Annotated in this window: 51 protein-coding genes and 2 pseudogenes (1 of these 53 only partly in view); 34 read left to right on the forward strand and 19 right to left on the reverse strand. The window is 61.5% G+C overall.

Features of this window, described 5'->3' with window-relative positions; genetic code table 11:
* Window positions 1–706: the 5' portion of an MFS transporter gene (locus tag RB548_RS10440; RefSeq protein WP_331374847.1), read on the reverse strand. The gene continues 491 nt to the left of window position 1, outside the view; the window shows 706 of its 1,197 coding nt (coding positions 1–706); its start codon is at window positions 704–706; its stop codon lies beyond the left edge, outside the window.
* 228 nt (window positions 707–934) lie between these two features.
* On the opposite strand from RB548_RS10440, the gene RB548_RS10445 reads away from it, so the two are divergent.
* Both RB548_RS10445 and RB548_RS10450 read left to right on the forward strand, forming a co-directional pair.
* Window positions 935–1,537, forward strand: a complete 603-nt coding sequence (locus tag RB548_RS10445) for a sulfotransferase family protein (protein WP_331374848.1) — start codon at window positions 935–937, stop codon at window positions 1,535–1,537.
* Between the two features lie 146 nt (window positions 1,538–1,683).
* A complete protein-coding gene (locus tag RB548_RS10450; protein ID WP_331374849.1) occupies window positions 1,684–2,037 on the forward strand; it encodes a DUF2200 domain-containing protein in 354 nt (117 codons plus the stop codon).
* 74 nt (window positions 2,038–2,111) lie between these two features.
* Here RB548_RS10450 and RB548_RS10455 read toward each other — a convergent pair whose 3' ends face one another.
* Entirely contained in the window at window positions 2,112–2,234 is a 123-nt protein-coding gene (locus RB548_RS10455; RefSeq protein ID WP_331374850.1) for a hypothetical protein, read from the reverse strand.
* Between the two features lie 98 nt (window positions 2,235–2,332).
* Window positions 2,333–3,247: an alpha/beta hydrolase gene (locus tag RB548_RS10460; protein ID WP_331374851.1), complete on the reverse strand. Its 915-nt coding sequence runs from the start codon at window positions 3,245–3,247 to the stop codon at window positions 2,333–2,335.
* 713 nt (window positions 3,248–3,960) lie between these two features.
* On the opposite strand from RB548_RS10460, the gene RB548_RS10465 reads away from it, so the two are divergent.
* Both RB548_RS10465 and RB548_RS10470 read left to right on the forward strand, forming a co-directional pair.
* Window positions 3,961–4,704, forward strand: coding sequence for an SAM hydrolase/SAM-dependent halogenase family protein (locus RB548_RS10465; RefSeq protein ID WP_331374852.1), 744 nt, complete (start codon window positions 3,961–3,963; stop codon window positions 4,702–4,704).
* Complete coding sequence (locus RB548_RS10470) at window positions 4,701–5,042, forward strand: 4a-hydroxytetrahydrobiopterin dehydratase (RefSeq protein WP_331374853.1); 342 nt, start codon at window positions 4,701–4,703, stop codon at window positions 5,040–5,042. Before RB548_RS10465 ends, RB548_RS10470 begins: the two co-directional genes overlap by 4 nt.
* 509 nt (window positions 5,043–5,551) lie before the next feature.
* Here the strand turns inward: RB548_RS10470 and RB548_RS10475 are convergent.
* Window positions 5,552–6,757 carry a succinylglutamate desuccinylase/aspartoacylase family protein gene (locus tag RB548_RS10475; protein ID WP_331374854.1) on the reverse strand — a complete coding sequence of 402 codons (1,206 nt, stop codon included), beginning with the start codon at window positions 6,755–6,757 and terminating at the stop codon, window positions 5,552–5,554.
* A 335-nt stretch (window positions 6,758–7,092) separates the two neighbouring features.
* Window positions 7,093–7,884 carry a DUF899 domain-containing protein gene (locus RB548_RS10480; RefSeq protein ID WP_331374855.1) on the reverse strand — a complete coding sequence of 264 codons (792 nt, stop codon included), beginning with the start codon at window positions 7,882–7,884 and terminating at the stop codon, window positions 7,093–7,095.
* 352 nt (window positions 7,885–8,236) lie between these two features.
* Here RB548_RS10480 and RB548_RS10485 point away from each other — a divergent pair, with 352 nt between their 5' ends.
* Window positions 8,237–8,455 carry a hypothetical protein gene (locus RB548_RS10485; RefSeq protein ID WP_331374856.1) on the forward strand — a complete coding sequence of 73 codons (219 nt, stop codon included), beginning with the start codon at window positions 8,237–8,239 and terminating at the stop codon, window positions 8,453–8,455.
* A gap of 483 nt (window positions 8,456–8,938) precedes the next feature.
* Here the strand turns inward: RB548_RS10485 and RB548_RS10490 are convergent, their stop codons facing one another.
* Window positions 8,939–9,349: a DUF1236 domain-containing protein gene (locus RB548_RS10490; RefSeq protein WP_331374857.1), complete on the reverse strand. Its 411-nt coding sequence runs from the start codon at window positions 9,347–9,349 to the stop codon at window positions 8,939–8,941.
* A 532-nt stretch (window positions 9,350–9,881) separates the two neighbouring features.
* Here RB548_RS10490 and RB548_RS10495 point away from each other — a divergent pair.
* On the forward strand, window positions 9,882–10,256 hold the full coding sequence (locus RB548_RS10495) for a hypothetical protein (protein WP_331374858.1): 375 nt from the start codon (window positions 9,882–9,884) through the stop codon (window positions 10,254–10,256).
* 53 nt (window positions 10,257–10,309) lie between these two features.
* On the opposite strand, the gene RB548_RS10500 is transcribed toward RB548_RS10495, so the two are convergent.
* On the reverse strand, window positions 10,310–10,546 hold the full coding sequence (locus RB548_RS10500) for a hypothetical protein (RefSeq protein ID WP_331374859.1): 237 nt from the start codon (window positions 10,544–10,546) through the stop codon (window positions 10,310–10,312).
* A gap of 121 nt (window positions 10,547–10,667) precedes the next feature.
* Between RB548_RS10500 and RB548_RS10505 the strand changes: the two genes are divergently transcribed.
* The 9 genes and pseudogenes from RB548_RS10505 to RB548_RS10545 all read left to right on the forward strand — a co-directional run.
* On the forward strand, window positions 10,668–11,027 hold the full coding sequence (locus RB548_RS10505) for an ArsR/SmtB family transcription factor (protein WP_331374860.1): 360 nt from the start codon (window positions 10,668–10,670) through the stop codon (window positions 11,025–11,027).
* A 19-nt stretch (window positions 11,028–11,046) separates the two neighbouring features.
* Window positions 11,047–11,556, forward strand: a complete 510-nt coding sequence (locus RB548_RS10510; RefSeq protein WP_331374861.1) for an arsenate reductase ArsC — start codon at window positions 11,047–11,049, stop codon at window positions 11,554–11,556.
* 3 nt (window positions 11,557–11,559) lie between these two features.
* Window positions 11,560–12,255 (forward strand): MIP/aquaporin family protein, encoded by a 696-nt coding sequence (locus tag RB548_RS10515; RefSeq protein ID WP_331374862.1) that lies wholly within the window; start codon window positions 11,560–11,562, stop codon window positions 12,253–12,255.
* 2 nt (window positions 12,256–12,257) lie between these two features.
* Complete coding sequence (arsC, locus tag RB548_RS10520) at window positions 12,258–12,683, forward strand: arsenate reductase (glutaredoxin) (RefSeq protein WP_331374863.1); 426 nt, start codon at window positions 12,258–12,260, stop codon at window positions 12,681–12,683.
* Window positions 12,640–13,383, forward strand: a complete 744-nt coding sequence (arsH, locus tag RB548_RS10525) for an arsenical resistance protein ArsH (protein WP_331374864.1) — start codon at window positions 12,640–12,642, stop codon at window positions 13,381–13,383. The genes arsC and arsH overlap by 44 nt, the downstream gene beginning before the upstream one ends.
* Before the next feature lie 541 nt (window positions 13,384–13,924).
* Window positions 13,925–14,953 (forward strand): alcohol dehydrogenase AdhP, encoded by a 1,029-nt coding sequence (adhP, locus tag RB548_RS10530; protein WP_331374865.1) that lies wholly within the window; start codon window positions 13,925–13,927, stop codon window positions 14,951–14,953.
* A gap of 50 nt (window positions 14,954–15,003) precedes the next feature.
* Window positions 15,004–18,852, forward strand: coding sequence for a GH36-type glycosyl hydrolase domain-containing protein (locus tag RB548_RS10535; protein WP_331374867.1), 3,849 nt, complete (start codon window positions 15,004–15,006; stop codon window positions 18,850–18,852).
* Window positions 18,853–19,170: 318 nt separating this feature from the next.
* The gene (locus RB548_RS10540) at window positions 19,171–21,522 is read left to right on the forward strand and encodes an ethanolamine ammonia-lyase (RefSeq protein ID WP_331371276.1); all 2,352 of its coding nucleotides are present in this window, start codon (window positions 19,171–19,173) and stop codon (window positions 21,520–21,522) included.
* A 32-nt stretch (window positions 21,523–21,554) separates the two neighbouring features.
* Window positions 21,555–21,644, forward strand: a pseudogene (locus RB548_RS10545) (arsenical resistance protein ArsH); the annotation flags it as partial.
* A gap of 9 nt (window positions 21,645–21,653) precedes the next feature.
* Here the strand turns inward: RB548_RS10545 and arsK are convergent.
* The gene (arsK, locus tag RB548_RS10550; protein WP_331374934.1) at window positions 21,654–22,856 is read right to left on the reverse strand and encodes an arsenite efflux MFS transporter ArsK; all 1,203 of its coding nucleotides are present in this window, start codon (window positions 22,854–22,856) and stop codon (window positions 21,654–21,656) included.
* Between the two features lies 1 nt (window position 22,857).
* The gene (locus tag RB548_RS10555; RefSeq protein ID WP_331371277.1) at window positions 22,858–23,226 is read right to left on the reverse strand and encodes an ArsR/SmtB family transcription factor; all 369 of its coding nucleotides are present in this window, start codon (window positions 23,224–23,226) and stop codon (window positions 22,858–22,860) included.
* A 42-nt stretch (window positions 23,227–23,268) separates the two neighbouring features.
* Between RB548_RS10555 and RB548_RS10560 the strand changes: the two genes are divergently transcribed.
* Window positions 23,269–23,793: a DUF6428 family protein gene (locus RB548_RS10560; protein WP_331371278.1), complete on the forward strand. Its 525-nt coding sequence runs from the start codon at window positions 23,269–23,271 to the stop codon at window positions 23,791–23,793.
* Between the two features lie 401 nt (window positions 23,794–24,194).
* A complete protein-coding gene (locus RB548_RS10565) occupies window positions 24,195–25,157 on the forward strand; it encodes a C45 family autoproteolytic acyltransferase/hydolase (protein WP_331371279.1) in 963 nt (320 codons plus the stop codon).
* A gap of 28 nt (window positions 25,158–25,185) precedes the next feature.
* Here RB548_RS10565 and RB548_RS10570 read toward each other — a convergent pair whose 3' ends face one another.
* Window positions 25,186–25,788, reverse strand: coding sequence for a TetR/AcrR family transcriptional regulator (locus RB548_RS10570; protein WP_331371280.1), 603 nt, complete (start codon window positions 25,786–25,788; stop codon window positions 25,186–25,188).
* Between the two features lie 132 nt (window positions 25,789–25,920).
* On the opposite strand from RB548_RS10570, the gene RB548_RS10575 reads away from it, so the two are divergent.
* Window positions 25,921–26,715 (forward strand): glucose 1-dehydrogenase, encoded by a 795-nt coding sequence (locus RB548_RS10575; RefSeq protein ID WP_408642366.1) that lies wholly within the window; start codon window positions 25,921–25,923, stop codon window positions 26,713–26,715.
* Window positions 26,716–26,815: 100 nt separating this feature from the next.
* On the opposite strand, the gene RB548_RS10580 is transcribed toward RB548_RS10575, so the two are convergent.
* From RB548_RS10580 to RB548_RS10590, 3 genes are all read right to left on the reverse strand, one after another.
* Window positions 26,816–27,031, reverse strand: a complete 216-nt coding sequence (locus tag RB548_RS10580; protein ID WP_331374936.1) for a hypothetical protein — start codon at window positions 27,029–27,031, stop codon at window positions 26,816–26,818.
* 193 nt (window positions 27,032–27,224) lie between these two features.
* On the reverse strand, window positions 27,225–27,719 hold the full coding sequence (locus tag RB548_RS10585) for a nucleoside deaminase (RefSeq protein ID WP_331371281.1): 495 nt from the start codon (window positions 27,717–27,719) through the stop codon (window positions 27,225–27,227).
* A 250-nt stretch (window positions 27,720–27,969) separates the two neighbouring features.
* Window positions 27,970–28,959 (reverse strand): L,D-transpeptidase family protein, encoded by a 990-nt coding sequence (locus tag RB548_RS10590; RefSeq protein WP_331371282.1) that lies wholly within the window; start codon window positions 28,957–28,959, stop codon window positions 27,970–27,972.
* A 237-nt stretch (window positions 28,960–29,196) separates the two neighbouring features.
* On the opposite strand from RB548_RS10590, the gene RB548_RS10595 reads away from it, so the two are divergent.
* Entirely contained in the window at window positions 29,197–30,336 is a 1,140-nt protein-coding gene (locus RB548_RS10595) for an adenylate/guanylate cyclase domain-containing protein (protein ID WP_331371283.1), read from the forward strand.
* A 241-nt stretch (window positions 30,337–30,577) separates the two neighbouring features.
* Here RB548_RS10595 and RB548_RS10600 read toward each other — a convergent pair whose 3' ends face one another.
* Both RB548_RS10600 and RB548_RS10605 read right to left on the reverse strand, forming a co-directional pair.
* A complete protein-coding gene (locus RB548_RS10600; RefSeq protein ID WP_331371284.1) occupies window positions 30,578–32,326 on the reverse strand; it encodes an adenylate/guanylate cyclase domain-containing protein in 1,749 nt (582 codons plus the stop codon).
* Between the two features lie 613 nt (window positions 32,327–32,939).
* On the reverse strand, window positions 32,940–33,854 hold the full coding sequence (locus RB548_RS10605; RefSeq protein ID WP_331371285.1) for a LysR substrate-binding domain-containing protein: 915 nt from the start codon (window positions 33,852–33,854) through the stop codon (window positions 32,940–32,942).
* Window positions 33,855–33,989: 135 nt separating this feature from the next.
* Here RB548_RS10605 and RB548_RS10610 point away from each other — a divergent pair, with 135 nt between their 5' ends.
* Entirely contained in the window at window positions 33,990–34,829 is an 840-nt protein-coding gene (locus RB548_RS10610; protein ID WP_331371286.1) for an alpha/beta fold hydrolase, read from the forward strand.
* A 185-nt stretch (window positions 34,830–35,014) separates the two neighbouring features.
* Here the strand turns inward: RB548_RS10610 and RB548_RS10615 are convergent, their stop codons facing one another.
* Window positions 35,015–35,602 carry a hypothetical protein gene (locus RB548_RS10615; RefSeq protein WP_331371287.1) on the reverse strand — a complete coding sequence of 196 codons (588 nt, stop codon included), beginning with the start codon at window positions 35,600–35,602 and terminating at the stop codon, window positions 35,015–35,017.
* Window positions 35,603–35,830: 228 nt separating this feature from the next.
* Complete coding sequence (locus RB548_RS10620; protein ID WP_331371288.1) at window positions 35,831–36,715, reverse strand: NmrA/HSCARG family protein; 885 nt, start codon at window positions 36,713–36,715, stop codon at window positions 35,831–35,833.
* A 99-nt stretch (window positions 36,716–36,814) separates the two neighbouring features.
* On the opposite strand from RB548_RS10620, the gene RB548_RS10625 reads away from it, so the two are divergent.
* From RB548_RS10625 to RB548_RS10655, 7 genes and pseudogenes are all read left to right on the forward strand, one after another.
* Window positions 36,815–37,741, forward strand: coding sequence for a LysR family transcriptional regulator (locus RB548_RS10625; protein WP_331371289.1), 927 nt, complete (start codon window positions 36,815–36,817; stop codon window positions 37,739–37,741).
* 191 nt (window positions 37,742–37,932) lie between these two features.
* On the forward strand, window positions 37,933–38,130 hold the full coding sequence (locus tag RB548_RS10630) for a hypothetical protein (protein ID WP_331371290.1): 198 nt from the start codon (window positions 37,933–37,935) through the stop codon (window positions 38,128–38,130).
* A gap of 210 nt (window positions 38,131–38,340) precedes the next feature.
* Entirely contained in the window at window positions 38,341–39,804 is a 1,464-nt protein-coding gene (locus tag RB548_RS10635; protein ID WP_331371291.1) for a metal-dependent hydrolase family protein, read from the forward strand.
* A 158-nt stretch (window positions 39,805–39,962) separates the two neighbouring features.
* Window positions 39,963–41,399, forward strand: coding sequence for a DUF1254 domain-containing protein (locus tag RB548_RS10640; RefSeq protein ID WP_331371292.1), 1,437 nt, complete (start codon window positions 39,963–39,965; stop codon window positions 41,397–41,399).
* Window positions 41,400–41,663: 264 nt separating this feature from the next.
* Window positions 41,664–42,035, forward strand: a pseudogene (locus RB548_RS10645) (cupin domain-containing protein); the annotation flags it as partial.
* A 978-nt stretch (window positions 42,036–43,013) separates the two neighbouring features.
* Window positions 43,014–43,544 carry a YcnI family copper-binding membrane protein gene (locus RB548_RS10650; RefSeq protein WP_331371293.1) on the forward strand — a complete coding sequence of 177 codons (531 nt, stop codon included), beginning with the start codon at window positions 43,014–43,016 and terminating at the stop codon, window positions 43,542–43,544.
* 74 nt (window positions 43,545–43,618) lie between these two features.
* Complete coding sequence (locus tag RB548_RS10655; RefSeq protein WP_331374937.1) at window positions 43,619–45,223, forward strand: copper resistance CopC/CopD family protein; 1,605 nt, start codon at window positions 43,619–43,621, stop codon at window positions 45,221–45,223.
* A gap of 89 nt (window positions 45,224–45,312) precedes the next feature.
* Here the strand turns inward: RB548_RS10655 and RB548_RS10660 are convergent, their stop codons facing one another.
* Window positions 45,313–47,070: an adenylate/guanylate cyclase domain-containing protein gene (locus tag RB548_RS10660; protein WP_331374938.1), complete on the reverse strand. Its 1,758-nt coding sequence runs from the start codon at window positions 47,068–47,070 to the stop codon at window positions 45,313–45,315.
* 569 nt (window positions 47,071–47,639) lie between these two features.
* Here RB548_RS10660 and RB548_RS10665 point away from each other — a divergent pair.
* The 7 genes from RB548_RS10665 to RB548_RS10695 are packed head-to-tail and all read left to right on the forward strand — an operon-like array spanning window position 47,640 to window position 55,447.
* Window positions 47,640–48,644 carry an ABC transporter substrate-binding protein gene (locus tag RB548_RS10665; RefSeq protein WP_331371294.1) on the forward strand — a complete coding sequence of 335 codons (1,005 nt, stop codon included), beginning with the start codon at window positions 47,640–47,642 and terminating at the stop codon, window positions 48,642–48,644.
* 42 nt (window positions 48,645–48,686) lie between these two features.
* A complete protein-coding gene (locus RB548_RS10670) occupies window positions 48,687–49,697 on the forward strand; it encodes an ABC transporter substrate-binding protein (RefSeq protein ID WP_331371295.1) in 1,011 nt (336 codons plus the stop codon).
* A 38-nt stretch (window positions 49,698–49,735) separates the two neighbouring features.
* The gene (locus RB548_RS10675) at window positions 49,736–50,746 is read left to right on the forward strand and encodes an ABC transporter substrate-binding protein (RefSeq protein ID WP_331371296.1); all 1,011 of its coding nucleotides are present in this window, start codon (window positions 49,736–49,738) and stop codon (window positions 50,744–50,746) included.
* Between the two features lie 26 nt (window positions 50,747–50,772).
* Window positions 50,773–51,327 (forward strand): SCO family protein, encoded by a 555-nt coding sequence (locus tag RB548_RS10680; RefSeq protein WP_331371297.1) that lies wholly within the window; start codon window positions 50,773–50,775, stop codon window positions 51,325–51,327.
* A complete protein-coding gene (locus RB548_RS10685) occupies window positions 51,293–53,926 on the forward strand; it encodes a GAF domain-containing protein (protein WP_331371298.1) in 2,634 nt (877 codons plus the stop codon). Before RB548_RS10680 ends, RB548_RS10685 begins: the two co-directional genes overlap by 35 nt.
* Complete coding sequence (locus RB548_RS10690) at window positions 53,923–54,288, forward strand: response regulator (protein WP_331371299.1); 366 nt, start codon at window positions 53,923–53,925, stop codon at window positions 54,286–54,288. The genes RB548_RS10685 and RB548_RS10690 overlap by 4 nt, the downstream gene beginning before the upstream one ends.
* Before the next feature lie 13 nt (window positions 54,289–54,301).
* Window positions 54,302–55,447, forward strand: coding sequence for a response regulator (locus RB548_RS10695; protein ID WP_331371300.1), 1,146 nt, complete (start codon window positions 54,302–54,304; stop codon window positions 55,445–55,447).
* A gap of 239 nt (window positions 55,448–55,686) precedes the next feature.
* Here the strand turns inward: RB548_RS10695 and RB548_RS10700 are convergent, their stop codons facing one another.
* Window positions 55,687–56,655 (reverse strand): ABC transporter substrate-binding protein, encoded by a 969-nt coding sequence (locus RB548_RS10700; RefSeq protein ID WP_331371301.1) that lies wholly within the window; start codon window positions 56,653–56,655, stop codon window positions 55,687–55,689.
* Window positions 56,656–57,233: the final 578 nt, after the last annotated feature.

Raw genomic sequence — 57,233 nt, forward strand, 5'->3', positions numbered from 1 at the left:
CGCCCAGTGGCCCACTGAACGCAAAGAGCCCCGCCGAGACAGCCACGTAGAGGACGATGGCGGCGAAAAGCAAAATACCGAGGAGCGCGGGCGATCCGGCGTCGGTTGCGACTTCGTTGTCATTGACCGCACGGACGTTGGGCACGAGGAAGACGAGCGGCGCAAGGACCAGCGTTATTGCCGCAAGAAGGGCGAAGATGCCCCGATGCGCAAACGCGGCGGTAACCTCACCGCCGACGCTGAAAAGCGCAACACTGCCGATCGCCCACACGAGCTGGAAGTAGCCGAAGATCTTTTCAGGGTTTCTGCACTGGGAGGCGACGATGCTAAGTGACATGGCGTAGAGCGCCCCTTCCCCGACGCCCGCCAAGCCCCTCAATACAACCAGAGCCGTCCATCCATTGGTCGAAATCGATGCGGCTTGGGCAATTAGCGTCAACAGGAGCGCAACCAGGCCGGCTCGGCGGTAGGAAAGCCGGGGCAGTAATGGCGCGAGGAAGATCGCGGTGGCCGCAAGTGCAAGGAGTTCGACAGAGGTTACGATACCCGCATCGCGCTCGGACATGGAAAGACCGTCCATCAATCCGGCGACGACGAAAGGCGACATTTGGGCGACGAGCCCGCCGATCACCTGGAAGGCAATTGCGCCGATCACCAAGGATGCAGGGTCGCGATCCGCGACAGGATTGGCTGACTTGTCGCTCATGGCTCAGCTTGTCCGGTGGGCTCCTGGAAGAAAAAGCCGATCCTTCAAATGGTAAGGATTCGACCTACGCCTGATGGTCGATATCCGCATTGCGCCAGAGGCAGAAGTTTGCGGTTGGCTAATCGATGACCGCTGTCGACCCGAAGGAGACATCCAAGCGTGTGACATATACATCTTAGAGAAGCGATAGTAGTTTTGGCGCGCTGAAGCAATTCGGAGGAAATGGCCATGGCTTTGGACGTCATAGGGGCGGGTATGGGCCGCACCGGCACGCACTCCCTAAAGCTCGCGCTGGAGCAGCTTGGATTCGGGCCGTGCCATCACATGGCTGATGTCCTCCGCGACCCCCAGCAAAAGGCACTGTGGCGTGCCGCTGGTAAAGGAAAGCTCCCTGAGTGGGACGCAGCCCTTGCAGGCTACCGCTCTGCGGTCGATTGGCCATCGGCGCACTTTTGGCGCGAATTGAGCACCTACTACTCGGACGCGAAGGTTATACTCACTGTTCGTGATCCTGAGCAATGGTACGAGAGCATGGCCCAAACAATAGGGCTCACTATGGATGCGAGCGCCAATGATCCAGAGTCTTTTGGCGTGGCGGTCGTTGGAAATGGAGTCTTTGGCGGGCGCTTTGACGAGCGCGATCATGCTATTGCGGTCTATGGGGCGCATAACGAGGCAGTAAGAAAAGCGGTGCCGCCAGAACGCCTCCTTGTTTATGAGGTCTCCGAAGGTTGGGCGCCGCTGTGTGCCTTTCTGAGTGTACCGTTGCCTTCCGCGCCGTTTCCACGCACCAATTCAACCGCCGAATTTCGCGCTCGCATAGGGCGTTGAGCTACCGCTTCCCATCCAATGCGGACCTCAGCATCCTGACGTGCGAAGTCCGCTTCGGCCCAACATCGGGAGACGCATTTGCAGCTCACTGTCATAATCGAGCCAACTACGACCTGACTCGGTAGGTAGCTTCAGGAGCGGAGACAATGGCAAGGCACAGGATTTATACAACGAGCTTCGCAAGCGTTTACCCCCACTACGTGGCGAAGGCAGAGAAAAAAGGGCGGACCAAGGCGGAGGTCGATCAGGTCATCTCATGGCTGACCGGATATGGTCCGGAAGAGTTCGAAGCTCAACTGGCCCGGAAAACCGACTTTGAGACGTTTTTTGCAGACGCTCCGAAAATGAATCCCTCGCGAGCCTTGATCAAAGGCGTCGTCTGCGGTGTCCGCGTCGAGGACATAGAGGAGCCAACCATGCGAGAGATTCGCTATCTGGACAAGCTGATCGATGAGCTGGCGCGGGGCAAAGCGATGGACAAGATTCTGCGCGAGAATTGACGCGCCCGCCAATCTCTGTCCATGTCACGTTCTCGCAGGCAACGCGGACACCCGTTTGGTGGAGACGACGCCCGCTACAGCGTCAGGACAAGGAAGACCAGAAACGCGATGGGTATCGCGACCAGCAAGGTGAGAAGCAGTTCTGTGCCGACATTTTCCCAATAGCGCCGGCGCCAATATTTGTCAGGACGCCGCATGTGCGTGTCCTCCATCTTTCGATGCATTTTACTGCGATCTCGACAGGAAATCACCGGCATGAAGATCGCCAGCGGCCCGGGTGGCGCTGACCTTCTTCTCAGCGAGAATGCCTGGCACTGCGAGTAGGAATGCTCCAGAACGGACGTTTTATTTCGACCAGTGGCCGACCGGGATCACCAGCCTTGAGGCCGTCCCGAACCAAAGCAGCCAGATCTTTTTGAACCGCCGGGTCGGACAGGAAGTAGCCGTGACCCGCAAAGCCCGAAATTCCCTTGTATTCGATAAAGTCGGCGATGCCCGACAACTGCGAATTCCTCCACAGCGCATTCGAGCCCGCCCCCTTGGAGTCGAGGCTCGCGCTGGTCAGACGCCCGAGTCGAACAACGCTTCCGAACAGCCCGCTTGAAATCGCGAGCGCCTGGTCGTTCGGGGATGAATATACGGTCAGATGCAGCGAACCTATGCGCGGCAAAAGGCCGTAGGGGGCTGCCTTTGCTCCGAAGGGCGTATCGGGATCGGATACGAAGCCGAACAGTTTCGTCGTGGCAACATCCAGATCGATGTCGGGAGCGAACAGCACGGCATTGGCGAATTTGTAGCGCTCGGCGGGGGAAGAATGAGCGGCATAGGCCTCCATTCCCAGTTGCCCAAGGGCGGACAATAGAACGTCTGCGCCGCGGCTGTGCGCGATGAAGTGGAGGCGTCTGACACCCTCGGTCGCTGAAATGATACGGACCGCCTTCTTGACATCCGCCACTGCGAACTCGCCGGACTCGCGGTCGATATTGTAACCGAAGAAAGCGCCGCCGGTTCCGCCCGCCGGCCACGAAAGCGACACGCACACAAACTCTTGAGAAAGGGTACGGCATATCTTGCCGGTGGCTTTGGCGGCATCGTCGAAACTATTGTTGTAGCCGTGAATAAAGATGACCACTTCCTTGCGTTTCGCGATCGCAAGCCGCCGGGCCACCTCGCCCTGCAACCCCGCGACTGCCCGCGTATGGGCATCCACAGTTGCGCGTGCCCGACGGGGCCCCTCAGGCGTGAGTTCAATCGGGTATGGCGATTGCGGAAATTCCCCGAGCCTGGTCGTACGTGAAACACGTAGCGCAGGCTGTCCAGCTGACCCACCCTGGGAACGCGACCGCTCCCGAACAAGCGTAACGGAACCGAAGCTCAGTGAATGCCCCCGAAACGAACTGTAGGAGGGTTCGCCATCAGCGGAAGCGCGAGGCGCTCGATCAGTGACGTAAAGGACATCGAGGGTGCTATCCTCTTTAACGCTGGAAGCAGCAGCTTTTGTCCCTACCGCCAAGTCGCTGACCAGGTCTCTTCCAGTTGAGCAGGCCGAAAGGACGAAAATGCACGGTAACACTAATAATAAAGTAGAGAACTTTCGGAACAGCCGATCGAATGAGTCAAACTTTCTCGACTTTATTTCGAACGGTATATCCATTTTTGTTGCGACATTACGTCCCACATTGGGCGATTAGCAGAATAATTTTTATCTTATATCCCGAGGTGAATTTAAAACAACTAAGAATAGATACCACCTATACATTGGTTTAGCTTTCCCTGCATTGAGTAGTCCACCCCATGGGAGTGATGTCACTCCACCCCAATCGGACGCGCAAAGGTCGCTGCAGCACTTTGAATCGCCGCATGATTTTGTCCTCGAATTGATTTCCGACTTGAGGAATCATGCAGTAGGCGCAAGCTGGCCACATGATCGCGCTGTTTACGGATTTCGGCCTCAGCGGGCCCTATACGGGGCAGATGAAGGCCGTGCTGCACCGGGAAGCGCCAGGCATTCCCGTCATCGACCTCTTCGCCGATGCACCGGCCACCAATCCGGCAGCATCGGCCTATCTGCTGGCGGCCTATGCCGTGTGGTTTCCGGCCGACACGGTCTTTCTCTGTGTCGTCGATCCCGGCGTGGGCGGCAAGCGGCCGGCCGTGGTCGTGGAGGCGGATCAGCGGTGGTATGTCGGACCGGGAAACGGCCTGTTCGAACTGGTCCAGCGGCGCGCTGGAAAGACGCGCTCGTGGGAGATCGACTGGAGGCCTGAACAGCTGTCGGCGAGCTTCCACGGGCGCGACCTGTTCGCGCCGGTGGCGGCGATGCTGGCGCGCGGCGAGCCGCCGCCCGGCCAGCCGCGCGGCGATTTCGGTCGGCGGCCGGAGTGGCCGGACGACCTTGCCGAGATCGTCTATCTTGATCATTACGGCAACGCCATGACCGGGCTCCGGGCGGCCATGCTGCCGCCCGATGCGAAACTTCAGGCAGCCGGCCAAATGCTGGAGCGGGCGAGAACCTTCAGCGACCGGTTGCCGGGCACCGCGTTCTGGTACGAGAATTCGAACGGGCTTGCCGAGATCGCGGTCAACGAGGGACGCGCGGACCGGGAGCTTGGCCTCGCAGTCGGCAGCCCTGTCGAGATCGCTTCTCCAGAAAGGAGGAATTTATGACCGAGAATATCGCTAAGAAGTCCTGCACGCCCTGCCGCGGCGGCATACCGCCGCTGACGAGCGACGAAGCCGCCGGCTATCTTTCGCAGACGCCAGGCTGGGATCTCCTGGACGACGGGCATCTGATCCGCCGCAAGTTCAAGTTCGACGATTTCAAACAGGCGCTGGCCTTCGTCGACGAGGTCGGCCGGCTGGCGGAGGAGGAAGGGCACCACCCCGACGTCTGTTTCGGCTGGGGCCATGCGGAGGTCTCGCTCTGGACCCACAAGATCAAGGGCCTGCACGAGAATGATTTCATTATGGCGGCGAAGATCAACCAACTGCCGGGAGCGTCCTGAATTTCAGGTGAGCCCGGCCAGCAAAAGTCGGCCTACTGCATGTTTCCTTAAATCGCAGCCGATTTAAGGATAAAAACATGCAGCAATTCAAAGTGCTACAGCGTCCTTTGCGCGTCTGATAAGACGCGCGGCGCTGTAGTCCGCGACTGCGCCGTTTCGGAAATTGGTTGACCCTATCTATGCGAAGACGCGGATCCGCAGGCCGGACGTTACCCCGGCGGCTATCAACCCTGGCCAGCCGGCGCGCGTCGCCGGGCGGTCGTTGGCGTGGCTCCAGTGTGCTTCACCAGGAGCAGTGACGCTCCCCTGCGGACCAGTGACGTAAGTAGCACTCACCTACTGCATGTTTCCTTAAATCGTAGCCGATTTAAGGACAAAAACATGCAGCAATTCAAAGTGCTACAGCGTCCTTTGCGCGTCTGATAAGACGCGCGGCGCTGTAGTCGGCGGCAACCTGTCCGCGCCCGGGAACTCTCGTGCCAGTGACCAACGGCTTGCGGGCGGGTGGACTACTCGGGATAGGTCTCGACGCCCTCCGGCGTCGCCTTGTGGAAAAGGATGAATACCAAGGGGTTGCCGGGTTCCGCCATTGCATCGCTTCGCTGGCCGATTAGCTCTCCGGACACCCCGCTCGTATATTCTGCAACCACTTCGCCGAAGCTGTTGCGTTGGACGGCTACCTTCTGTCCGGGCTCGACCTTGTCGTTCAGCTTGACCAGATGCTCGACGATCCCTCCCTCCGTGGCCAGGATCGGGAAGGAACTGTTGCCGATAAAGACAGTCACGTCCTTGGCTGTACGGCCCATCGGCCCGGCAACGATCCCATGATGTTTGAGGACGTTCATCGTCCCCTCCACGAACTGGGAGATCATTTCGAGGTCCAGCACACGCGCGGCGCCGACCTCCGGCGTAAAGGCCGGGATGCCCACGTCCATGAACGCGTTGTGCAGGACGCCCGGATAGACATGGTTGTCGTAGATCTGGCTGACCGGATAGAGCTCCACCATCGCCTTGACCTCGGGTACGTCCATGCCGCCGACATTGAAGTCGGTGACTCCGAATCCGGTTGTGCCGGTGTGGAAGTCGAGCGCGAAGTCGGCGTTCGGCCGCAGCAGCCTGTTGAACAGGAGCCAGGCGTGTCGGCCGGGTGCAGTGACGTCGTTCTCGTTCCCGGGCCACACCCGGTTCAAATCGATCAGGTCGATGCCTCTGCCCTGGTTGGGCCATCTGCGCTGCATGCTTTCCAGGGCTGGAGGGGACACGTCGGTGACCGCCGTGTCCGTGCCCGACATCTCAGCGGGGTCGAGCTGGTTCATCACGGTCTGAACCGTATATATGCTGCTAATCTCGTCGCCGTGCACACCGCTGGTAAGAACGCCACGCTTGCCCGGCTTCGCCCCCTTTGCGACCGTCACGGAGACATACCAGTGCTGTCCGCTGGGCATCTGTACGCCCTGGAAATACAGAAGGTGCTTCTTTCCGGGCTCCAGGTCGTTCACGTCGAGCATGCTGACGACTTTCTTCCCGTCGATCACATCGCCGGTATAAGCCGTCCCCTGCGTTGCACCCGATGCCGCCTCGCCAGAGGATGCCGCCGTGCCTTGGGCCTGCGCAGGGCCAGCGCTGCGGGCGAGGACCGCCGATGCGCCGACCGTGGCGATTGATGCCATCACGAAGTCGCGGCGATCGAGGCCCTTCTCAGATTTTTCCGACATGATGGGGAAGCTCCTTTGTGCTGAAAAGCTACGCTACAGCGCCGCGCGTCTCATAGGACGCGCAAAGGTCGCTGTAGCACTTTGAATTTCTGCATGTTTTTGTCCTTCAATCGAATAGGATTGAAGGAAACATGCAGCAGGATAGCGGCATGCACATCGGTCGCAAAAATCCCCCTGCGACCTAAGACACAACCATGTTCCTGACCTCTCAAAGTTGCAAGACTTCAACGGAGCTATGTCTGCGAATGGAGCGTTTTGCGTCTTTGCAGCGCCGTCCAGCGCGGCGCTGTAGTCCGACCGACATTCGCCACCGGTCGGACCTCCGAAACGGCTGATCACTTCTTGTCCGCGTCCTTGTTCCGCATCGCCGCCTCGCCCGCGTCCGACACCTCGACCCATTTCTTGTCGGGTGCTGCGTCCGCGACGTAGCTGTCGTGCCAGTTCCACCACTTGTAGGTCGGGGTCTGGGGATAGCCCTCGGGCGAGTCCTCCCAGACCTCCTGCCGGCCGAGCGGCGTGATGTCGAGGTAGTTCCAGGTGCTGCCCATCTGCTCGTCGCCGCGGTTGTTGACGAAATAGGTGCGAAAGACGCGGTCGCCGTCGCGGTAGAACACGTTGGTGCCGTGCCATTCGTCAACGCCGAAATCGGCGTCGAAGCTGTCGATTATGGTGAACCACGGCATCTCCCAGCCCATCCGCTCCCTCAGCCGCTTGATGTCCGCCTGGGGTGCGCGCGAGACGAAAACGAGCGTCGTGTCGCGGGCGTTGAGGTGCGCGACGTGGGCCACCTGGTCGGCCACCATCGAGCAGCCGCGGCAGGCTTGCTCGGGCCAGCCGAACACGCCCGGCTCGTAGAAGGCGCGGTAGACGATCAACTGGTGCCGGCCGTCGAAAAGGTCGGCGAGGCTGACCTTGCCCGCGGGCCCCTCGAACACGTAGTCCTTCGTCACCGCCATCCACGGCATGCGCCGGCGCTCGGCGGCGAGCGCATCACGGGCGCGGGTCTGGGCCTTTTCCTTGACCAGCAGCTTCTGCCGGGCCGCCTCCCACGCATCGGGCGATACGACCGCTGGCGTGTGCATGGCAGGCTGTGCGTCTTTCCGTCCGTTCTCGGCTGGTGTAGTCATCGCTCTTGAACCTCCTGGTCTTCTGCATGTGTTCGTAGTGACAGTCTGGCTCCGGATTGCGATGGGTGCGAGTAACAAGTGTGTCGCCATTTTGGTGGCGCCGAATTGCAACCGCAGCGCGTGCGGCAGCGCGGGTCCGGCGTCGTGAGACGGCTTCGGCGGGCTTGCTAACACGCGTTCCGGCCCTACCTCTATTGGCGCACACAACCGGAAGTATCGCGCGTGTGACACACTGATTAATATTTTTAATAGCCAGCGCCCCGCACGAGAACGCATCATTCGGTCATCAGGGGGAATATTCAGGGCCCGGCTGACGTCATAGCGCTGTCGCGCCAACGGAGGAAGATGCGCTATGCCGATCAGACCTCACATTCCCCTTCACGATGTCGACATGCTCAGCGCAGTGTTCGAGGAGTTGCTGGAGGATCATCAGATACTCCGCGCCAGCGCCGTGGCGGAGCGTACCCTCACGCGCCTGATCTTCAACTATGACCTCGGCATTCGCGATCCGGCGCTATTGAAGATCCTTACCGTGCCTTTCCTGCGGCAGCGTCTGTCGGGAACGCACTGATCGGGCCGTGCAGCAAGGCCTCTCCTCCATCCTCGCTCCTGTGCCTGTGCCTGTGACAGGAGTCCAGCCGGCCAGCAGATCCCGCACAAGCGGGGTCCCGCGCGTTTTCTGCCGAATGGGGCCCCGCTCTAAATCAATTCTAAAATAAATTTAGGTTTGTGTCGGTGCATGCCGCCGGCACCCTCCCAAAGAGGGCGAAGTATCGTCCTCTGCCACCCGGTGGTCCATGGACCTTAGTCCCAGCCCGACTGGGACAAAGGTCCCATATTCGGTTTTGGCATGAACTCGCGGGAGGAGCCCGCCAGGAGGGGTGGCGACGGGCTCCGGTTGATGACTACAGCGCCGAACGTCTTGTCAGACGCGCAAGGGACGCCGTAGCACTTTGGTTTGCTGCATGTTTTGTCCTTAAACCGGCTACGATTTAACGAAACACGCAGTAGAGGTCGGCCGGATAATCGCCGAACACGGCTTCAGATCAGCTCGTCAGTTGAGGATCTGAACGACGGTGCGCGACCTCGGATCGGCGATCACACGCTGATCGTTGACCACAGCCACCGAGTATTGCGGAGCTTCCGGAATGGGGGTCAGCACGACTGTCTCGGGAAGAGGCTTGCCAACGACGATCCGTTCCTGAACGACGACCGAAGGCGGCGGGGGCATCTGTTCGACCAGGGTAACCACCTTCGGGGGCGGCGGTGCCAGTGCGCCGCCAATTGCGCCGCCGACAACTGCGCCAACGCCAGCGCCGAGCGGGCCGCCGATAATGGCGCCCGTCGCGGCGCCGCCGGCGATGCCGGTAGCGGTGCTGCGATTGCCGCTGTTGTTGTTGTACTGAGCGATCGCGGGGCCGCCCAGCAGGGCAGCTGCCGCAGCAATGAGTATAAGTTTTCTCATTGGTCATCTCCTTCGTTGGATGAAGGGTCAACGACCTCCCGGGGAAAACTGTTCCCCCCGCTGGACTTAAGTCCGACAGGCAAAGCCAAAGGTCCTAGGACCGTTGCGGGCCTGCCGCATGAAACATATTGTGACGACAGAGCGCCGACGACACCAATAGTCCCCGACACCGCAGTCGGCGCGATAAGGTCCCAGAGCCATCGCGATTGTCCCTCTAAACCGCTCTGGGACCCTCCTTTTACACGACAGCAGCCGACTGCACGTTCCCCTGAATCGGAGCCGTTTCAGGGATAAAAACACAGCAATTCAATGTGCTGCAGCGCGCGGCGCTGCAAGCCCGTGGCAAGTTGCGGTTCCGAGCCTGTCACAACCGGCGCAAAAGTGATAGTTTCCCGACCGCCAATCTACTGCATGCCTTCTTAATCGACCTCGATTCAAGGAGGAAATTCAAAATCGCAACAGGACTTTTGCGCGTCTGATAAGACGCGCGGCGCTGCAGGAGAGCGCCCTCCAGCCTAAGGGAGCGAGAGAGATGTATGCAGGCGCGATGCTCGATGATGCTGCGACGGGCCCTTTCTGGACACCGCCCTTGCCCGTCGACCGGGACAAGCTCAGCCCATCGATCCTGCGCGAACTCGATCAGCGAGGCGAGCGCCAGGCCTTCAAAGCCTACGTGCTGCAGATCTATGACGCGCCCGACGGCAAACCGTCCGGTGTGTTCGAAATCGCCTTCTGCCCGAAGACCGGGATGGCATGCGCAATTTACGAGTCCGAAGCGCCGGATGAGCACGACGCAAACCGGCGCGTGGTCGTAATGACCGACCCTCACTGGCTTGCCGCCGCCACCCCGCGGGACGCCGCCGGCACCTTCTTCCAGTTGCTCGTCGACACCGCCCCGGAAGCCTGAGCGCGGCTACAGCGCCGTGCGTCGGCGCGCCTTTGTTCATCCTGCCTCGATATTCATTGGCGCCCCTTGCGGACCGCCAGCCCTATCTCCGCGAGCGTTCCGAGCGCGACGGCGAATACGATCCAGTAAAGCCCTTCATCTATGGCCTGGCCCGACGACGAAGCCGTCGTGAACCGCGACAGAAAATCCGGATCCAGATACCCCGTGGAGATGACCAGCCCCAGCATGATCTCCCAGATCCCGGCGACGAGTGCCACGATTGCCACAAGGCGAGCAGCGTATGAAAACACCGTTCCACCTCCTCCCTGTTGTCGCGGAAGAATACAGCGCCGCGCGCAATTGCTGAACTCCACCCGGCGCTACTCCGGCGCCTGACATTGACTCGGCACATAGATCCATTATTCTGGATTTATGGATGAACAACAAACGATCGCCGCGCTTGCTGCACTTGCGCAACCCACGCGCCTGAGGACGTTCAGGCTGCTGGTTGAGCGCGAACCCGGCGGCGTCGCCGCCGGCGAACTGGCCAGGCTGGTCGACGTGCCGCAGAACACCATGTCGGCGCATCTTTCGACGCTTGCCCAGGCGGGACTGGTAAGGGGCGAGAGACAAAGCCGCTCGATCATCTACCGCGTCGATCTCGACCGGTTCCGCGCGGTCATGCTCTACCTGCTGCAGGACTGCTGCGGCGGCAACACGAGCCTCTGCGCCCCATTGATTTCCGATTTGACCCCCTGCTGCCCTCCCGAGGAGGAGGCACCCACTCGTTGAGCCAACCGGGAGGAAGCCCATGCGCGACAAAGTCTACAACGTCCTCTTTCTATGCACGGGCAATTCGGCTCGCTCGATCATTGCCGAGGCCATCCTCAACAGGCTCGGGATGGGCAGGTTCAAGGCCTATTCGGCAGGATCGCACCCCAAGGGAGAAGTTCACCCGTTCGCCTTGCAACTCCTCAAGGGGCTGAACTACGACACCTCCTTCGCGCGCTCCAAGCCGTGGGACGAGTTCGCAACTCCCGATGCGCCGCGGATGGATTTCGTCTTCACCGTCTGCGACAGGGCGGCCGCAGAAGCCTGTCCGGTCTGGCCGGGGCAGCCGATGACGGCCCATTGGGGTGTCCCCGATCCGGCTGCGGCCGTAGGCAACGAGGCCGAGCGGCATTTTGCCTTCGCCGAAACCTACCGGATGCTCAACAATCGCATCTCGATTTTCACCAGTCTGCCGATGACGAGCCTCGACAAGCTCGCCCTGCAGAGACGGCTTGACGAAATCGGTCGCGACATTCCGAAGGCTGGCTGAAGCATGGCGTTCGATCTCAAGCGCCGCCTCGCGGCGGAAGCCCTCGGCACGGCAATCCTGGTCGCCACCGTCGTCGGCTCCGGCATCATGGCCGATCGCCTCTCCGACGACGTGGCGGTTTCCCTGCTCGGCAATACCATACCGACGGGAGCGATCCTCGTCGTCCTGATCAGCATTCTCGGGCCGATCTCCGGCGCGCACTTCAATCCGGGGGTGACGCTGGTGTTCGCGGCCAGGCGGGAGATCGAAACATCGGCGGCTGCGCTTTACGTGATCGCACAGGCCGCAGGCGGCATCGCCGGAACGCTGGTTGCCCATGCCATGTTCGACCTGCACCTGTTTCAGGTGTCGGAAACGGTGCGGACGGGCACGGGCCAATGGATCGCCGAGGCGGTCGCCACGTTCGGACTCGTCTTCACGATCCTGGCGGGATTGCGGTTCCGGGAAGACGCCATCCCGTGGCTCGTCGGCCTTTACATCACGGCGGCCTATTGGTTCACGGCCTCGACGTCGTTTGCGAACCCCGCCGTCGCCATCGCCCGCGCCTTCTCAAACACCTTTTCCGGCATCCGCCCGATGGACGTGCCGGCCTTCATCGTCGCCGAAGTCCTCGGTGCGCTGGTCGCCACGGCCGTCGCCGCCTGGATGCTCGCCAAGCGACCCTCAACTTCCGCAATAACGCTCAAGGGAGCCGAATAACCATGGACGCCACCATCTACCACAACCCCGCCTGCGGGACGTCGCGCAACACCCTGGCGCTGATCCGCCACGCCGGCATCGAGCCGAAGGTGATCGAATATCTTCAGACGCCGCCGAGCCGCGAAGAGCTTGCCCAGATGATACGCGAGGCGGGGCTTTCCGTCCGCGAGGCGATCCGGGAGAAGGGAACGCCCTATGCGGAGCTGGGCCTCGACGACCCCGCCCTCTCCGACAACCAGCTCCTGACCGCGATGCTCGAGCATCCGATCCTCATCAATCGACCGTTTGTCATTACGCCGATCGGCACCCGGCTGGCGCGGCCGTCCGAAGCCGTACTCGACATCCTGCCGGCCGACGCCTTCAAGGGACCGTTCGTCAAGGAAGATGGCGAAGCGGTCCTCGACGCGGAGGGCCGGCGCATTGCCTGATCTTCCAGCCGCCGATCCACGCCACCTCCGCATGCCGGACATCGATGCGCTGCGGCCGCCATTCTCGGCCCATCCGCCGCGCATCCTGATCCTTTACGGGTCGCTCCGCCCGGTGTCCTCTTCGAGGCTGCTGGCCGAGGAGGCTGGCCGGCTGCTCGAACATTTCGGGGCCGAAGTCCGCTTCTTCGATCCTTCGGGACTGCCGCTGCCGGACGATGCCCCCGCCAGCCACCCCAAGGTCCAGGAACTGCGGGAACTGTCGGAATGGTCCGAAGGCCAGGTCTGGGTGAGCCCGGAGCGTCACGGGACGATCACCGGGATCATGAAGGCACAAATCGACTGGATACCGCTCTCGATCGGCTCGATACGGCCGACCCAGGGCAAGACCCTCGCCGTCATGCAGGTCTCGGGCGGCTCGCAGTCCTTCAATGCGGTCAACGCGCTGCGTCTGCTCGGCCGCTGGATGCGGATGATCACGATCCCGAACCAGTCGTCGGTCGCCAAGGCCTTTCAGGAGTTCGACGCGAACGGGCGCATGAAGCCGTCTTCCTACTACGATCGCGTCGTCGACGTCTGCGAGGAACTCGTGAAGTTCACGCTGCTTACCCGCGACGCCTCGGCGTACCTTACCGACCGCTACAGCGAACGGAAGGAAGACGCCGCCAAACTGGAAAAGCGGGTGGCGCTGAAATCCATCTGACGCGCACGCTCACGACGCCGAGGGCACCGCGCGTTCAATGGGCGGCGGCATTCGCAGGATGTTGCCATGCTTGTAGAACCGTTCCTGCGGGTTTACTCTACTGCGACGCGCGTCTTATAGGACGCGCAAAGCACGCTGTAGTACTTTGAATTGCTGCATGTTTTTATCCTTGAACCGGCTACGATTTAAGGAAACATGCAGTGGCTCTTGCTAATGACGGTACCGAGGGCATTGCCGGAGTTAGATTCCATGCGCGCCAAAGATGCGATGACGACCACGGTCGTCAAGCCTTCCCTGACAACAGTGTCCGACAGGCGGCCAAGTCCGTGCACGACAGTCACGCCGGTGACTCCTGGCCGTCGATGATGAGCGGTATCTGCTGGGTATCAAAGGGAGCCGGCGCGCGAAGCTCAGGCGATGAAGCGGTAAGGCGGAGCCGTGACATCAGGGGCGTGGTCGAGCATTTCCTGGATCCTTATCCATAATAACGCTTGCCGACCATTTTACTGCCCTCGAATGCATCTTCAGGGAGGAGGATGTAATGGCACAGAATATGAGAGCCGCTGTCGTTCGACAGTTTCGTACGCCGCTCGCGATCGAGGAGGTGGAGGTTCCGACGCCGCAACCCGGGCAGATACTCGTCAAATATGAAGCGACGGGCGTTTGCCATACCGACCTCCATGCCGCAAACGGGGACTGGCCCGTGAAACCAAGTCCACCTTTCATTCCGGGACATGAAGGTGTCGGATATGTCTCGGCCGTCGGCGCGGGCGTGAAGAGGGTGAAGGAAGGCGACAGGGTCGGAGTGCCCTGGCTTCATACGGCTTGCGGCTACTGTCCCTATTGCCGAACCGGCTGGGAAACCTTGTGCGCGTCGCAATCCAATACCGGATATTCGGTCAATGGCACTTTCGCTGAATTCGGATTGGCAGATCCGGAGTTCGTCGGTTATCTCCCCGATGCATTGGATTTCGGACCGGCCGCCCCCGTTCTTTGCGCAGGCGTCACCGTGTACAAGGGGCTGAGAGAGACAGAGGTCCGCCCCGGTGAATGGGTGGCCATCTCCGGGGTCGGCGGCCTGGGTCACATGGCCGTTCAGTACGCGAAAGCGATGGGCATGAACGTTGTCGCCGCCGACATATTCGACGAGAAACTGTCGCTGGCAAAGCGGCTTGGGGCTGACGTCACGATCAACGGCAAAGCGAAAGATGCCATTGAGCAGGTACAAAAAGCGACGAACGGCGGCGTTCATGGGGCGCTCGTGACCGCTGTTTCTCCTGCCGCGATGGAACAGGCTTTCGGCTTCCTGCGATCACGGGGAACGATGGCGCTCGTCGGCCTTCCTCCCGGAATGATTTCCCTGCCGGTGTTCGAAACAGTCCTGAAGCGCATAACGGTGCGCGGATCGATCGTCGGCACCCGCCAGGACCTGGAGGAATCGCTGCAGTTCGCGGCGGAAGGCAAGGTGACACCGTATTTCTCGTGGGAGAGCCTGGAGAGCATCAACGACATCTTCCAACGCATGGAAGCGGGCAAGATCGACGGTCGCATCGTGATGCGGCTGCGGTAACTTGCGCGGCGCTGTAGGGGCTGGTCCGCACCAATTGGGGGATCCGTGTGATGGTCCGATCGATTGACGAAGTTGCTAGTGCTGGCGCTGCGCACCCCGTCTGCGAGCCTCCCGAAATCGCTTTGCTTTCGAACGGTCGATACGGCCTGCTTCTTACGGAGGCGGGTTCAGGCTGCGCATCCTGGCGTGGTCTCGATGTGACGCGTTGGCGAGAGGATGCCACGCAAGATTGCTGGGGCCAGTTCTGCTACATCCGGGACCTCGAGAACGATAAGGTCTGGTCGATTGGCCGGCAGCCGATCTGTCGGGCGGATGCCACATACGAGCGAGGCTTTCATGGCGACCGCGCCGAGTTTCGCTGTTCGGTTGGAGACATCGACGTTTCGTGGGAAGTTTGCGTCGCCACGGATTGCGACGCGGAAGTGCGTTTGCTTCGGCTGTTCAACAGGGGAACGGCGGCCAAGGAACTCGAGCTGACCAGTTACTGCGAAGTCTGCCTGAATGGTCGACGCGCCGATAGCGCCCATCCCGCCTTTGCCAAACTCTTCGTCGAGACCTGGTTCGATGCCGGGTCCGCCGCATTGTTTGCAAGGCGTCGGCCCCGCAGTGCCTCGGAGAAGCCGATCTGGGCGGTGCACGTTTCTTCATCAAGCGATGACGCCCGCCCTTCGGTCGAGTACGAAACGGACCGCCGCAGGTTTCTTGGCCGGGGGCGAACGCCATCGAATCCCCGCGCCCTTGAGCCTGGAACACGCCTGTCAGCCACGACGGGTCCCGTGCTCGATCCCATCTTCAGTCTGCGCAGGACGGTTGTCTTAAAACCCTCTGGAACCGAGCAGATCGCTTTCGTGACAGGCGCGGCCGACAACGAAGATGATATCCGGGCCATTGCTGGACGGTTTGCAGATATCGAGGCGGCCCAGCGGGCGCTGTCGGATGCCATGAAAGCCTATGCCAGCGGACTGGCTACGTCGAAGCTCACCGCCGACAAGGTGGCGGTCTACAATCGGCTGGCAGGAAGCCTGGCATTTTCGCATCGCGGTTCGCCAGATACCGGCGGTCTCGGCAATATGCGGCTGAGAAAAGACGCTCTTTGGTCGGTCGGCATTTCCGGAGATCTCCCTGTTCTGCTCCTGCGGCTCGACGGGGCGGACGAAACGTCTCTTGTCGAGGATGTCATCGACGCCCACGCATTCATTTCCAGCCGCGGCCTTTCCTTCGATCTCGTTCTCCTCGACGAGACCGGCGCGAGCGACGAAGTGAAGATCGACGGAGAGGACGCGAGCCTCGGCAAGCCCGGAGGCGTTCATGTCCTGTCCGCGACCGCTCTTGCGGCCGCCTCGATGGACGCGATCGCTGCTGCTGCACGCGTCGCTCTCTCCTGCAGCCAGGGACCGCTTGCCGACCAGATCGAGCTCAAGCCTGCCCCGGCGCGCCAGGCTATGACGCACACCCGGACGCACTTTCGAGCGGCCCGCAAGACGCCGTCCCATGCGAGACGGGCTGACCTGCTTTTCTGGAACGGTCGCGGGGGCTTCACCGGAGACGGGCGGGACTATGTGGTTCTTGCGGACGGTGGAGCGGAAACCCCGACACCATGGAGCAACGTCATAGCAAACCGCGAGTTCGGCTGCCTGACGAGCGAAAGCGGACTTGGCTATACCTGGGCGGGCAACAGCCAGCTCAACAGGCTCACGCCCTGGTCGAACGACCCGGTTTCGGACCCACCGGGCGAAGTCGTCTACTTGCGCGACGAGCAAAGCGACGAGCTCTGGACGCCGACCCCCCTGCCCCTCGGCCAATCGATGACAACCACGGTCACCCATGGACAGGGTTACAGTCGCTACGAGAGCGCTGGCGAAGGCCTGCACCATGAGATGACGGTCCACGTCCCCGTGTCAGAACCGATCAAGATCATTCGCCTTGCAATCCGCAACGATGGAAAGGACCCGCGCGTCCTGACCGCCACTTACTTCGTCGAATGGGTTCTCGGTACGCTGCGCGAGGATGCTGCCACGCGGATCGCGTGTGAATTCGATGGCGCAGTGGGAGCGGTCGTCGCGTGGAACGTCTGGGAGAGCGACTTCTCCGGAAAGCTGGCATTCGTTGCGTCGAGCGTGCCGCCGCGCTCGGTTACGTGCGAACGCGGCGAGTTTCTCGGTCGGAACGGTTCCGTGTTTCAGCCTGCGGGACTTGGAGGCTCGGATCAAGGCGGCAGCGGCGGCTCGCCAAGCGATCCCTGCGCTGCGCTCACGGTCGAGGTTTCGGTCCCCCCCGGCCGAAGCGCCGAGCTGGTGTTCGTGCTCGGTTATTGCGACAGTCGTGACGAGGTTCACAGGCTCGTCCGGGAATATGCCGAGCCTAAGCGTGCGCACCGCTCACTCGCAGTCGCAGCCCGCCACTGGGATCGGCTATTGAGCTCGGTCACGGTTCGAACTCCCGACGCCGCCTTCGACCTCATGATGAACCGATGGCTGCTCTACCAGGTATTGGCTTGCCGCGTCTGGGCGCGAACGGGTTTCTATCAGTCTGGCGGCGCCTATGGTTTCCGCGACCAGCTCCAGGATGTGGCGGCCTTGGTGCAATCCGCGCCCGATGAGACACGCACCCATATTCTTCGCGCGGCGGCGCGCCAGTTCACGGAAGGAGACGTCCAGCACTGGTGGCATCCTCCGTCTGGCGTCGGCGTGCGGACCCGCATGACCGATGATCTCTATTTCCTGCCCTACGTCGTCCACCACTATGTGTCGACGACGGGAGACTATGCGCTCCTCAGTGAAGAGGTTCCGTTCATCACCTCGCCCGTCCTGAATGACGATCAGGAGGAGAGCTTCGGCGTTCCTCAGGTCAGCGAGGAGACTGGAACCCTCTATGACCACTGCTGCCGCGCCCTGGAGCGCGGTTTCCGCCTCGGATCCCACGGGCTTCCCCTGATGGGAACCGGCGACTGGAACGACGGCATGAACAGGGTGGGTGCCGAGGGCAAGGGCGAGAGCGTATGGAACGGATGGTTCTTCCTCACCGTGCTCAACTCATTCGCCGAGATCGCATCGGCACATGGCGATGAGGATCGGGCAGCGTGGTGCCGGGAGCGCGCCGAGGCATTGCGGGCTTCATTGGAGGCAAACGCCTGGGATGGCTCGTGGTATCGCCGCGCCTATTTCGACGATAGCACGCCCCTTGGCTCCTCCGTGAACGACGAGTGCCAGATCGATGCCATTCCTCAGGCGTGGGCGGGCATCTCGGGGGTTGCCGATGCCGAGCGCACGTCCAGCGCAATGCAGGCGGTATGGGATCGACTCGTTCGCCACGAAGACAAATTGATCAAGCTCTTCGATCCGCCCTTCGACAAGGGGACACTCCAGCCAGGCTACATAAAGGGCTACGTTCCGGGAATACGGGAGAATGGCGGGCAGTATACCCACGCGGCTGTCTGGGTCGCGTTGGCGACCGCGCTGTCAGGCGACGGAGATCGGGCGTTTCAGCTCTGGAGCATGCTCAATCCCATCAACCATGCCCTGACGCCGGAAGATTGCGAGCATTACATGGTCGAACCCTATGTCGTCTGCGCCGACATCTACGGCGCGGCGCCGCATACGGGGCGCGGCGGCTGGACCTGGTACACGGGGGCCGCCGGGTGGCTTTACCGCGTGGGTCTGGAAGCCATCCTCGGCATTCGCCGTCGAGGCCCTCAACTGTCGATCGAGCCGTGTATCCCGCGAGATTGGCCAGGCTACGAGGTCGACTACCGATATGGATCGGCGACCTATCGCATCAGGGTGACCAAGGATGCGGAGGCCGGGCGCTCGCTGACCGTGGACGGCGCACAACTGGCCGACGCGACCGTTCCGCTCGCGGACGACGGACGAAACCATGATGTCCATCTGGTGGTTGGCTAGCCATGGCGGAATTGCTGTCGACAGATCAGGATCTCGGTCGACGTCAGTTCACGACGCACGGATCGAGATGCAACCCGACACTTCCCGCAAGCATTGCCGAAATTCAACATAGCTCGACCGGAGACGGGTAGCGGCCTGGCCATCGGCTCGGTGGCCGGCCGTTCAGCGGAATGCCGATAGCACTACAGCGCCGCGCGTCCTATCGGACGCGCAAAGGTCGCTGTAGCCCTTTGAATTGCTGCATGTCTTTGTCCTTAAATCGAGGTCGATTTAAGGACAAAGACATGCAGTAGACCTTCTGCAGAAAGGAAATGGGTCATGAACAAGGGCTGGTTCTCTAATCAGCATGACGGGATTTCCAGAAGAGATCTCCTGATGATGGCGGGAACTGCCGCCGCCACGCTCGCCAGCTATAACCATGCCAGAGCGGCGCTTGGCGGAGGTCCCTTTAGCATTGACGAAGTCAAGCAGGGCGAGGACGTCTTTGCCTATATCAGCCGGATCAAGGGCGGGTTTGACCAGACAGCTTACCAGCAGGTGATCGGCGCCGCGAATGAGTTCAAGGAGGGAGATCAGGCAATTGGCGTGGGGGCCGAGAATGAGACGACGCGACGGAACGCTCGCGCCCTTCTGGCAAACACCAAAGTCAGTGACCTCTACCAGCGCCCGCTGTTCGAGGACGATCTGCAAAAATTGATCTGGCAGACGACGGATCAGGTCCAGTACGAAAAGGTCAAGGATTGGACCATGGGGCAACTGAAGGAATTTCTTCTGACCGAACCGGAGGAAAACATCAAAGGCGTCATGAACGGCCTGACCAGCGACACGATCGGCTTTGTCCCGAAACTGATGAGCAATGAGGAACTGGTCTCCCTCAGCCAGAAGATTTTCAATGTCATGCCTGGCACCAATATGGGGGCCAAGGGATACATGGGCGCCCGGATCCAGCCCAATTCTCCTACAGACCATCCGGACGACATCGCCTGGCAGGTCTTCGATGCCTTCTCCTATGCAACCGGCGACATCGTCATAGGCACCAATCCGGTGGACAGTACGGTGGCGAGCGTCGTCGCTGTTGAACGCGCGCTCAAGGATATCGTCGATACCTTCGGCCTTGATGACGTGATCCCCTGGTGTGTGCTCGCGCACATCGATGTCCAGGCCGAGGTCAACGAAACTTTCCCGGGAACGGTTTCGACGATGTTCCAGAGCCTGGCCGGAACAGACGACTGCAACAAGATCTTTGATATCACCAACGAGAAGATCCTTAAGTATGCGCGCGCGAAGAATGGGGAAAGATATGGCCTCTACTTCGAAACCGGACAGGGCTCGGAATTCACCAACGGCGTGGCAAACGGCGTCGACATGATGGTGCTCGAGTCCCGAAAATACGGGTTCAGCAGAGCGGTCGGACTCGAACTCGCAAAGGTGCAGCCGAGCGGCGCATGGCTTCATGTCAACGATGTCGCCGGCTTCATCGGTCCGGAGGTCTTCAAGAGCCGCGAACAACTGGTCAGATGCTGCCTCGAAGACATGGTCATGGGCAAGCTCCACGGGCTTACCATCGGCCTCGACATCTGCACCACCCTGCACATGACGGTCAGCCTGGAAGATCTCGACTGGTGCCAGGACCAGATCATGCCGGCCAATCCCGCCTATCTGATTGCGCTCCCTACCAAAAACGACCCGATGTTGAGCTATCTCACCACGTCGTTCCAGGATCACGTGCGCGTGAGGGATAAATTCGGCTTCAAGGTCAACGATGCGATGTGGGATTTCTACAAGCGGATCGGCATCGTTGGCGAGAACAACGGCTACACCGAGAATTATGGAGATCCGCTATGGGTTTACTACCAGTATCGCCTCGCCAAGGGTGACGGAAGGTCCAGGGAGGCGGTCTACGCCGAAGGCCGGGAGAAAATGCGGGAGGTTGAAGGGAGAGGTGTCGATCTCGCGACAGGCCACGGGGAAAAACTCTGGGACCTCAATCCGGCGCTCGCGGCCAAGGTGAAGGGTCTTTACGACGACGCCAAGCAATCACTCTGGGCCGAACTGACGCCCGAATTTATCGCCGCCGTGCCTGATGTGGTGCCCGTCCGCACCCTGTCCAAGGACCGCAACGATTACATAGCCCACCCGAACACAGGCGAAACGCTGAGCCCCGAAGCAATTGCGGAGATTGAAAGAATAAGGGATTCCTGGGGAGACGACATGCCCAAGGGCCAGATCGTCATCTCGGACGGTCTCAACGCCAAAGCCATCATGGACGACGGACACCTTGCCCCCTACCTCGAGGAGATGCGCAGGCTGCTTGCCGAGGCCGGCGTCACCATGGGCGACAAGAACATCATGGTCACCAGCGGAAGGGTGCGAGCCGGCTACCGGGTCGGCGAGGTGCTTTTCGAGAAAGCAGATCCCGACACGATCAGAGGGATTCTCCACATCATCGGTGAACGGCCCGGCACCACGCACCACGCCTATTCGGTCTACATCACCGTCGCCAAAGGCAAACGATGGTCCGAGAAGAATATCGACCACGACATTACGAGACTCGTGAGCAATGTCGCAGACACCGCCCTGCCGCCAAAGGAAGCCGCCAGGGAAACCTTGACCATTATCAGGGAGATCGTCGGCAAGGAGGTGAATGGCAGCCGCCGTTATGGGCAGTAAATCGCGCAAGCAGGCCGCGGAGTTTGCCGTGCGACGCCTCGGCGTACCTTACCGACCGCTACAGCGAACGGAAGGAAGACGCCGCCAGACTGGAAAAGCGGGTGGCGCTGAAATCCATCTGACGCGCGCGCTCACGACGTCGCGGTGGCCGTGCGCCTGGCGGCCGACGCCACTGCGACAAAGGCCGCGATGCCGACTGCACCAAGGCACGCGTTGGCCATCAGAGCGACGTTGCTTCCGACGCGCTCCATCAACACGGAGAAAACGAACGGCGCCATTGCGCCCGCAGCCAGCCGTGCGGCGGCCATGCGGCCCGTTATCGCTCCGTAGCCCCCCGACCCGAACAGCCAGAGTGGCAGGGAGCCCTGGGCGATGCTGTTGATGCCTGACCCAAGGCCAAGACAGATCGCGAAGGCCACGGCCCCGGGCAGCCAGGTTCCGGACAGGCCGAGGATAAGGACGCCGGCGACGATGAGCGCGGCGGACAGCATGGCGAGCACAGGTGGCGACAGGTTTTCGCCGAATGCCATGTTGATCAGCCGGCTCAGGACCTGTGAAGGCCCGAAGAGCGAGCCGATCACGACGGCTGCCGTTCCGAAGCCGATCGCTCCCAGCATCGGAACCATGTGGGTCAGCATCGCCGAAAGCGTGAAGCCCTGCAGGGCAAAAGCCAGCGACACAAGCAGCATGCCGCGTCGCCTGACCTCGGCCGGAAGTGCACCGACGACGGCCTCCCGGTCGTTGCGGGCGAACTTGGCCGCTTCGGATCTCCTGCTCCGCATGATCCAATAGTGAAGCGGAAGGCAGACGATCAGGTTCAACGCCGCGTAGGCGATGTAGATTTCCCGCCATGAGAAGGGCTCGTGAAGGCTCGCGGTGATCGGCCAGAAGATTGTCGAGGCGAAGCCCGCGATCAAGGTGAGATAGGTGATACTGCGCGAAGCCGCCATCGGGCGGCTTTCCACGAGCGCCGCGAAAGCCGCCTGGTACTGCACCATGCCCGATGCAACTTCCAGGAGGACGATCGCGAGCGCGAACACCGCGATCGAGGGGGACCAGGCGCACAGCAGGAGGGCCAACGCCGAGACGGCCGAGCCAAAGGTCATGACCATCGCCGCGCCGAACCGATCCATCCATCCCCCGACGAACGGAGCCGAAAGACCGCCCGCGAACAGCGAGGCGGAAAAGACCCCGAACACCTGCTCGACGCTAAGCCCGAGGTCGCGCGCCATTCCGGGCGCGAGGATGCTGAAGCTGTAGTAGAGCGTGCCGTAGCCGATGATCTGGGTGAGTCCGAGCGCGGCGACGATGGCCACGGGAGTGCCGGGCTTCATGTCAGACATTCTCGCCTTCTGCCGATGCGGAAGACGGGGCGCAGCAACCGTCGTCGGCCCGGTCCGCGGGCGGGCGCACGCTGGGGTGCCCGGAGCAGCAGTCCTCCATCAGGAACGTCACTAGACCGGACAGTGCATCGTAGCTGGCGCTGTAGACGATCGAGCGGGATTCGCGCCTCTGCGCGATCAGTCCGGCCCGCTCCAGCTCCTTCAGGTGGAAGGAGACGTTCGAGGGCGAGACGCTCATCTTCTCCGCGATCGCGCCGGCGGCCATCCCCCCAGGCCCCGCCACGACGAGCGTTCTGACGATCCCCAACCGGGTCTCCTGAGACAGTGCCGCGAACGACATCAGGGCTTGACGTTCTTCCATATTTCAAGAATCCTAAAAGTGTTGAAACGAGGAATAACCGAAATGACGCTGATCGACAATAGCCCGCATGCGCAGAGCGACATCACACTTGGATCGCTGCTCGAACGGCTGAAAGAAACCGGGGCCAAGCCGCTCGTCTTCGAATATGACGGAAGGATCGTCCGCCCCGGATACCACGTCACGGAAGTGAAGGCCGGCCAGTTCTCCGCGCTCGACTGCGGCGCGAACGCCGAGGCATGGACGGAAATCTTCGTCCAGCTATGGGACGTCGACGGCGGCGAACGCACCCACATGCCAGCGGGAAAGTTCTCGGCCATCATCAGGAAGGTCTCCGAACACGTCGCCCTTGACGGATCGGCCAGACTGACGTTCGAGGTCAGCGATGGCGTAAGGCCGATGCAACTTTACTGCGCCGACGCGCCCGTCGAGCGGGACGACGCGCTTTTCATTCACCTTTCGCCCCGCCCCGCGAGCTGCAAGCCTCGCGACCGGTGGCTCGCCGAGCAGTCCACACCCTCGCAATCGAGTTGCTGCGGTCCGTCGGACGCTTCGAATTGCTGCGCATAATGAGCAAGGACAAGGGGCACGCGCCTACTGCATGTATCCTTGAATCCTGGCCGGCTTAAAGTAAAAACATGCAGCAATTCAAAGCGTTACAGCGTCCTTTGCGCGTATGATCACAGTTGACGACAGTAGCGGGTTCGGCGGATGCTTTTTTTCGCCGTCATCCCTGTGCTTGTCACAGGGATCCAGCAGCGCCGCGTCTGCGGCGCGGAAGAGTCCTTTCAGCCCAAGGACTTGGGCGCGCTGGATTCCTGTGACAAGCACAGGAATGAGGATCGGAGGAGATGCCTTGCCGTACCGCAACCGACGAGGCGCAGCAGGCACCCGCCGTGTACCGTAGCGCCTGACAAGCCCCGCGACGCTGTGGCGTTGCCATTCGCAGGCTTCCCTCCCTATACTCCGTCATGGAGAAGACCTTCGTCTCAGCGCGGGAGGACCGGCCCGGGGAGGACTGGCTTTCCCGATTCACGACGGGCCGGGCCGGCGCGGAGAGCTGGTATTTCGGCCGGGCGCGAACATCGGCCCCCACTGCCCCTACCGCAAGGGAATGTCGCGCCGCGCTTGCGCAGCACATGCCCGAGCTCATCCCGCACTATGAGCACGTCTGCGCCCTCGTCGGCGACGACGAGCTCGCCCATCGGGTACTCAGCCACTACCGTCCCGCGCCGGAGGGCTATGGCTGCAGCCAGGCGGTCTGGCTCGGAAAAGAAGGCCCGGCGCTCGTCCGCAACTTCGACTATCCGCCCGATATCGTCTCGGATCGCTTCGAGCTCACCGCGTGGTCCGGCCTGAAGGTGATTGCGAAGGCGCAGCGCCCCTGGGGAGGCTGCGTCGACGGGATGAACGAGGAAGGACTGGTCGCGAGCGTGACGCTCGGCGGCGGCCGCGTCCAGGGTCGCGGCTTCTCGATCATTCTGATGATCCGCTACGTGCTCGAAACCTGCCATCGCGTCGGCCAGGCGGTGGACGCTCTTTGCCGCATCCCCGTGGCGCTTGCGCAGAACGTCACCCTGCTCGATCGATCGGGCACCTATGCCACTCTCCTCCTCGGCCCCGGCCAGCGGCCGATCATCACCCGCCTCAAGGCCTGCGCGAACCACCAGCGCAGCGAACGGGCGCCGCCAAATTCACTGGCGCGGCAACAGGCGCTTTTGCAGGCGCTCGACGAGCCTTCGATGTCGCTCAAAGGCCTGACCGACCGCTTCCTTGAGCCGCCGGTCCATGCGCGAAATCCGCGCTTCCCGACCCTTTACACAGCCGTCTACCGGCCCGAAGAAGGCCGGGTGGACTATGTCTGGCCGGGCAAACGCTGGTCCCAGGGCTTTGCGCATTTTCAGCCGGGCGAATACACGCACCACTATGGGTGACGGTTGGCGGCTGAAATCACGCCAGACCTCAGCCCTCAACTCCGTTTTTGGATTCGTGCCCTTCCGCAATCCCGCTCCGGTGCGCGACGAGATAAGAGCGAAACATAATTGTGAGTTGCCTTTCGGCCTCTATACCATCAGCGGGGGCCAAAACCCGGTGGCAGAAGGCCGGAACAGTTCCGTAAAGCGCTGCGGTCAGGGTTTGGGCAATCAAGCTCGGATCGGCGAAGCGGCCATCACCGGCACTGGACAGCGTTGCCTCGATTGCGCTTGCGCTCCGCCGAGCCGCCAACTCGGTCAACTCCCGAGCGTCGAGTTCCAAGGCGATGCGGTAGAGGGCGGGAGAGATCTCGGCTTGCGCCATCTGTGCCTGAAGATAAGCCTTCACCACGGCTTCGGCTATCGTCTCCACCGTAGCGTGGAGGTTCTCGTCGCACGCTTTCTCTATGGCGGTTGCCAGCATCGCGAGGTGTCGCTCCAGCACCGCGAAGAGCAAGGCCTGCTTGTTCGGGAAGTACTGGTACAGTGTTCCGACCGAAACGCCTGCACGACGTGCCACTCGCGTGGTGTTCAGGCGGATCAGACCATCGCTCAACAAAACCTGAATGGTTGCCTCGAAAATAGCGTCCACGGTGGCGATGGACCGGCCCTGACGCGGTGATTTCCGGGGGATTAGCGGTGGCCGAGAGCCGTTTCCCATAAGCGAATCCAAAACCTGAAAGATGCTTCATATATAAGTTTTGGCCCCGCCGCTCCAGCAATCATGCACTTCATGTCGGGGTCGTTCAGACACGAATTGGAGACGAATGTGGGTAAATTGGACGGTAAGGTCGCTGTCATCACTGGCGGTAACTCGGGAATGGGACTGGCGACAGCCAAGCTGTTCGCACGCGAAGGCGCAAAGGTTGTCATTACCGGTCGCGATGAGGCGACGCTCGATGCTGCGGCGCAAAGCATCGGAAATGGCGCCGACGCGGTCCGCAGCGATATTTCCAAGATGTCAGACATCGAAGCGCTTCGCGAACACGTTGAGAGAAAGCATGGTCGTGTCGATATCATCTTCGCGAACGCCGGCGGGGCGCGACCAAACATGTTTGAATACATGTCGGAAGAAGAATTCGACTTTACGGTCGATACCAATTTCAAGGGGACCTACTTTACGGTGCAGAAGCTCCTGCCGCTCATGACTTCCGGCGGCTCGGTAATCCTGAACACCTCGACCCTGAGCACACAGGGCCGTCCATATGTCAGCGTCTATTCGGCGACGAAGGCTGCCATTCGCTCGCTGGCACGGTCGCTCACCGTGGAACTGACCGAGAAGGGGATTCGGGTGAATGCCATGGCGCCCGGTTACATCGATACGGATCTCGCGCGTAAGGGAGGAATGAGCGAGGAGATGATCGAGCAGACGAAAGCACAGGTGCATGCCCAAATTCCAATGCACCGCAGTGGCACCGTCGACGAAATCGCGAGAGCCGTTCTGTTTCTCGCCTCGGATGACTCGGCCTACGTGACAGGCACCGAATTGTGCGTCGACGGTGGTTGGGCCCAGATCTGACAGCGCTCCCGGCGCTCTTCGTGAGCGCCGGTTTGCATGCTGCATGTCGCCGATTTATGAGTTTACGGCGGCCCGCACCCGTCGACATCCTCGCCAGGAGTTACCAATTGCCGGGATCTGCCGTCTGATCGACGCTCGCAAACTCGTCCGCCTTCTCGCGGTCCAACATGACATTGGTTGCGGTCTTTGTCTCGTCCGTGACCGAATAATTGAGCGGCGCCGGCACCTTGGTCAGTTGCTGATACATCAGCAAGGCGGCCTCCTCGGCGGAGTCGGCCTCGAACTCTTCAGTGACGGTGACTGTGAACCTGTGCATAGCCTTGACCTCGTCTGTGCTGGTTGGCCCCTTCGCGCTGGTGCCGGCGATCTCGACCAATTCTCGCACGCATCCGTGCCTTACTCTGTCATGCAGGCGGACGACATGTTTCCTGGCTGGCTGAGAGCCGACCACGTTTGGGCGAGCGCCCGCACCTGCATGTTTCGTTGAATCGCAGCGACGCGATGGGCGATTAGCGGCGAGACCAGTATCCTTCGTGGAGTTTCACCGCCTCGTCCTCAAGCATGGGCCCCACGACTTCCGTTGCGCGCTGACCGGCGGCGAACACGACGTGGCAGGGGAGATCGAGCGTCGGGTTTTCCACGTGGTCGCCCGTCAGTTGTTTCATTCCTCTTTCGGACAGGCCAAACACGACGCGCCCTATGCCTGCCCAATAGATCGCGCCCGAGCACATGGCGCACGGCTCCGCAGACGTGTACATCGTGCACCCGGCGAGAAAATCCAGATCATAGGCCTTGCCTGCGCGCGTGGCGAGAAGCCGTTCTGCGTGCGCGGTGCGGTCGCCACCTTCTGAACTGTAGCCGTTGCACTGTTCCAACAAGACATTGCCATCACGGTCGGCGAGAATTGACCCGAACGGGTGATCTCCACCCTCGCGCGAACGCCGCGCCACATCGAAGGCCTTGCGCAACAGTGACTCGTCGTGGGACCGCGTGGTGCCTGTCATTTTATGAACTCCTGGGAATTGTCGCAGTTCATCCGCCGTCCATGTTTCCCCGGTAACGGCGCGGGTACTTTGCATTCCGTCAAGTGGAAGGCTGCCAGCTTTCCGAGGGTGGTTATCCGGCATTCCCCCGATGGACAGGTATCAAGGATCAATATTGATCCATTTTGACTTATCAGCAAGACGGACACGCACCGCCGCAAAGACGCGCGGCGCTGTAGACCGCATGGAAAGACTGCGGCGGCGTCACCGTTCAGTCGGTGAACTCCACGATGACCCCCGGCTTGACCATCCCAGCCAGCTCCTCGACGTCCCAGTTTGCGAGCCGCACGCATCCGTGTGACCCCACCTTGTCGACGAGCGACGGCTCCGGCGTGCCGTGGATCCCGTAGGTTGGCTCGGTCAGGTCGATCCAGACGCTTCCCACGGTGTTGTTGGGGCCGCTGGGCAGCGTCAGGACCTCGTCATTGTCGCCCTGCTTGAAGTTCACCTCGGGGTTGTAGACGTAGACGGGCTTTCGAGCGACCCCTTTCACCTTGTGCGTCCCGGAAGGCGAAGGCGTCTCATCGCTGCCGATCGTGGCGGGATAGACGGCAAGCAGCGCGCCGTCCTCGGCGAAGGCCGCGACCTGGCCCGCGCGCCTGCGCGCCTCGATCCGCTTGATCCTTCCCTTGCCCTCCTTCGCGGCGCCGGGCATTGCAACCGATACCGTGTCTCCGACCGCAAATGCCGAGCCCGGATTGAGCGCCTTCAAGAGGTCGATGTCCATGTGGAACCGCTCCGACAGCCTCTCCGCCACGCTGGTATACCCAAGGTGCTTCATCTCGGCTTGCCTGGCGTAGTCTTGGGGAATGCGCTCGACGAGATCCTTGGCATCTTCTTCAGTCACTCGATAGGGCTCGATGACGGGCTTGTCGTCCGGAAGCCGGCCGACGACCTCGGGATCCAGCTTTCCATCAACGGGAAGATGCTGCATGGCCTCGAACCCGGCGATCGCCTTGGCGACATTCTCGCCATAATAGCCGTCGATCACGCCGGGAGACGAACCCGCGCGGTCGAGAAGCACCTGGAGATGAACGATGGCCGGCTCCGGTCGCGGCGAGGCCTCGGACGGTCGTTCGGGCGGGATGGAGGCGAGCGAAGCCTTGTTGATGGCTTCCGGCTGAAGCTGCCCGGCACCGGCGGTGCCGCAGAGGCCCAATGTCAGCAATGCTGCGAAGAAAGCGATGCTCTTCATGAACATCACAAATCCGCAGCGGCCGAACTTGTTCCACCGGCTGGATCTGCGGTCGCGAAAGCATGGACCGTCCGGCGGTCGACCGCGTCCCTACCCGCTGGGGTTTCGTCTGCCGCCTGCTGCATGCCTCCTTAAATCCTGAACGATTTGAGGATAAAAACAGGCAGCGACTGAAAGTGCCACAGCGCCCCTTGCGCATCTCAAAAGGCGCACGGGGGGACCCGAAGCAAGGACGAAGCCATCATGCCCGAGACCCGCCGCAAGCTGACGACGATCTTCTGTGCCGATGTGCAGGACTATTCGCGCCTGATGGGGGCCGACGAGGAAGGCACGCTCGCGACCCTGAAGCGTTACCGCGAGGCCATGGCGCGGCTGATCGAGGCGCATGACGGGCGGGTCGTCAACACCTGGGGCGACGGGCTGATCGCCGAATTCCCGAGCGTGGTCGAGGCGGTGCGCGCCGCGATCGACATCCAGAACGAACTCGCGGGGCTCAACGCCAAGCGGCCGAGCGAGATGCAGATGCTCCTTCGCATCGGCATCAATCTCGGCGACGTGATCGCCGAGGGCGACGACCTCTATGGCGACGGCGTCAACATCGCCGCCCGCCTGCAGGCCACGGCGCCGGCCGGCGGCATCGTCATCTCCAACACGGTCTACGACCAGGTGCGCAACAAGGTCGCCGTCAGCTTCGATTTCCTCGGCCAGCTCGAAGTGAAGAACATCGAGGGCGGCGTCGCGAGCTACGCGGTCAGGATCGGCACCCGGGATGCCAGCAGGCGCGACGGCATTCCGGAGAGCGCCCCCGCAAGTGACGGCACGCGGCAGAATGGTCCCCCACAGGACGCTCACGGCAATGGCGCGGCGGCAAGCGGCACACCCCGGCATACAGCGTCGACGGCACGTTCCGCCACCTGGGGCCGACAATCCGCTCCCGACGCGGCGCGCGGGCAGTCGGCCGCCGGGGCGCGCGCTGCCCCCGAGGACACGGCAGCGGAAAGCTCCGGGACCTGGGGCCGGCAACGCGCGCCTGAAGCCTCGCGGCCGCAAGCGCCCCCCGAGACGGCCTCTCCGGTGACGCCCGGCAACCGCAAGTTCGCCGTCTTCGCCGTGATCGCCGCCAGCCTCGTCGCGATAAACCTCCTCACATGGGACGGCGTCCTCTGGGCCGTCTGGCCGCTCCTCGGCCTCTCGATCTTCTACGCCCTCCTCTGGCTCAGGCGGAGAAAGGACATCAACCGCACCCTCGGCCTGCTTGCCATCGCCGCCCTCACCGTCGTCGCCGTCAATCTCCTCACCTTCGACGGGACCTTCTGGGCCGTCTGGCCGCTCCTCGGCCTGGCCATCGCCGCCGCGCTGAGATGGGTGCTGCGGCGGGGCTGAGCGGGGATGCGACCTCGTCACCGTTCGCGCGCGATCCGGCAGAGTCTCCCGCGCCCAAGGACTTGCGTGCTGGATCCTGTGACGAGCAGGAATGACGGCGTGCTCGTTGGCCGCGCGTTCAGGACGCCATATGCAATTCGACATTTGACAGCTGGTCCTTGCGCCTCTGGGGAGCCGGGCGGATTCTCCAAACAGCAAAGTGCGACCCAAAGGGATCAAGACAGTGTATCAACGGCACCGGTTAGTGAGGCAGCGGTATCTTCTTGAGAGCGTTCGCCAGCGATTGCATTGACGCGGGTCGAAAAGGCCCCATTCGAGTGAAGGCGTTGATTGTGAAAGACGGTGCGAGCTCGATAAGGCGCTTTGCCGCCACTCGTGCGGCGTCGAAATTGCTCAACTCAACATATGCCGCCGCGAGGTAGGCGTAGGCGACGCTGAAGTTCGGGTTCGCGCCAACGGCGAGCGCTGCATAGGTGGCGGCCTCCTCGAACCGGCCACTGAACCAGTGGGCCAACGTCAGCGCACAGTACGGGTGATAGTTCAAGGGATCGTACGGACTGAGCCTCAACGCAAGCAGTGCATGCTCGATGGCTCTTTCATTTCGCTGGCTATGGGCATTCACCAAGGCACTGAAGCCGTATGCGAGCGCCGAATTGTGATTGAGCTCCAGCGACCGATCCAAAACAACAATGGCCGCGTCGTAGTCATGCGTGAGATTGGACTGGACAAAGGCGGCGATGCTTAGGACCTGCGGGTCATCGACGCCAAAGTTGAACGCAGCATTGCAGTGTTCTAGCGCGAGGGATTTATCTCGTTCATCGAGGCCACTGCGAAAGTAACTTTGCTCACGGCACCACGCCGCATAGGCATGTGCAAGTGCATAGTTCGGGTCGCGCTTCAAGGCCTCCTCCAACAGCTGCAGCGCTTTTTGGGTTTCAGCAGGTGAATTCGCATGGGTGTGGGGAAGTGCTTTCAAGTACAGATCGTATGCGTCTAGTGCATCTGGCCGTTTTCGAAGCGCACGTTCGATTTCGGCTCGCCGCATTGACGGTTCCAACGCACCGACGATGCTCGTTACGAAACGGTCTTGAAGGTCAAACAAGTCCTCGGCGAGGCCCTCGAACCTATCCGCCCATACATGAGTTGCACCCGTCCCCTCCACAAGCTGTCCCGTGATGCGGATTCGGTTGGCGGATTGTCGGACGCTGCCTTCAAGCACGTAGCGTACCCCTAAGTCTCGAGCGACTTGCTTTACGTCGACCGACCTGCCTTTGTAGGAAAAGCTTGAGTTGCGTGCGATCACGAAGAGGCTGGGAATTTTTGCCAGCTCAGTGATGAGATCGTCGACCAAGCCGTCGGCAAAATAGTCTTGCCGCGGATCGCCGCTCATGTTTTCAAACGGCAACACAGCAATTGACGGGCGTTTCGGCAGAGCAAAGGGCGTGTCGATCAAGTTGGCTGCATTCGGCATCTGCGTCTCCAAATGAACCTGATAGACGCGGATTGGCCGGGTGATGTTCTTGAGGTACTGGTCTCCGGTGTCTTCGAAAGCGATGTCCAGCCGTTCCCGGACAAGGTCGCGCACGGCGGCCGAAACAGCGATACCGCCTGGTCTTGCAACCCCCTCCAGCCTTGACGCAACGTTCACGCCGTCGCCGAAGATGTCATCGTTTTCTAAGATGACGTCTCCCAGGTTTATGCCGATCCGGAATTCAATGCGGCGATCTGGAGGAGTTGGGCGGTTTCGAACAATCATCGCGCGTTGTATGTCGACAGCACACGCGACCGCCTCCAACACACTTTGGAATTCTGCGAGAATGCCATCACCGATGAGTTTGACGACCCGGCCGTTGTGCTCTGCAATCCTTGGATTCAGGAGCTCGCATTGGTGAGCCATCAACGAGTTGAGCGCACCGGGTTCATCGGCCTCCATGAGCCGACTGAAGCCAACGACGTCAGCGGCGAGGATCGCTGCCAGCCTACGCTCCATAGACGCTCTCCTACGGATTGCATCAAGCAACATACCATAGAATTCGGTTAAGACATTCGACAGCGGCTCTTTGCGTGTCTGAGCCCTGCAAGAGTAACCGCTTCTGGCGCAAATTGACCGTCCAGCGCGCTAGCGTTCGAACTTCCGCTCTCCACGAACTACGGCCGCTAGCATCTGACGGCAGGATGCGAGCCTGATCTTCTTCGAGTCGCAGCCAAGGAGCGCGGGTCTGCGGTACAACCGGGCGGTCGAGACGATTTTGCTTCGCGATTCGAGACCGGGCGGACTGTCGGGGCCGCGGAAGGCGCAGTAAACATTGGAGTTTTTCAAGAGCACCAACGAAAAGGCCCCGGCAGGGGAACCCGGGGCCACGAGGTCTTTCGCCCATTGGGAGGGGGCCAGGCGTGGGCGAAAAAGCGGGAGGAATATTTCCCGTCTGCTTTCATTTTGCCACCGGGTTAACGCATCTCAAAGTAGCGAAAATTAGCCATGCCTTGCAAAGCTGATGGTTGCAGCGTTTGCGGTCGGTTCGTCCGGAATCGCACGTCGCCGCCGTGAATGACGTGGCTTTCAGCGCTCGAGAAGTGGCGAAGGGGCTTGAAGACCACCCATCTCACGCCAGCGCCACCTCCTCCAGCCGCTCGCGCAGGCGCGGTGCCGCGAAATCGAGGAAGCTGCGCATCTTGAACGGCAGTTCGCCCCGTCCCTGATAAAGAATATGGACCGGCAGCGGTGCCGGCTCGAAGGGCTGCAGGACCACCTGAAGCAGGCCCTCCTTCACCGCCCGGGCTGCTTGGTAGGAGAGAACCCGGGTCACGCCGACGCCGGCGATCGCGGCGTCCAGCGCAGCCTCCGCGGTGTTGACGCAAAGGCGCGGGCGGATCTCCACGACCGGCTCGCGTGCGTTCCCGCCCTTGCCAAAGATCCAGGGGCTCGGCGACGCCATCATGTCGAAGGTGACGCAGGGCAGCCGATCGAGGTCCGCCGGGCCTGCCGGAGCGCCATGCTGCTCGAAACAGCCGGGGTTTCCGCATACCACGCGGCGCACGGATCCGACGCGCCTTGCAACCATCGTGCTGTCGGGCAGCGCGCCGATGCGAACGGCAACATCGATATCGTCCTCGAGCAGATGCACATTGCGGTCGGAAAGCAGCATCCGGACATTGATGTCGGGGTAGAGCGCCAGGAACGCGCTGACGACCGGCAGGACATGCAGCCGGCCGAACACGATCGGCGCCGTCACCACGAGCTCGCCCTTCGGCGCGCTCTGCTCGCCCGCCGCCTTCCGCTCGGCCTCGCCCACGTCTTCGAGGATGCGCTTGCAGGACAGGAAATAATCGTTGCCCGCATCGGTCAGCGTCAGCCTGCGCGTCGTTCGCGTCAGGAGCCGGGTTCCGAGGTGATCCTCCAACTCGGCGAGCTTCCGGCTGACGGTCGGTAAAGGCATGTTCAGCCGGCGGCCGGCACCGGTGAGGCTGCCCGCCTCCACCGCCGCAACGAGAATCGACATCGCTTCGAAACGGTCCATGATTATCTCACTCAACGAAACTATGCTTCTTGAAAGTAGCCGATTATCGCTCCTGCTGGAAGATAATATCTTGCCCGCATCCATCTCAACGGCACCGGACAAGCGTCCGGGCACCAGCCAACAAGGAGTATGACGATGACCGACATTCACTATCGAAGCACCGACGTCGACGGGCTGAAGATCTTCTATCGCGAGGCAGGCGCACCGGGCGCGCAAAAACTCCTGCTGCTGCACGGCTTTCCGACGTCGAGCCACATGTTCCGGGATCTGATCCCGCTCCTTGCCGACCGCTACCACATCATCGCGCCCGACCTGCCGGGCTTCGGCCAGTCGGACGATCCGAAGGTAAACACCTTCGACTCGATCGCCGAGACGATCGAGCGTTTCACCGAGATCGTCGGCTTCGACCGCTTCGCCGTCTACGTCTTCGACTACGGCGCGCCGACTGGCTTTCGCCTTGCGGTCCGCCATCCGGAGCGGATCACCGCGATCATTTCCCAGAACGGCAACGCCTATGCCGAGGGGCTGAGCGAGGGCTGGAATCCGATCCGCGCCTATTGGCAGGAGGCGTCGGATGCCAATCGCGACGCAATCCGCATGATGCTGACACCGGAGACGACCCGCTGGCAATACACGCACGGCGTCCCCGACGCAGCGAAGGTCTCGCCGGACGGCTACACGCTCGACAATCACTACCTCGCCCGCCCGCGCGCCGCCGATGTCCAGCTCGACCTCTTCGGCGACTACAAGAGCAATGTCGCGCTCTATCCGGTGTTCCAGGAGTATTTCCGCACCCACCGGCCGCGCTTCCTCGCAGCCTGGGGCCGCAACGACCCCTTCTTCCTGCCGCCCGGCGCCGAAGCCTACAAGCGGGATATCCCAGAGGCACGGGTGGTTTTCTTCGACACCGGCCACTTCGCACTGGAAACCCACGCGCCGGAGATTGCCGCCGCCATCCGGGACTTTCTTGGCTGACGACGGCATGCAGGGAGGTCATGCGGATGCTATTTTTGGACCACTGGGCGCGGTGCCGCCGGGCGAACATCTGCCTAGAGCGGGATGAGGAAAGTGTGGCGGTTTTCCGCCCGCATCCCGCTCTAACTTATTAGAATCGATCACGTTCATGATTTTAGGTCGATCCGACCCAAAATCATCGTGATCTAGCGAGCGCAATAGTCCTCGTTGGCGAGGCCCCAAAGCTCGGTCCCTTCTGGTGTACCGGTCATCGCTGTCAGGTTGATCACTTCTCCGCAACCCGTATCGAACTCGAACTCAATGTAGCGAGCCGTTGAGGGATCGAATGACATCCGGGGGCCAAGGATACGAATGTTGCGGATTTGTCGGCCGAGATCGACAACCCTAATTTCGTCCGGAGAAGAGCGCACCTGTTGATTGATCAGGAACTCCAGCATGGGGCGGGCCGCATCCGCCGTGTCAATCGGGCGGTACTCACGCGAACCCTGGAGATAGACGGCGAGAAGCAGACCCGTCGCTGAACCTGCGAGCGCGCCGCGCCGCCAAGGGTGGCCTTTGCCAAAGGCAAGCGTTACCCCACCAGCAAAACACGAAGCCAAGGCAAGCCAGATTGAACCGAGTAAAATCAGCCAATCTCTTGTGATCTCATCATTCTGAACAGAAACAATGATCAGCCAGGTCAATAGTGCTAACCCCGACATCGCCAGGATGACGATGACAACGACGCCGAGAATGGCCATGTACATGGCCACCGATGTCATCCAGCTCTTCATCTCTTTAATCCAAGCTCGGAGGGCCGCCCGCCTCGCATTTCCTCGCCCGCGTTTGCGATCGAGGGAGGAGGCGTCAAGCCGAGGGGCAGAGAGCCCCTTGGCCGCCACGGTGCCATTTTGCGATGACACATTTTAGAGCAGCGCGCAACCTGCACGGGTGCCTCATAAGCAGTGACCTACTTTTGTGGCGTTTGCTATTTAAATCCGGAAAAGTCGCCGCAGCGGAACTCAGCCGGCGGACGCCCGCTCAAGAGCACTCCAATCGTACGCGCGCGCCCAATCCGCAAAGCTCAGCCAGTGAACCTCCGGAAACTCCCGGCGCAGTGCCGCGATGTCGGCGTCGTAGCCGACGCGGTCGAACCATTCGAACATGAGCGCCGCATCTTCACTTTGCTGTCGAGCGGTGGCGATCGGGATTTCCTGGTAGTTGATCGGACGGCCGATCGCTTGCGAGAGGATGTTCGCCTGCTCTTCGCCGGACAGCTCGTCCCCGGCGATATCAAAGCGCATGCCGAAAACATGCCCGCGCCGCTCGACCAGGGCGGCGACGAAAGCCCCGATGTCCGCGAGGGCGACGAGCTGGAGGACGCGCTTGGGAGGCATGGCAAAGGCGTGAGCGCCCTTTCGCAGCGCGCCGACCGCCCACGGCGCGACGACATTTTCCATGAAGGCGACCGGCGCGCTGATCGTGTAAGGGATGCCGAGCCCGGCGACATGCTTTTCGACGCTATACTTGCTTTCGAAGTGCGGGATGCCCGTCCTCTTGTCGGCATCGGCAACGGACGAGTAGATCAGGTGCCCGACGCCGGCCGCCTTCGCCGCATCGGCGGCAATGATCCCCTGGCGGACCTCCGCCTCCGCACCGGCCTCATAGGTGTTTCCCATCAGGAACATGGTGTCGACGTCGCTTGCGGCCTTCACGATGGAGGCCGCGTCGCCGAGATCGCCGGCCACGACATCCGCGCCGGCAGCCGCCAGCCGCCGCGCGGCATCGCTGTCCGGCTTGCGGGTCAACGCCTTGACGCGGTGCCCTTTGGAAAGCAGTGCGTGCGCGACAGCGCCTCCCTGCTGACCGGTGGCGCCGGTGACGAGAACGTTTCGCTTGGTGGTCATCTTGTCTGCTCCTTTGGTTTCAATAGAGCGAAGTTAGGGTCTGCCACATTGATCCATAATGGCCTATAATTGGGAAACTTTGTCCCAAGGCTGAATACAATGCTCGATCTCAACGATATCGTCGTCTTCGCTCGCGTTGTCGAAGCCGGCAGTTTTACGGCCGCGGCGCGCCAGCTCGGCATGCCCAAGACGACCGTCAGCCGCCGCATTGCCGCGCTCGAGCGTGAGGTCGGGGTCCGTCTCATCCAGCGCACGACGCGCAGCCTCAACATGACCGACGCCGGGCGTCTCTACTACGAAGAGAGCAGCCAGGCGCTCAGGACGATCGAGGAAGCAAATCTGCGCCTCGCGGAAGCCAGGGCGGAGCCGTCAGGCACGATTCGCATTTCCGCTCCCGTCGGCTTCGGCGGCCATTTCCTGACCCGCGCCGTGGTCGACTTTCTGGCAATGTATCCGAAAACCAAGGTCGAACTGCGCCTGACCGACGACAATCTCAACCTTGTCGAGAACGGAATCGATCTCGCTTTCCGCACTGGGATCCTTGCGGACTCGACCCTGATCGCCCGCAAGCTGGGCTCCACGCACAGGCTGCTCTGCGCCAGCCCGGACTATGTCGCCCGCTCAGGGGTTCCGGACGGACCGGCAGATCTCGCCCGCCATCAGTGCGTCATCGCGGGCCCCTCGGCCGCCAGCGCCCACTGGGTGCTGGACGGGCCGCACGGGCAGGAAACGGTGACCGTGGCCGGGCGCTTCGCCGCCAATGAAATGCAGGCGGTCGTTGCCGCCGCGATCGCAGGCTACGGCATCGCCCAGGTGCCCCAGGCGATCGCCGAACCGCTTGTCGCCGAGGGGCGGTTGCACCGCGTTCTCCACGATTACACGACGCCCGCCGGCGGCCTCTATGTCCTCTACCCGAGCAGTCGGCACCTTTCGCCGCTGATCAAGGCATTCATCGAACTTGCAGCAGAGCGATGGAGCGCGGCCCGAGCCGGCGAGACGGACAAGGCCGTGGCCGCGTTGCGCTAAAGGGAAGAGGAAAGGCCTGCGCGGTTTTCCGCCGAAATCATCGCGATCCAAGAAGCGACGCGACCGGGCGAGAGCGCGCGGGCCGCTCGAAAGGGCTCCGGCACAAGGTATGCGTGTCCGCTTTCGCTCGACCGGGGCGCGCTGACGTTGTATATAGAAACAGGTGGCTCCACGTGACGGGGAGGTTCGTCATGGCGTTAGAGGAAGAGAAGTCCAACCTGTTTTTCGGCAAGGTCGGCGGATTGATCTTTGTCGTGATCGGTTTCCTCCTGGCGGCGTCAGGCTACCGCTACGGGGCGGCAGGATACATGATCGCCGGCATCGTTTTCATCGCGATAGGCATCATGCTGCTGATGGGGAAGGTCCTCCGTCGCAATCAACACAAGTAGACCTGCAGCGCCGGGTGTCGTTTCAGATGCACACGTCGCCGTAACGCTTTGAATTGCTGCATGTTTTTTAGCAGGATCCGATTTGAGGAGCAGGCTGCCGGCCGGCAGCCTGGGCAATGTTCCGGCAGGTGGGTGAGGCTTGGCAGCGACGCGACTACTCGCGCTGCCCGCCCGATCTTCGCTCCGTAACCATCGTGAGGGGAGAATGTCATGTTCGACTGCGCGGCGGCAACGACGGCTACACCCGGGCACGTTGGATGCCTCTGCCACGGGCCCGAAATCCGATACGTTGCCGAGCGCGTCAAACTTAGGTTTTCCCGGCGCGACTTCATGACCGGGATCGCCGCGGCGGCGACCGGCGTCGGCCTGGGAACCACCGCTTCGGCGCAACTGCAGCCGCCTCCCCCGGCGCCGGCGCGGCCAATCCTCTTCACCAACATCCGCCTCTTCGATGGCACCTCTCCGACCCTTCGCGAGGGTGTGCGCGTGCTCGTCGAAGGCAACAGGATCAAATCGGTGCAGGATGGCGGGGCGGCGGTACCCGAGGAAGCGCTGACGATCGACGGCGCCGGCGGGGTATTGATGCCGGGGCTGATCGACGCCCACACGCATTTGACCTTCTCGTCCGTTCCCCTGGCGGTGGCGCTGACCGCCGACCCCAATTATCTGGCGTTGCGCTCGGCCCGGGCTGCCGGCGACTACCTGATGCAGGGGTTCACATCCGCGCGCGATGCCGGTGGACCCGTGTTTGCGCTGAAGCGGGCGATCGACGATGGCACGATCGTCGGTCCCCGCATCTGGCCGGCCGGGGCGATGATCTCGCAGACGTCCGGCCATGGAGACTTTCGCACCCTTCACGATCTGCCCCGCGAAAACCGCGACCAGCGGCATTTTTCCGAGCGCAGCGGAGCGGCTGCCATCGCCGATGGCGTCGACGAGGTGCTGCGGCGAACGCGCGAGCAACTTTTCCTCGGCGCCAGCCACATAAAGGTGATGGCGGGCGGCGGCGTCACCTCCGACCATGACCCGCTCGATTCCACGCAATATACGGAAGCCGAGCTCCGCGCCGCGGTCGATGCAGCGACGGGGTGGAACACTTACGTGACCGTGCACGCCTACACGCCAAAGGCGATCCGGCTCGCGATCGCGGCGGGCGTCAAATGCATCGAGCACGGACACCTCGCCGACGAGGACGCCGCCAGGCTGATGGCGGAAAAAGGCATATGGTGGAGCCTTCAGCCGTTTCTGGATGACGAGGACGCCGCACCATTTCCGGAGGGGTCGCCGCAACGTTTTTCCCAGATGCAGGTCATCAGCGGGACGGATACCGCCTTCGAGCTGGCGAAGAAGCACGGCATCAAGACGGCGTTCGGGACCGACACGTTGTTTTCGGAAAGGATCGCGGCCCGCCAGGGAGCGCAGCTCGCCAAGCTCGCCCGGTGGCACGCGCCGGCGGAAGTGCTGAAGATGGCGACAGCGGACAATGCCGAACTGCTTGCCCTCTCCGGCCCGCGCAGCCCCTATACCGGCAAGCTCGGCGTCATCGAAGCGGACGCGCTCGCCGATTTGCTGGTGGTCGGCGGAGACCCGCTGGCGGACATCTCGCTGATCGCCGACCGGGACAATCTGAAGGTGATCATGAAGGACGGACAGATCTACAAGAATACGCTTTGATCGGTGTCGCGTCCCTCGCCGATGGCGCTTTCAAGCCGGCCCTTGCTGACAAATCCGTCTCAGTTTCTAAGCTGTAATTCAGACGACATACAATGTCTGGTAGTGTCTGCGCGTGCGTGCTACGTCGAAAGCGCCAAGAGGGAAAATAGGAGGCAATTATGGAATTGACACGCCGTGCCGTCGCATTGGGGGGAGCTGGTTTGCTCGCCAGTGCCGCATTTTCACCGGCGAATGCCTTGGAGTCGCCGCTTATCGACCCTGTCGAAGCGGCCGATGATTTCTGGCTGGCCGTCGAAGCCTACATCTACGGCTATCCTCTCGTGACGACGGAGATGACCCGCCGTGTCATCACCAATGTCGAAAAGCCAGAGGGCAGCAAGGGCCCGATGGGCCACATCATCAAGCTTCGTGAATATCCGAATGCGTCCTTCAAGGACGTTACGGCACCAAACGCCGACACGCTCTACACGACCGCGTTCATCGACGTGGCGAAGGAACCATGGGTGCTGTCGATCCCGGACATGAAGGATCGCTACTTCCTGTTTCCGATGCTCGACGGATGGACGACGGTGTTTCAGGTGCCGGGAAAACGAACCACTGGCGATGGCGCGCAATCTTACGCAATCACGGGCCCCGGCTGGCAGGGCGACATTCCCGATGGTGTCACCGAGTACAAGTCGCCGACGAGCATCGTTTGGATTCTCGGCCGGATCTATTGCGACGGCACACCGGAAGACTACAAGGCCGTCCACGAATTGCAGGATCAGTGCAAGCTGGTGCCGCTTAGCGCCTACGGCAAGGACTGGACTCCTCCGCCTGCAAAGGTCGATCCGAGTATCGACATGAAGACCGCCGTGCGCGACCAGGTCAATCGGATGGATGCGATCGAATATTTCAGCCTGCTGAGCGAACTCATGAAAACCAATCCGCCGACAGCCGCGGACGCGGACACGGTGGCGAAATTCGCACAGATCGGCATCGTCCCGGGCCAGGATTTCGACAAAAGCAAACTGAACGCTGCGTTCATCAAGCGCATTCCCGAGATCGCGTTCCACCGCATCATGCTGCACTTCAAGTTCAGCGATGGGGACGTCAAGGATATCAACGGCTGGGGTTACACGACCGGGGCCGGAATCTACGGGACCAATTACCTGCAGCGAGCGCTGATCACGGCCATCGGCCTCGGGGCCAATCGCCCCCAGGACGCCGTCTATCCGACCTCGCTGAAGTCGAAGGAGGGCATTCTTGCTCGTGCCTATAACGGGGCGAACAACTACGTCTTGACCTTCCCCAAGGGACACCTGCCGCCCGTCCGAGGATTCTGGTCGATTACGATGTACAACGACAAGTACTTCTTCGTAGACAACCCGATCAATCGCTACTCGATCAGTGCAAGGCAAAACCTCAAGGTGAACCCGGACGGATCGACGGATATCTACATCCAGCACGAATCCCCTGGAGCAGATAAAGAGGCCAACTGGCTGCCGGCGCCGAAGGAAAAGTTCGTCCTGATGATGCGGCTCTACTGGCCCGACGACAGTCCGCCATCCATTCTGGATGGTTCGTGGGTCATCCCGCCGGTCAGGAAAGCCTGATAGCGTCTCGGATCGGGCGCTTGCCGGGCGCGAGAGGGCACTCTCGCGTCCGCTTCTGTTTGCAATCCAGCGTCCGCTTGGGACGCGAGCCCACACGCCCTGGCAGCAAATGGGGCTGCAAGACGCGATGATGGCTTTCTCCGAAGTTCGCACGGATGACCGAGGAACGCTTGCTTGGACTTGGCCCGCGGATCTAATCTGAACGCTTCGCGGGCCTGCCCCAGCGCGCAGCCGAGGCATAAGGGCCCGGCGATACAGGGAGGTGACATCAAGTGGGGTCCGGCCCCCAAGGTGCTTCCTGCCGGAGCAGAAGCGGCGGTCTTGTTCGGCGATCCCGCCAAGGAGGGCTTGTTTGCCCTCAGGCTTAAAGTGCCGTCCGGGTATGCGGTTCCGCCGCACACCCATCCTGTGGATGAGGTGGTCACAGTCATATCAGGGACTTTCAATCTTGGAATGGGCGAAACCGCGGATAAGGGTTCCGCCCAGGCGCTGCCTGCGGGCAGCTTCTTCGCGCTACCGCCCGGCACCGCGCATTTCGCCTACTTCGACGAGGAAACGGTGATCCAGATCACCACCAATGGCCCCTGGGGCCTCAAGTATGTCAATCCGGCGGACGATCCACAAAAGTCGCAGTAGCCAGCCGCGGACTTGAAGGCCAACTACCCCCCGCCGCGTACAGCGCCGCGCGTCTTATCAGACGCGCAAAGGACGCTGTAGCACTTTGAACTGCTGCATGTTTTTATCCTTAAATCGGCGACGATTTAAGGAAACATGCAGCAGCGCGGCGGGGCTTTCGCCTCCCACCAAATGCGGCCTGGTCCATCCTGTATGAGCCGTTGCGTCACGGGTACCGTGGTACCCGAATGCCGGCTATTTTTCCTCGATCTTGTTTGATCGAGAGCATATTCAAGCGGGTTCTCCGATGCTAGACGAGTGATCGATCGGAGCAAATCATGCTGAAGCACCTGCGCAGTAGAAAGAGCATTTGGATGGCGCTTGTCGCCGCCTGCCTGCTCGTTCTGCAGGCTGCAAGCGGAGTTGCTGCCAGCCCCACGCCGGTCGGGTTGGATACCTTCGGAAACCCGCTTTGCATCTCGGACGCGACCCACGGGCATCACGAGCAGGCGCCATCGACCGATCACTCGGGAATGCCGGATTGCTGCACGCTCGCTTGCGGGATGTTTGCTCATCCGGCGGTCCCGGGGAGACAGCTTTACGTATTTGACGCGCCGTCCGTGGCGCCCGTCGATCTCCCTGTAGCAAGGGATCGTGCCGCCGTTCCGCAAAGGCTCGAAGAGTTTCAAGGAAGCCCGAGAGCGCCTCCTCACCAGATGCGAGACCATCTGCGTCGCGCTGATTTCGCGAACGCTTAGTCGCTCAGCGCATCCAATCCAATATGAGCCGACCAACAGCGCCTGGCACCCGCAGGCGGAAGACACTCGGCATCTTGTCAGGCCCCACTGCATGATTCCTTAAATCGGAATCGATTTAAGGAAAAATCATGCAGCATTTCAAAGTGCTACAGCGACGTTAGCGCGTCCGATTGGACGCGCTGCGCTGTAGGGCCGCTTAAATCACCGCCGCGCTGAACCGCCGGCGACATGGAGAAGAAATATGTTCAAGACGTTCATTACGACCGCAGCCATACTGGCGCTTGGAAGCGGCGCCGCGCTGGCGCATGTCAGCCTGCAGGTCAAGGAAGCGCCTGTCGGCTCGACCTACAAGGCGATCCTGCAGGTACCGCACGGTTGCGAGGGCAAGCCGACGACGACCGTCCGGGTGCAGATCCCCGAAGGCGTCATTGCGGTCAAGCCCCAGCCGAAGGCCGGTTGGACCGTCGAGAAGGTCAAGGGCGCCTATGCCAAGTCCTATGATTACTACGGCACGCCGACCAGCGAGGGGGTGAAGGAAATCATCTGGAGCGGCGGAAACCTCGCCGACGACGAGTATGACGAATTCGCCCTGCGCGTCTTTCTGACCCCCGACCTCAAAGCCGGCGAGACGCTGTATTTCCCGGTGGTGCAGGAGTGCCCCGGTGGCCTCGCGGAGCGCTGGATCGAGATTCCCGCCGCCGGGCAGACCTCCGACGACCTCGAACTGCCGGCGCCGGGTTTGAAACTGCTTGAAAAAGTCTCTGGACATTGAGCGCCGAATATTGAGGCAATCAAGCCGGCGCCTCGGCGCCGGCTCCATTCCGACTTCAGGATTATCCGGTGAATATGCTCGCGGCCATGAAACTCCCGCCCGGTCTTAGCCGGGTAGCTGCCGCCGCTCTGGCCTGGCTTTTCCTGGCAACGGCAGCCCTTGCCCATGCGTCACTGACCGCGACCGAGCCGCGGGACGGCGCGGTCGTTCCTACCGCGCCCACAACACTTGCGCTGTCGTTCAGCGAACCCGTGTCCCCTCTGGCGTTGAAGCTGGTCAAGCCGGATGGGTCCGCGGTCGCGCTCGAGCGGTTTTCGCTCCGGGATCGCACGGTGGAAATCGAAGTACCGCCTGACCTTTCCGCTGGCACGCACGCCCTTTCCTGGCGCGTGGTCTCCGAAGACGGACACCCGGTCGCAGGCTCGATCGTTTTTTCCATAGGCTCGCCTAGCGGGTCGAGCTATGCCGGCGAAGAGATCGACTGGCAGGTGCGCGCCACACTCTGGCTAGGCCGGATCGCGCTTTATGCGGGCCTGTTCTTCGGCGTCGGAGGCGTCTTCGCCTTGAACTGGTTCCTGCAAGGAGCGCGCGCAGGGCTGCGGTTCATCGCGGCAACGCTCGCCATCGGGCTTGCCGGGACCGCTTTGTCCGCAGGGTTTCAGGGACTGGACGCGCTTGGCGTGCCGCTTTCGGCCCTGGCCGAGCCTCGGCTGTGGTCGACCGGGCTCGAAACAAGCTTCGGCAGGACCGTTGTCGTGATGACCGCCGCGCTTGCTCTTGCAGGCGTCGCGCTCGTCTCGCGCCGGCAGCAGGTCGCGCGGTGGACGTCGCTCCTGGCGCTGATCGCGGGTTCGCTCGCTCTCTCCCTCAGCGGCCACGCCAGCGCCGCCGACCCGCAATGGCTGATGCGCCCGAGCGTCTTCCTCCATGCAATCGCGATCACGCTGTGGGTCGGTGCCCTGGTGCCCATCGCAAGGCTGCTCCGGGCCGGCCACGCGCATGCGCTCAAGGCCCTGCATCGCTTCTCTGTCTTTATCCCCTTCTCCGTCGCCGTTCTCGTGGCGGCGGGCATCGTGCTGCTGGTCGTGCAGGTGGGACAGCCCTCGGCACTCCTCGCCACGGCCTATGGCAATATCTTTCTGGTCAAGCTCGCCCTCCTCCTCATTCTTTTCGCCTTGGCGGCAATCAATCGATGGGTGCTGACCGATCGCGTCGAAACCGGCGATCAAGGCGCCGCCCGGTATCTCGTGCGCTCGATCGCCGCCGAGACGCTTCTGGTGCTGCTGGTCTTCGGCGTGGCGGCTTCGTGGCGTTTCACGCCGCCGCCGCGGGCGCTCGTGACGGTCGCTGCGGAGCCCGCCTCGGTCCACATTCACGGAGAGAAGGCGATGGCGGAAGTAACGATCACACCCGGCCGACCGGGACCGGTGGAAGCCTCTGCCCTCATCATGGCCGGCGACTTCTCCGCCCTTGACCCGAAGGAGGTCACCCTCGTCTTTTCCAACCCGTCGGCCGGCGTCGGCGACATAAAACGCAAGGCGAGCAAGGCGACAGATGGAACCTGGCGCACGTCCGACCTCCTGCTGCCCCTCCCCGGCCTCTGGAAAATCAGGCTCGACATATTGATCAGCGATTTCGAGATCACCCGGATCGAGGGGGAGATTCAGATCGGGCCGTAGCCGCATGCAGCCGATATCGGGTCCACCTTCAGACCTCTACCGCTAACGCCACAAGGGCGCGTTTCGACCCGAAGCGCTTGGCGGCTGGGTCACGCCGCCAAGCCTGCCTTGCGCAGGCCAATCGTGAACTTCTCGGCATCACCGGGGTCCTGGAATGGTAGGCGGCCTATATGCTCAAGGGGGGAGTATCCTGGATTGACCTCCTTGAGCTTACGCCAAACCTCGCGGGCTTCATCGAGCTTGCCCAGATGGCCCAGTGCCGAAGCGAGAAATGCGCGCGACAGATCCGTGGTCGGGTTGACGGCGATCCTGTCGCGGAACAGCGCGGCCGCTTTTTCGTAGTCGCCGGCCACGAAATGGGCCGTGCCGAGGAAGTGTAGGTATTGCTGCTGAACCACCGGATCGAGGCGCATGGCGCGTTCAATGTAGGGGATCGCCAGTTCCGGCTCCCCTGTATAGATGTGAAAGACGCCGCGCATATTGAGAGCGGAGGCGAAATTGGGGTTGAGCGCCAATGCGCGGTCGGCTTCATCGGTCCAGCGGTGATAATCCCTCCTGAACATGGCGACGAGGGAAACCACGAAATGGGTGAAAGGGTCCTGATCGTCCTTGGCGATCGCCTCGCTGGCGAAGCGCTCGGCCTGGTCGAGCGACGTCTCAGGCGCGCCACTCCAGTGGTTCTGATAATCGAGCACATAGGCCATGCCGAGGCCCGCATGGGGGGCGGCGTAGTCCCGATCGAGCGCGATCGCCTGTCGGAAGCACGCCGTTGCCTGATCGAACATCTCGCGATCTTTCTTGACGCTGCTCAGGAACTCCCGCCCGCGCAAGAACAGATCATGGGCGTCGACGTCCTTCGTGCCGGACTCGGCGCTGCGCGGTTTTTCCGCTTCGCTGAGTGTGACCTTCAAGGCGGTCACGATCTGCTGCGTGATATCGTCCTGGACCTCGAAGATATCGGTCAACTCGCGGTCATAGCGCTCAGCCCAGACATGGCCGCCGCTCGATCCGTTGATCAACTGAGCCGTGACGCGAACCCGGTTGCCGGCCTTGCGAATGCTGCCTTCAAGCGCGAATTTGACGCCGAGCTCGCGGCAGACATGCGGGACGCTGAACGCCTTGTCCTTGTAAACGAAAGCCGAGTTGCGGGCGATGACGAACAGGCCGGAGATTTTGCTGAGGTCGGTGATGATGTCTTCGGTCATTCCGTCGCTGAAATATTCCTGATCGGCATCGCGGCTCATGTTGTTGAAGGGCAGAACGACCATCGATGGCCTGTCCGGCAGCGGCCCTTCCATAGGAACGGCCTTGGGACCGGTCGCCGCGGCGTCGCGCAGCCAGCGCCAAACGCGAACTGGCCGATCGATGTTCTTGACCTGCTGCTTTCCGAGATCCTCGAACCGAAGCCCGAGGCGATCGCGCACCTGGTCATGGACTGCCCCGGAAACGTAAACGCCGCCCGGTTCGGCGAGCGACTCTAGGCGGGCTGCGACATTGACTCCGTCGCCATAGATGTCCTCGCCATCGATGGCCACATCACCCAGATTGATGCCGACACGGAATTCGATCCGTTGCCCTTCCGGCACGCCGGCGTTGCGATCAGCTATCGCCTGCTGCAATTCGGTCGCCGCCCGAACGGCCTCCACGACGCTCGGGAACTCTGCCAGCAAGCCGTCACCCATGAGCTTGACGATACGCCCATGATGTTCCGCGATCTTCGGTGCAATCAGGTCAGTGCGCAGCGACTTGAGCGCCGCGAGTGTCCCGTCCTCATCAGTCCGGATCAGACGCGAGTAGCCAACTACGTCAGCGGCCATAATGGCGGCGAGGCGGCGTTCCAAACCGATTTCCTCCCGCCTGACAGAGTAGTGGATCGCGAGCCGAGAATCCACGAAAGTGTTGCGCCGGCACGTTCTGGAGACCCGAAGCGGCGCGTCTCGGCGAAGCGCTACTCACTGGCCCTGGGTGAAGGCCAAAGTTCGACCCGAAGCCGTCATTCACAATACAGGGCCGGAATTTCCGGTGTTGCCCGAACAGTAGACATTTTTCATTTCCTCTGACCTAGGTCTGAATCGGATGCGGCGGCTGAGCCCTCGGGGTACTGAACTCCTCGCAATCGCCGTCGCGCGACTTCACCGTCGGACCGAAGGCGAGGCCACGCCTGCAAACAGCGAGTTGGCCGCTTGGTGTTCGCAGTAAGGCAGAGCTTTTCCCTCGCTAGCGGTACGGACAAGGCGTATAGTTGTTGATTGTTGCGGGCACTTCAGATCAAGCGATACAGACCTTTGGCTTGAGGTCAGGCGGACTTTACATTCGTAATTGCTTGGGCCGCTCACAGGCGTGGGCTTCCTGTTGAAATAGTCTTTCGCGCGATTCTGACGGGCATCTTCCTTCTTGTTGGAGAGGGGGCGTTCCGATGCAGATCATCCAGAGCCGCCGCTCTTTTCTGGCCGGCTTAGCGGCAGCTGGCGCCGCTGGTCTGACCGGCGCAGTATCGTTTGCGGCTGAGGCGCCATTGGAAACCAGCACCATCCGATTGGCAAAGATCAGGGGCATCTGCATCGCCCCCCAGTACGTCGCCGAGGAGCTGCTGCGTTTGGAGGGGTTCAGAGACGTCCGCTTTGTGATGGCGGAAGCAGGCTACGGCACGTCCGAGACGATCGCGCGCGGTGATGTGGACTTCAGTTTGAACTTCGCTGCACCACTTGTCCTTGCGATCGATGCGGGCAACCCGATCACCCTGCTGGCGGGCGTGCATCCCGGTTGCTTCGAGCTGTTCGGAAACGAAAGCATTCGCGGCATCACAGACCTGAAGGGCAAAACTGTAGGCATACAAGGCCTGGGTTCAACGCCACAAGTGTTCGTGACCAGCATGGCTGCCTATGTCGGGCTTGACCCCCAAAAGGACATCCGCTGGGTGACCGATCCATCCGTCAGGCCCATGGAGCTTTTCATCAAAGGAAAAGTCGACGCGTTCCTTGGCTTTCCACCCGAACCTCAGGAACTGCGCGCCCGCAACATCGGCCACGTAGTCGTAAACAGTACCATCGATCGTCCCTGGTCGCAGTACTTCTGTTGCATGCTCGCAGGCAACGCGGACTTCGTACGGCACAACCCCGTCGCCACCAAGCGCGTGTTGCGCGCCATTCTCAGGGCGGCAGACCTATGCGTCGCCGAGCCGCAGCGCGTCGCGCGCCAGATCGTCGATGGCGGATTCACCGCCAACTATGATTATGCCCTGCAGACGATGAGCGAGGTGCCTTACGGCAAATGGCGCGAATACGATCCCGAGGACACGATTCGGTTTTACGCCCTGCGGCTGCGTGAGTCCGGCATGGTCAAGTCGAGCCCGCAAGAAATTATTACCAATGGCACCGATTGGCGCTTCCTCAACGAAGTGAAACGCGAGCTGAAGACGTAAGCGGGTGGCCGGCGCGCTCTTTCGAAAGGAAGGAGGTCCCCAATGCAGATCATTCAAAATCGTCGCACTTTTCTGGCCGGTGTGACGGCGGCCGTAAGTGCAGAGCTGCTCAAGGTCCGGCCGTCCAGCGCCGCTGCGGAACAGGCCCCGGAAACCACCACCGTTCGTCTGGGCCGGTTCACCGATGGCCCTTACTGCTGGGCAGCGCTCTTCCTCGCAGGCGAGCTGATGCGCGCCGACGGGATAACCGATGTCCGATACGTGCCGGGCGACACGACCGTCGACAACACCGAGTGGCTCACCTCCGCCGTCACGGACTTCGATTTCAATATGCCCTCGATGCATATCCGCAGCATCGAGTCCGGCGCGCCCATCAAGATGCTCACCGGAGTGCACACTGGTTGCTGGGAGTTGCGGGGCAATGACCGCGTCAACAGTGTTGCCGACCTGAGGGGCAAGCGGGTCGGGATTTGGGCCTTCAACGACCACCCGCACGTTTTCCTCAGCCTTATGATTAACTATGTGGGGCTCGATCCGGTTCGCGAGATCGAATGGGTGCTGGGCGCCTCTCCGATGCAGGATTTCATCGAGGGCAAAGTCGATGCCTTCCTTGCCGGCACCACCGAGTTCCCGAAAATCCGGGCGGAAAGGATTGGCCACACGATCGCCGACAACGGAGTCGATCGACCTTGGTCGCAATATTACTGCTGCATGGTCGCGGGCAGGACGGATTACATTAACAGGTATCCTGCCGCGACCAAGCGCATCCTGCGCGCCATTCTGAAGTCCGTGGACTTCTGCGCGTCAGACCCCGCTGGAGCGGCGCACGCGCTGGTCGAACGAGGCTTCCTGTCGAGCTACGACATCGCACTAACAACCCTGCAAGAGACCGGCCACGACAAGTGGCGCGAATACGACGCCGAGGACTCGGTGCGCTTCTACGCATTGCGCATGCAGGAAACGGGCATGATCAAATCGAGCCCCCAGCAAATCATTGCCGAGGGTACGGACTGGCGCTTCCTCAATGAGTTGAAACGCGAGCTGAAGACGTGAGCGGGTGGCCGGCATACTCTTTTGAGGGAGGGAGCCGCATGCAAATCGTGCAAAATCGACGCACTTTCCTCGCCGGCGCTGCGGCAGCTGGCGCCGTTGGCTTCCTTGGCACGACGGCACAGGCTTGGGCCGAACCGGGGCTGGAGACCACGACGGTGCGTCTGCCGAAGACCTTCCGAGCTCTTTGCGAGGCTCCCAAGAATGTCGCGGCTGCGTTGTTGCGTGTCGAAGGTTTCACCGACGTGCGCTACGTAGAACCGCCAATCGAAGCGGACTTCTTTGAGCTGCTCGCAAGCGGCGAGCTGGACTTCGTGGTCGATTTCCCGCCCCCGCATATCAAGGCGATCGAAACCGGTTTGCCAGTCAAGGTGCTGACCGGCCTGCACTCCGGCTGCATCGAGGTGATCGCCACCGACAGCGTCCGGAGTATCTCCGACCTCAAAGGCAAGAGGGTGGGCGTATTTGCATTGACATCGGCGCCGCATATGCTGGTAGCCCTTATGGCTGCTTACGTCGGTCTCGATCCAGCCAAGGACATCCAATGGATCGAGAGTCCGGATGCCGGGGCCATGCAACTCTTCAACGAAGGAAAGATCGATGCCTTCCTCGGGGTCCCGCCGGAACCGCAGGAGCAGCGTGCCCGTAACTTCGGGCACACGATCGTCAACACGACTCTTGACCGGCCATGGTCGCAGCATTTCTGTTGCATGCTTGCGAGCAGCGCGCAATTTGTCGAGAGATACCCGATAGCGACCAAACGCGTACTGCGGGCCATTCTCAAAGCCGCCGACCTTTGCGTGTCTGATCCGGAGCTCGTCGCGCGGCTCTCCGTTGATGGCAAATTCACCGACCGATACGACTATGCGCTGCAGGGTTTACGTGCCGCGCGTTACGACCGGTGGCGGGAGTTCGATCCCGAGGACACACTGCGCTTCTACGCACTGCGGATGCACGAAGTCGGCTTCATAACGACCAGTCCCGATGAAATCATCGCGGAGGGCACGGATTGGCGCTTCGTGAACGAACTGAGGCGTGAGTTAAAGTCATGAGGAGGTGGCCAGCACAGATTCTGCTGTTGGCGCTGCTTGCCGGGCCATCGCAGGCGCATGATGCATCGCAAGCCCAGCGCTTGCCGACTATCGGAGCGGCGCCGGACTTTACCCTGACGTCGCAGGACGGCGTGTCTGTGTCACTCCGCGACTTTCGCGGCAAAGTGGTCGCCGTCGCATTCATCTTTGCTTCCTGTGCCGACATTTGCCCGATGCTGACTGACAACATGGCGCGTGTGAAGGACGCGCTGGGCCCTTTATTCGGCCCGCAGATCAGCTTCGTTTCGATCACCGTCGACCCGGAGCGGGATACGCCCGAAGTGCTGAAGCAATACGCGCAGAATTTCGCCGCCGATGTGAAGGGCTGGTCGTTCCTTACCGGCGATCCGGCAGTCGTCCATGAGACAGGACGGAAGTACGGCGTAATCGCGAGGAAGACAGCAAACGGCGACGTCGACCATACCCTGCTGACGTCGCTTGTGGACCGTAATGGCAGCTTGCGCGTGCAGTATATCGGCGCCAGTTTCGACTTGGAGGAGTTCCGAAGTGATCTTCTCAGCCTTGTGGATGAAGCCCGGTAGTGTCGCAAGCCCGCTGATCAGTTGGGTTGCGCGTCTGCCGGTGCGCGTCCAGACCAAGCTCCTGATTGCGTTCCTGTCGATCGTCGGACTGCTGATCGTGCTCGGAGCGGTCGGGTTGCAGGTGTTGAGCGGGGTCAACGATCAGACAACCGAGCTGATCAAACTGCAGCGCAGGATCGCAGCCTATCGCCAGGTCCAGCACGACACGACCAACCAGCTCTACAGCATCTCCACGGCACTTTTGCTGCAAGACGAGAGAATGCTGGATGCGGCGCTGCGCCAGCTCAGCCAGTTCGGTTACGATCTCGACCGCATGGAGTTCGTCGCCACAAGCGAGGTGGGCGTGCTCGGTCAGGTACGGCTCGAGTATGACCGGTTTACAGCTGGCGTGATGCGCGTCGTGGAGCTCATCCGCTCCGGCCGCACAGAGGAAGCACGTAAAGTCCAGCTGAATGAGATCATGCCGTCGGCCGACCGGCTTGAACGGCTGACAAATCAGCTGGTCAACATGGCCGAAGCTGACATGGTGACGGCAATCGAGGTGACGGAGGGAGCCTACGATACCTCACGACTGGTCGTAGTGTCCTTTGCCGTCGGTAGCATCCTGTTGGCACTAGGCCTTGGCTACGTCATCTCCTGGTCGCTGGTCGACCCCGTCAAGAAGATCGAGGCGCGTTTGCGTCAGATCGCGGCCGGCGACTTTGCCCAACAGGTTGCGGTCGGCAACCGGGACGAGCTTGGTGCGCTCGCCGACAATGTCAACCAGACCTCAGCGCAACTCGGACGGCTGTACCTTGAAATCGAGACCCGCAACCGAGAGCTGACCGAAACGCTTGAACAGCAGATGGCGACGAGCGCGATTCTCCGCACGATCGCCGCTTCCCCGACCGACATTCAACCCGTCCTGAATGCCGTTGCCGAGAGCGCGGCAAAGCTCTGCGACGCTTACGACGCGGCCATCCTCCTGAAAGACGGTGAGTCACTGGCATGGAGGGCGCATTATGGCCCAATCCCGATTGACTTCGTCAAATGGCCGATCGGTCGCGACTGGGTTTCCGGTCGCGCCTTTGTTGACCGGAAGACCGTGCATGTAAGCGACCTTACCGCCGCAGGCGATGATTTCCCTGCGGGCCGGCAAATGGCGATGCGGCTTGGCCATCGGACCACCCTTGCCACTCCGCTCCTGCGGGAAGAGGAAGCCATCGGAGCTCTGGTGATCCGGCGAGTCGAGGTTCGGCCATTCGACCGCAAGCAGATTGAACTGCTCACCACCTTCGCCGACCAGGCGGTGATCGCGATCGAGAATGTGCGTCTGTTCCAGGAGGTCCAGGCGCGCACGGCCGAACTCGCGCGCTCCGTCGCCGAATTGGAAGCGCTCGGAGAAGTCACCAAGGCGGTCAATTCGACGCTTGATCTGGACACGGTATTGCAGACGATCGTAGCAAAGGCCGTGCAACTCTCGGATACGGATGCGGGTACTATCTATGTGTTCAGCAGCACCAGGCAACAGTTCCGACCGCGTGCAACTTATGGAATGAGCGACGAGCTCGTCGCCGCCATATCTGGACAGCCCATCTCCCTGAATGATCCAGGGATCGGTGATGCCGCACGGCGCCGCGAACCGGTGCAGGTGCCCGAACTCGGTGAAGGAACGCCGACACCCGTTCAAAAAATCATCCGCGACGCTGGATATCGCGGCGTCCTGATAGTTCCATTGCTGAGGCCCAACAAGATTGTTGGCGCTCTCGTCGTCAGGCGCCGCAAACCCGGAGAATTCGACGAGCGGGTTGTTCACCTGATGGAAACCTTTGCCGCCCAGTCGGTGCTCGCCATTCAAAACGCCAAGCTGTTCCGCGAGATAGAGGAAAAGGGCCAGGAACTCGAGGCCGCTAGCCGTCACAAGTCTCAGTTCCTCGCGAATATGAGCCACGAGTTGAGGACGCCGCTCAACTCGGTTCTGGGCTTCACCGAGCTTCTGGTCGACGGCATTTACGGTGAGCTTCCGGACAGGGCAAAAGCGACGGTGGCGCGCGTGCAGGCCAACGGTCGCCATCTTCTGGGTCTCATTAACGACGTGCTGGATCTTTCGAAGATCGAATCCGGCCAGCTCACACTGACCTTTGAGGATTATTCCCTTGGGCAGATCGTTCGAACTACCGCCGCCGCGGTCGAACCGCTGGCGCGGGAAAAGGGCCTGGCGTTCACTACGACAGTTGCGAACGACCTTCCGACCGGCCGCGGCGACGAGCGCCGTCTAACCCAGGTCCTGCTCAATATTGCCGGCAACGCTATCAAGTTCACGGAATCGGGCTCTGTCGACATTCTGGCCAACGCAGCCGACGGCCACTTCGAGATCGTAGTGCGGGACACCGGCCCAGGCATCGAGCCTAAAGACCAGGCGCTCATCTTCGAGGAATTCCAGCAGGTTGACAACAGCAGCACCCGGCAGAAGGGCGGCACGGGTCTCGGTCTGGCTATCTCGAAACGCTTTGTCGAAATGCACGGCGGAGCGATAACCGTGGAGTCGGTGCCCGGTTCCGGTGCGACGTTCCGAATGACGATACCAATCGATGCAGAGGAGCACGTTCAAGCGGCATGAGCAAACGAATCCTGATGGTGGAAGACACCGAAGACAATCGCCAGATCGTGCGCGATCTCATCGCGACCACCGAATATGAACTGATCGAGGCCGCGGATGGTGCCGCCGGCGTGGCGGCTGCGGCGGCGCAGAAGCCGGACTTGATCCTTATGGACATCCAGCTACCGGTGATGGACGGGTATGAAGCGACTCGCCACATCAAGTCCGACCCGGCGCTCCGGCATATTCCGATCATTGCCGTCACCTCCTACGCGTTGTCGGGGGATGAGGCGAAAGCCCTGGCTGCCGGATGTGACGGCTATATCGCCAAGCCGTTCAGCCCGCGCCAACTGCTGGCAAAGGTCCGGGAACTCCTGGCCTGAGGGAGGCTGCGCCATGCACGATCCGCCCCGCATTCTCGCCGTCGACGACACGCCGGAAAATCTCGAAATCCTCCGCATGCGCCTCGAGGTGAATGGCTACGAAGTGGTGACCGCCGCGGACGGCGAAGAGGGTCTTGCAAAAGCACGCGACCTCAAGCCCGATCTCATCCTTCTCGACATCATGATGCCGAAGCTGGACGGCATCAGCGCAGTGCGCCTGCTCAAGAAGGACATTTCGCTACGATCGATTCCGGTCATTCTCGTGACTGCGAAAGCCGACACGCGAGATGTCGTCGAGGGATTGGACGCTGGCGGCGACGACTATCTGACCAAGCCGTTCGAGCATAAGGCGCTGCTGGCGCGCGTCCGATCGATGCTGCGACAGAAGGCGCTTCACGACACCGTCGAGGCCCAGGCGCGGAGCCTTCAGGACCAGGCGGCCCAACTGGCAGCATGGAACCAATCCCTGGAACAGAAAGTGGCGGAGCAGGTCACGGAGATCGAGCGGATGGCTCGGCTCCGACGGTATCTGCCTGCTCAGGTTGCCGATCTCATTGTTGCCGCCGGCAATGGCGACGCGCTTCTCCAAAGCCACCGCCGCGAGGTGACGGTCGTTTTCTGCGATCTGCGCGGCTTTACGGCATTTGCCGAGACTGCCGAGCCTGAAGAGGTGATGACAGTTCTTGGCGAGTACCATTCCTGTCTCGGTGAACAAATCACCCGCCACGGAGGGACGTTGGAGCGGTTCGTGGGCGACGGCATTGTTGTGATTTTCAACGACCCCTTGCCCTGCGCAGGCCATACCGAGCGAGCTGTTTCAATGGCCGTGGCGATGCGTGACGCAATTGACGAGCATTCAGAGCGATGGCGCAAGCGGGGCTATTTGCTCGGTTTCGGAATCGGCATTGCGCGGGGTCATGCAACCATCGGAAAGATTGGCTTCGACCAGCGCTCGGATTATGCGGTCATCGGTACCGTCCCGAACCATGCGGCCCGATTGTGCGAGGAGGCCAGACCTCGTCAGATACTCGTCAGCCAACGGGTCTTCGGCGCCGTCGAGCCATTGGTCGAATCCAGCCCTGTTGGCGACTTGACTCTGAAGGGCTTCCACCGCCCGATGCCAGCCTACGAAATCGTTCGGTGGCTTGGACCGTCATGATGACGTTCATGAGCCCAGGCCGCTCACCTATCGGGGCATAAGTCGGATCGACCGACCACTGGCTGGTAGCTGCGGTCGTGCCTTCGGCACTGCCGCCGGCAAGGAGGCCCACCCACAGCGCCGTGCGTCTTTTCAGACGCACAAAGGACGCTGTAGCACTTTGAATTGCTGCATGTTTTTGTCCTTAAATCAGCTACGATCTAAGGAAACATGCAGTAGCGGCAGAGCACGACGAACTCCTATCCCTTCAACTCCCTCTTCAGTTCGTTGAGGAAACGCCAGTCGGTGCCCTCAGCCAGGAGCTTCTGGGGTGTGCTCTTGAGCATCCCGACTTCGTGGAGGCGCAGGGCGTAGAAGCGCAGGGTGTCCTCAGCGCTATACTCACGCCACTGATAGGGAAGCGCCTTCACGACCTGGAGGGCATGGTCATAGCGCTTAGTATAGCCCTGGTCCACCATGAACTGTGCGGATTGCTCGGGCTCGCTGGCGCAGAAATCCGCCGCTTTCAAGATGGCGCGGAGGGCGCGTTTGGTGGCCACCGGATTCGTGCGGACGAACTCCCGGTTCCCAGCCAGCATGCAGCAGAAGTATTGCGACCAGGGCCGGTCCACGATGCTGCTAATCACCACATGGCCGATCCGCTGCTCCCGCATCTCCTGCGGTTCGGGGGGAAAGCCTAGGTAGGCATCGATCTTCCCCTCGCTTAGGAGCCGGATGGACTCCGGTCCCGGATACGTGACGAAGTGTATGTCTTTGTGGAGGTCCAGGCCCACATAAGCCGTGATCGTGGCGAGAAAGACGAATCGGCTGGAATCCAGCGTTGGTACGGCCACGGTCTTCCCCTTGAGGTCGCGGATCGCCTGGACGCGATCGGTCCCGAACAGCTCAAAGCAGCCGACGTGGAGTCCTGCTAGGATGACGATGGGATCCCCCGCCTCCAGGCGGAGAAGAAGCGGGGCGGCGAAATGCCCATTGATGTCGGCTTCACCGGAGGCGAGGGCCGGCGCGATGTCTGCGGTCCCCCCTCTTTGGAGGTACTGCACATCGGTGAACCCTTCGCTGCGCAGCAGCTCTTCGGCTACATACTGGGGAGCCTGACAGATGCTGGGGATCTTGACGAGCCGGATCCGCGTCGTCTCAGGCGGTGGCTCCGCAGCGGCTCGCCTGGGGTACCAGCCCAGGAGCCCCGCAGTCCCCGCCAGCGTCATCCCACTCAGGAACCTCCGTCTGCTGAACCGTCCAGGGTATAGGGTATGCATGGGTCCCTCCCTTCCAAATGCTGGTCAGCGTGGCACCGAGAACGTACCCATGGACGCCTCTGACCTTGCAGAACGGGTACAGCCTCAAGCGGTTTAAATGCATGGCGAATGATAACACATAGTGCCGCGGATTGGCGCGCGAGCTTGAAGCCTGCGGCTCGGTGCACGGAAGCGAAACAACGCTATCTCCGCGCCATCGAGATAGCTCGCGAGCGGTGGAGGCGCGATCGCTCGCACCGCGAGCGGCTCGCTACCGCCGACCTACACCCGCTTGTCGGGACACGATAATCGCTCTCGCGCGGAGTTCACCGTTGGACCGAAGGCGGGCGCCGGCCACACCGAAGTGCTCTTTCGATGGCCGTGGCGATGCGTGATGCAATTGACGAGCATTCAGGGCAATGGCGCAAGCCGTGATCAGAATGTAAACGCCATAGCCGCCGTTTTCAGGTTAAGTACACATAACAAATTAAGTGTACATTCTCAAATTAAGTACACGTATAACTTTTAGAAATCGTTGGAGTCATGCT

The sequence above is a fragment of the Sinorhizobium chiapasense genome, assembly GCF_036488675.1.
GTDB classification, from domain to species: Bacteria; Pseudomonadota; Alphaproteobacteria; order Rhizobiales; family Rhizobiaceae; genus Sinorhizobium; species Sinorhizobium chiapasense.

What these genes read in the sequence shown, in the direction of transcription:
- RB548_RS10445 (WP_331374848.1), top strand. Translation starts at nt 935, where the DNA reads ATGGCTTTGGACGTCATAGGGGCGGGTATGGGCCGCACCGGCACGCAC.
- RB548_RS10450 (WP_331374849.1), top strand. Translation starts at nt 1,684, where the DNA reads ATGGCAAGGCACAGGATTTATACAACGAGCTTCGCAAGCGTTTACCCC.
- RB548_RS10455 (WP_331374850.1), bottom strand. Translation starts at nt 2,234, where the DNA reads ATGCGGCGTCCTGACAAATATTGGCGCCGGCGCTATTGGGAAAATGTC.
- RB548_RS10465 (WP_331374852.1), top strand. Translation starts at nt 3,961, where the DNA reads ATGATCGCGCTGTTTACGGATTTCGGCCTCAGCGGGCCCTATACGGGG.
- RB548_RS10470 (WP_331374853.1), top strand. Translation starts at nt 4,701, where the DNA reads ATGACCGAGAATATCGCTAAGAAGTCCTGCACGCCCTGCCGCGGCGGC.
- RB548_RS10475 (WP_331374854.1), bottom strand. Translation starts at nt 6,757, where the DNA reads ATGTCGGAAAAATCTGAGAAGGGCCTCGATCGCCGCGACTTCGTGATG.
- RB548_RS10480 (WP_331374855.1), bottom strand. Translation starts at nt 7,884, where the DNA reads ATGACTACACCAGCCGAGAACGGACGGAAAGACGCACAGCCTGCCATG.
- RB548_RS10485 (WP_331374856.1), top strand. Translation starts at nt 8,237, where the DNA reads ATGCCGATCAGACCTCACATTCCCCTTCACGATGTCGACATGCTCAGC.
- RB548_RS10490 (WP_331374857.1), bottom strand. Translation starts at nt 9,349, where the DNA reads ATGAGAAAACTTATACTCATTGCTGCGGCAGCTGCCCTGCTGGGCGGC.
- RB548_RS10495 (WP_331374858.1), top strand. Translation starts at nt 9,882, where the DNA reads ATGTATGCAGGCGCGATGCTCGATGATGCTGCGACGGGCCCTTTCTGG.
- RB548_RS10505 (WP_331374860.1), top strand. Translation starts at nt 10,668, where the DNA reads ATGGATGAACAACAAACGATCGCCGCGCTTGCTGCACTTGCGCAACCC.
- RB548_RS10510 (WP_331374861.1), top strand. Translation starts at nt 11,047, where the DNA reads ATGCGCGACAAAGTCTACAACGTCCTCTTTCTATGCACGGGCAATTCG.
- RB548_RS10515 (WP_331374862.1), top strand. Translation starts at nt 11,560, where the DNA reads ATGGCGTTCGATCTCAAGCGCCGCCTCGCGGCGGAAGCCCTCGGCACG.
- arsC (WP_331374863.1), top strand. Translation starts at nt 12,258, where the DNA reads ATGGACGCCACCATCTACCACAACCCCGCCTGCGGGACGTCGCGCAAC.
- arsH (WP_331374864.1), top strand. Translation starts at nt 12,640, where the DNA reads ATGGCGAAGCGGTCCTCGACGCGGAGGGCCGGCGCATTGCCTGATCTT.
- adhP (WP_331374865.1), top strand. Translation starts at nt 13,925, where the DNA reads ATGGCACAGAATATGAGAGCCGCTGTCGTTCGACAGTTTCGTACGCCG.
- RB548_RS10535 (WP_331374867.1), top strand. Translation starts at nt 15,004, where the DNA reads ATGGTCCGATCGATTGACGAAGTTGCTAGTGCTGGCGCTGCGCACCCC.
- RB548_RS10540 (WP_331371276.1), top strand. Translation starts at nt 19,171, where the DNA reads ATGAACAAGGGCTGGTTCTCTAATCAGCATGACGGGATTTCCAGAAGA.
- arsK (WP_331374934.1), bottom strand. Translation starts at nt 22,856, where the DNA reads ATGAAGCCCGGCACTCCCGTGGCCATCGTCGCCGCGCTCGGACTCACC.
- RB548_RS10555 (WP_331371277.1), bottom strand. Translation starts at nt 23,226, where the DNA reads ATGGAAGAACGTCAAGCCCTGATGTCGTTCGCGGCACTGTCTCAGGAG.
- RB548_RS10560 (WP_331371278.1), top strand. Translation starts at nt 23,269, where the DNA reads ATGACGCTGATCGACAATAGCCCGCATGCGCAGAGCGACATCACACTT.
- RB548_RS10565 (WP_331371279.1), top strand. Translation starts at nt 24,195, where the DNA reads ATGGAGAAGACCTTCGTCTCAGCGCGGGAGGACCGGCCCGGGGAGGAC.
- RB548_RS10575 (WP_408642366.1), top strand. Translation starts at nt 25,921, where the DNA reads ATGCACTTCATGTCGGGGTCGTTCAGACACGAATTGGAGACGAATGTG.
- RB548_RS10580 (WP_331374936.1), bottom strand. Translation starts at nt 27,031, where the DNA reads ATGCACAGGTTCACAGTCACCGTCACTGAAGAGTTCGAGGCCGACTCC.
- RB548_RS10585 (WP_331371281.1), bottom strand. Translation starts at nt 27,719, where the DNA reads ATGACAGGCACCACGCGGTCCCACGACGAGTCACTGTTGCGCAAGGCC.
- RB548_RS10590 (WP_331371282.1), bottom strand. Translation starts at nt 28,959, where the DNA reads ATGTTCATGAAGAGCATCGCTTTCTTCGCAGCATTGCTGACATTGGGC.
- RB548_RS10595 (WP_331371283.1), top strand. Translation starts at nt 29,197, where the DNA reads ATGCCCGAGACCCGCCGCAAGCTGACGACGATCTTCTGTGCCGATGTG.
- RB548_RS10600 (WP_331371284.1), bottom strand. Translation starts at nt 32,326, where the DNA reads ATGGAGCGTAGGCTGGCAGCGATCCTCGCCGCTGACGTCGTTGGCTTC.
- RB548_RS10605 (WP_331371285.1), bottom strand. Translation starts at nt 33,854, where the DNA reads ATGGACCGTTTCGAAGCGATGTCGATTCTCGTTGCGGCGGTGGAGGCG.
- RB548_RS10610 (WP_331371286.1), top strand. Translation starts at nt 33,990, where the DNA reads ATGACCGACATTCACTATCGAAGCACCGACGTCGACGGGCTGAAGATC.
- RB548_RS10615 (WP_331371287.1), bottom strand. Translation starts at nt 35,602, where the DNA reads ATGAAGAGCTGGATGACATCGGTGGCCATGTACATGGCCATTCTCGGC.
- RB548_RS10620 (WP_331371288.1), bottom strand. Translation starts at nt 36,715, where the DNA reads ATGACCACCAAGCGAAACGTTCTCGTCACCGGCGCCACCGGTCAGCAG.
- RB548_RS10625 (WP_331371289.1), top strand. Translation starts at nt 36,815, where the DNA reads ATGCTCGATCTCAACGATATCGTCGTCTTCGCTCGCGTTGTCGAAGCC.
- RB548_RS10630 (WP_331371290.1), top strand. Translation starts at nt 37,933, where the DNA reads ATGGCGTTAGAGGAAGAGAAGTCCAACCTGTTTTTCGGCAAGGTCGGC.
- RB548_RS10635 (WP_331371291.1), top strand. Translation starts at nt 38,341, where the DNA reads ATGTTCGACTGCGCGGCGGCAACGACGGCTACACCCGGGCACGTTGGA.
- RB548_RS10640 (WP_331371292.1), top strand. Translation starts at nt 39,963, where the DNA reads ATGGAATTGACACGCCGTGCCGTCGCATTGGGGGGAGCTGGTTTGCTC.
- RB548_RS10650 (WP_331371293.1), top strand. Translation starts at nt 43,014, where the DNA reads ATGTTCAAGACGTTCATTACGACCGCAGCCATACTGGCGCTTGGAAGC.
- RB548_RS10655 (WP_331374937.1), top strand. Translation starts at nt 43,619, where the DNA reads ATGCTCGCGGCCATGAAACTCCCGCCCGGTCTTAGCCGGGTAGCTGCC.
- RB548_RS10665 (WP_331371294.1), top strand. Translation starts at nt 47,640, where the DNA reads ATGCAGATCATCCAGAGCCGCCGCTCTTTTCTGGCCGGCTTAGCGGCA.
- RB548_RS10670 (WP_331371295.1), top strand. Translation starts at nt 48,687, where the DNA reads ATGCAGATCATTCAAAATCGTCGCACTTTTCTGGCCGGTGTGACGGCG.
- RB548_RS10675 (WP_331371296.1), top strand. Translation starts at nt 49,736, where the DNA reads ATGCAAATCGTGCAAAATCGACGCACTTTCCTCGCCGGCGCTGCGGCA.
- RB548_RS10690 (WP_331371299.1), top strand. Translation starts at nt 53,923, where the DNA reads ATGAGCAAACGAATCCTGATGGTGGAAGACACCGAAGACAATCGCCAG.
- RB548_RS10695 (WP_331371300.1), top strand. Translation starts at nt 54,302, where the DNA reads ATGCACGATCCGCCCCGCATTCTCGCCGTCGACGACACGCCGGAAAAT.
- RB548_RS10700 (WP_331371301.1), bottom strand. Translation starts at nt 56,655, where the DNA reads ATGACGCTGGCGGGGACTGCGGGGCTCCTGGGCTGGTACCCCAGGCGA.